50 protein-coding genes and 2 pseudogenes (2 of these 52 running past the window's edge) are annotated in these 57386 nt (G+C 67.7%); 23 read left to right on the top strand and 29 right to left on the bottom strand.

Going from position 1 to position 57386, the window contains the following annotated elements; all coding sequences use genetic code 11:
• Window positions 1-389 carry the 3' portion of a carbon storage regulator CsrA gene (csrA, locus tag AUCHE_RS17800; RefSeq protein ID WP_006503754.1) on the top strand. 73 nt of this gene lie to the left of the window's left edge, so only the last 389 of its 462 coding nucleotides appear in the window; the start codon falls outside the window, past its left edge; it ends in the stop codon at window positions 387-389.
• A 152-nt stretch (window positions 390-541) separates the two neighbouring features.
• Here the strand turns inward: csrA and AUCHE_RS12830 are convergent, their stop codons facing one another.
• Window positions 542-784, bottom strand: a complete 243-nt coding sequence (locus tag AUCHE_RS12830; RefSeq protein ID WP_006503753.1) for a BldC family transcriptional regulator — start codon at window positions 782-784, stop codon at window positions 542-544.
• A gap of 419 nt (window positions 785-1203) precedes the next feature.
• Between AUCHE_RS12830 and AUCHE_RS12825 the strand changes: the two genes are divergently transcribed.
• Window positions 1204-1398, top strand: coding sequence for a DUF3073 domain-containing protein (locus AUCHE_RS12825; protein WP_006503752.1), 195 nt, complete (start codon window positions 1204-1206; stop codon window positions 1396-1398).
• A gap of 153 nt (window positions 1399-1551) precedes the next feature.
• Here the strand turns inward: AUCHE_RS12825 and purM are convergent, their stop codons facing one another.
• The 4 genes from purM to AUCHE_RS12805 all read right to left on the bottom strand — a co-directional run bounded on the left by purM (window position 1552) and on the right by AUCHE_RS12805 (window position 5216).
• Window positions 1552-2673 carry a phosphoribosylformylglycinamidine cyclo-ligase gene (gene purM, locus AUCHE_RS12820; RefSeq protein ID WP_006503751.1) on the bottom strand — a complete coding sequence of 374 codons (1122 nt, stop codon included), beginning with the start codon at window positions 2671-2673 and terminating at the stop codon, window positions 1552-1554.
• The gene (purF, locus tag AUCHE_RS12815; RefSeq protein WP_006503750.1) at window positions 2670-4298 is read right to left on the bottom strand and encodes an amidophosphoribosyltransferase; all 1629 of its coding nucleotides are present in this window, start codon (window positions 4296-4298) and stop codon (window positions 2670-2672) included. The genes purM and purF overlap by 4 nt, the downstream gene beginning before the upstream one ends.
• 57 nt (window positions 4299-4355) lie before the next feature.
• Window positions 4356-4670, bottom strand: a complete 315-nt coding sequence (locus AUCHE_RS12810; protein WP_006503749.1) for a hypothetical protein — start codon at window positions 4668-4670, stop codon at window positions 4356-4358.
• Between the two features lie 156 nt (window positions 4671-4826).
• Entirely contained in the window at window positions 4827-5216 is a 390-nt protein-coding gene (locus tag AUCHE_RS12805) for a sterol carrier family protein (protein WP_006503748.1), read from the bottom strand.
• A gap of 70 nt (window positions 5217-5286) precedes the next feature.
• Here AUCHE_RS12805 and AUCHE_RS12800 point away from each other — a divergent pair, with 70 nt between their 5' ends.
• Window positions 5287-6333, top strand: a complete 1047-nt coding sequence (locus AUCHE_RS12800) for a zinc-dependent alcohol dehydrogenase family protein (RefSeq protein WP_006503747.1) — start codon at window positions 5287-5289, stop codon at window positions 6331-6333.
• Window positions 6315-8741 (top strand): molybdopterin-dependent oxidoreductase, encoded by a 2427-nt coding sequence (locus tag AUCHE_RS12795; protein WP_006503746.1) that lies wholly within the window; start codon window positions 6315-6317, stop codon window positions 8739-8741. The genes AUCHE_RS12800 and AUCHE_RS12795 overlap by 19 nt, the downstream gene beginning before the upstream one ends.
• Before the next feature lie 91 nt (window positions 8742-8832).
• Here the strand turns inward: AUCHE_RS12795 and AUCHE_RS12790 are convergent.
• A pseudogene (locus AUCHE_RS12790) lies at window positions 8833-10274 on the bottom strand (peptide MFS transporter).
• Window positions 10275-10628: 354 nt separating this feature from the next.
• Here AUCHE_RS12790 and AUCHE_RS12785 point away from each other — a divergent pair.
• Window positions 10629-11420, top strand: coding sequence for a spermidine synthase (locus tag AUCHE_RS12785; RefSeq protein ID WP_245706771.1), 792 nt, complete (start codon window positions 10629-10631; stop codon window positions 11418-11420).
• 203 nt (window positions 11421-11623) lie between these two features.
• On the opposite strand, the gene AUCHE_RS12780 is transcribed toward AUCHE_RS12785, so the two are convergent.
• Window positions 11624-12526: a DMT family transporter gene (locus AUCHE_RS12780; RefSeq protein ID WP_006503742.1), complete on the bottom strand. Its 903-nt coding sequence runs from the start codon at window positions 12524-12526 to the stop codon at window positions 11624-11626.
• Window positions 12527-12995: 469 nt separating this feature from the next.
• On the opposite strand from AUCHE_RS12780, the gene AUCHE_RS12775 reads away from it, so the two are divergent.
• Genes AUCHE_RS12775 through AUCHE_RS12760 form a run of 4 tightly spaced genes read left to right on the top strand, consistent with a single transcriptional unit; the run spans window position 12996 to window position 16505 of the window.
• A complete protein-coding gene (locus AUCHE_RS12775; RefSeq protein WP_006503741.1) occupies window positions 12996-13952 on the top strand; it encodes a metal ABC transporter substrate-binding protein in 957 nt (318 codons plus the stop codon).
• A gap of 2 nt (window positions 13953-13954) precedes the next feature.
• The gene (locus tag AUCHE_RS12770; RefSeq protein WP_006503740.1) at window positions 13955-14707 is read left to right on the top strand and encodes a metal ABC transporter ATP-binding protein; all 753 of its coding nucleotides are present in this window, start codon (window positions 13955-13957) and stop codon (window positions 14705-14707) included.
• Entirely contained in the window at window positions 14704-15633 is a 930-nt protein-coding gene (locus AUCHE_RS12765; RefSeq protein ID WP_006503739.1) for a metal ABC transporter permease, read from the top strand. The genes AUCHE_RS12770 and AUCHE_RS12765 overlap by 4 nt, the downstream gene beginning before the upstream one ends.
• A complete protein-coding gene (locus AUCHE_RS12760; protein ID WP_006503738.1) occupies window positions 15633-16505 on the top strand; it encodes a metal ABC transporter permease in 873 nt (290 codons plus the stop codon). Before AUCHE_RS12765 ends, AUCHE_RS12760 begins: the two co-directional genes overlap by 1 nt.
• Window positions 16506-16595: 90 nt before the next feature.
• Here AUCHE_RS12760 and AUCHE_RS12755 read toward each other — a convergent pair whose 3' ends face one another.
• The 6 genes and pseudogenes from AUCHE_RS12755 to purD form a co-directional block, all read right to left on the bottom strand.
• Window positions 16596-18560 carry a collagenase gene (locus tag AUCHE_RS12755; RefSeq protein WP_006503737.1) on the bottom strand — a complete coding sequence of 655 codons (1965 nt, stop codon included), beginning with the start codon at window positions 18558-18560 and terminating at the stop codon, window positions 16596-16598.
• A 286-nt stretch (window positions 18561-18846) separates the two neighbouring features.
• The gene (purL, locus tag AUCHE_RS12750; RefSeq protein ID WP_006503736.1) at window positions 18847-21207 is read right to left on the bottom strand and encodes a phosphoribosylformylglycinamidine synthase subunit PurL; all 2361 of its coding nucleotides are present in this window, start codon (window positions 21205-21207) and stop codon (window positions 18847-18849) included.
• A 1-nt stretch (window position 21208) separates the two neighbouring features.
• Window positions 21209-21880, bottom strand: coding sequence for a phosphoribosylformylglycinamidine synthase subunit PurQ (gene purQ, locus AUCHE_RS12745; protein WP_006503735.1), 672 nt, complete (start codon window positions 21878-21880; stop codon window positions 21209-21211).
• A gap of 185 nt (window positions 21881-22065) precedes the next feature.
• Window positions 22066-22308: pseudogene (gene purS / locus AUCHE_RS17575) on the bottom strand (phosphoribosylformylglycinamidine synthase subunit PurS); the annotation flags it as partial.
• 77 nt (window positions 22309-22385) lie between these two features.
• On the bottom strand, window positions 22386-23294 hold the full coding sequence (locus AUCHE_RS12735; RefSeq protein ID WP_006503733.1) for a phosphoribosylaminoimidazolesuccinocarboxamide synthase: 909 nt from the start codon (window positions 23292-23294) through the stop codon (window positions 22386-22388).
• A 47-nt stretch (window positions 23295-23341) separates the two neighbouring features.
• The gene (gene purD, locus AUCHE_RS12730) at window positions 23342-24634 is read right to left on the bottom strand and encodes a phosphoribosylamine--glycine ligase (RefSeq protein ID WP_006503732.1); all 1293 of its coding nucleotides are present in this window, start codon (window positions 24632-24634) and stop codon (window positions 23342-23344) included.
• A gap of 274 nt (window positions 24635-24908) precedes the next feature.
• Between purD and AUCHE_RS12725 the strand changes: the two genes are divergently transcribed.
• Window positions 24909-27155: a HelD family protein gene (locus AUCHE_RS12725; protein ID WP_006503731.1), complete on the top strand. Its 2247-nt coding sequence runs from the start codon at window positions 24909-24911 to the stop codon at window positions 27153-27155.
• Here the strand turns inward: AUCHE_RS12725 and AUCHE_RS12720 are convergent.
• The 6 genes from AUCHE_RS12720 to AUCHE_RS12695 form a co-directional block, all read right to left on the bottom strand.
• Entirely contained in the window at window positions 27067-28146 is a 1080-nt protein-coding gene (locus tag AUCHE_RS12720) for a hypothetical protein (RefSeq protein WP_006503730.1), read from the bottom strand. The two genes, AUCHE_RS12725 and AUCHE_RS12720, sit on opposite strands and share 89 nt — an antisense overlap.
• 212 nt (window positions 28147-28358) lie before the next feature.
• Window positions 28359-30158, bottom strand: coding sequence for a lysine--tRNA ligase (locus tag AUCHE_RS12715; protein WP_006503729.1), 1800 nt, complete (start codon window positions 30156-30158; stop codon window positions 28359-28361).
• Between the two features lie 2 nt (window positions 30159-30160).
• Window positions 30161-31459: an adenylosuccinate synthase gene (locus AUCHE_RS12710; protein WP_006503728.1), complete on the bottom strand. Its 1299-nt coding sequence runs from the start codon at window positions 31457-31459 to the stop codon at window positions 30161-30163.
• A gap of 226 nt (window positions 31460-31685) precedes the next feature.
• Window positions 31686-33200 carry an ABC transporter ATP-binding protein gene (locus AUCHE_RS12705; RefSeq protein WP_006503727.1) on the bottom strand — a complete coding sequence of 505 codons (1515 nt, stop codon included), beginning with the start codon at window positions 33198-33200 and terminating at the stop codon, window positions 31686-31688.
• A complete protein-coding gene (locus tag AUCHE_RS15875) occupies window positions 33197-33982 on the bottom strand; it encodes an energy-coupling factor transporter transmembrane component T family protein (RefSeq protein WP_052024918.1) in 786 nt (261 codons plus the stop codon). The genes AUCHE_RS12705 and AUCHE_RS15875 overlap by 4 nt, the downstream gene beginning before the upstream one ends.
• Window positions 33979-34590 carry an MptD family putative ECF transporter S component gene (locus AUCHE_RS12695; RefSeq protein ID WP_006503725.1) on the bottom strand — a complete coding sequence of 204 codons (612 nt, stop codon included), beginning with the start codon at window positions 34588-34590 and terminating at the stop codon, window positions 33979-33981. Before AUCHE_RS12695 ends, AUCHE_RS15875 begins: the two co-directional genes overlap by 4 nt.
• A 959-nt stretch (window positions 34591-35549) precedes the next feature.
• Here AUCHE_RS12695 and fepB point away from each other — a divergent pair.
• The 8 genes from fepB to AUCHE_RS12655 all read left to right on the top strand — a co-directional run bounded on the left by fepB (window position 35550) and on the right by AUCHE_RS12655 (window position 43511).
• Window positions 35550-36560: a Fe2+-enterobactin ABC transporter substrate-binding protein gene (gene fepB, locus AUCHE_RS12690; protein ID WP_006503724.1), complete on the top strand. Its 1011-nt coding sequence runs from the start codon at window positions 35550-35552 to the stop codon at window positions 36558-36560.
• Complete coding sequence (locus tag AUCHE_RS12685; RefSeq protein ID WP_040322386.1) at window positions 36557-37585, top strand: FecCD family ABC transporter permease; 1029 nt, start codon at window positions 36557-36559, stop codon at window positions 37583-37585. Before fepB ends, AUCHE_RS12685 begins: the two co-directional genes overlap by 4 nt.
• Window positions 37586-37590: 5 nt before the next feature.
• Entirely contained in the window at window positions 37591-38730 is a 1140-nt protein-coding gene (locus AUCHE_RS12680; RefSeq protein WP_162137260.1) for a FecCD family ABC transporter permease, read from the top strand.
• Window positions 38727-39542 carry an ABC transporter ATP-binding protein gene (locus AUCHE_RS12675; protein WP_006503721.1) on the top strand — a complete coding sequence of 272 codons (816 nt, stop codon included), beginning with the start codon at window positions 38727-38729 and terminating at the stop codon, window positions 39540-39542. The genes AUCHE_RS12680 and AUCHE_RS12675 overlap by 4 nt, the downstream gene beginning before the upstream one ends.
• Window positions 39539-40972 carry an enterochelin esterase domain-containing protein gene (locus AUCHE_RS12670; RefSeq protein WP_006503720.1) on the top strand — a complete coding sequence of 478 codons (1434 nt, stop codon included), beginning with the start codon at window positions 39539-39541 and terminating at the stop codon, window positions 40970-40972. The genes AUCHE_RS12675 and AUCHE_RS12670 overlap by 4 nt, the downstream gene beginning before the upstream one ends.
• 147 nt (window positions 40973-41119) lie before the next feature.
• Window positions 41120-41518, top strand: a complete 399-nt coding sequence (locus AUCHE_RS12665) for a methyltransferase domain-containing protein (RefSeq protein WP_006503719.1) — start codon at window positions 41120-41122, stop codon at window positions 41516-41518.
• Window positions 41515-42816: a sensor histidine kinase gene (locus tag AUCHE_RS12660; protein WP_006503718.1), complete on the top strand. Its 1302-nt coding sequence runs from the start codon at window positions 41515-41517 to the stop codon at window positions 42814-42816. Before AUCHE_RS12665 ends, AUCHE_RS12660 begins: the two co-directional genes overlap by 4 nt.
• Window positions 42813-43511, top strand: coding sequence for a response regulator (locus AUCHE_RS12655; protein WP_006503717.1), 699 nt, complete (start codon window positions 42813-42815; stop codon window positions 43509-43511). Before AUCHE_RS12660 ends, AUCHE_RS12655 begins: the two co-directional genes overlap by 4 nt.
• Window positions 43512-43623: 112 nt before the next feature.
• Here the strand turns inward: AUCHE_RS12655 and AUCHE_RS16785 are convergent, their stop codons facing one another.
• Both AUCHE_RS16785 and AUCHE_RS16780 read right to left on the bottom strand, forming a co-directional pair.
• Window positions 43624-43818 carry a hypothetical protein gene (locus AUCHE_RS16785; RefSeq protein WP_143114727.1) on the bottom strand — a complete coding sequence of 65 codons (195 nt, stop codon included), beginning with the start codon at window positions 43816-43818 and terminating at the stop codon, window positions 43624-43626.
• Between the two features lie 313 nt (window positions 43819-44131).
• Window positions 44132-44281, bottom strand: a complete 150-nt coding sequence (locus tag AUCHE_RS16780) for a hypothetical protein (protein ID WP_155889071.1) — start codon at window positions 44279-44281, stop codon at window positions 44132-44134.
• 427 nt (window positions 44282-44708) lie between these two features.
• Here AUCHE_RS16780 and AUCHE_RS16775 point away from each other — a divergent pair, with 427 nt between their 5' ends.
• Window positions 44709-44975 carry a hypothetical protein gene (locus AUCHE_RS16775; protein ID WP_143114723.1) on the top strand — a complete coding sequence of 89 codons (267 nt, stop codon included), beginning with the start codon at window positions 44709-44711 and terminating at the stop codon, window positions 44973-44975.
• Here the strand turns inward: AUCHE_RS16775 and AUCHE_RS12640 are convergent.
• Window positions 44943-45365 (bottom strand): DUF3151 domain-containing protein, encoded by a 423-nt coding sequence (locus AUCHE_RS12640; RefSeq protein WP_006503714.1) that lies wholly within the window; start codon window positions 45363-45365, stop codon window positions 44943-44945. The genes AUCHE_RS16775 and AUCHE_RS12640 overlap by 33 nt on opposite strands.
• Entirely contained in the window at window positions 45365-46387 is a 1023-nt protein-coding gene (gene fbaA, locus AUCHE_RS12635) for a class II fructose-bisphosphate aldolase (RefSeq protein WP_006503713.1), read from the bottom strand. Before fbaA ends, AUCHE_RS12640 begins: the two co-directional genes overlap by 1 nt.
• Before the next feature lie 305 nt (window positions 46388-46692).
• On the opposite strand from fbaA, the gene adhP reads away from it, so the two are divergent.
• Entirely contained in the window at window positions 46693-47712 is a 1020-nt protein-coding gene (gene adhP / locus AUCHE_RS12630; protein ID WP_006503712.1) for an alcohol dehydrogenase AdhP, read from the top strand.
• 104 nt (window positions 47713-47816) lie between these two features.
• On the opposite strand, the gene AUCHE_RS12625 is transcribed toward adhP, so the two are convergent.
• Together AUCHE_RS12625 and AUCHE_RS12620 are read right to left on the bottom strand one after the other, a co-directional pair.
• Window positions 47817-49484: a hypothetical protein gene (locus AUCHE_RS12625; protein WP_006503711.1), complete on the bottom strand. Its 1668-nt coding sequence runs from the start codon at window positions 49482-49484 to the stop codon at window positions 47817-47819.
• Window positions 49485-49723: 239 nt separating this feature from the next.
• Window positions 49724-50437, bottom strand: coding sequence for a TrmH family RNA methyltransferase (locus AUCHE_RS12620; RefSeq protein ID WP_081578235.1), 714 nt, complete (start codon window positions 50435-50437; stop codon window positions 49724-49726).
• Window positions 50438-50560: 123 nt separating this feature from the next.
• Between AUCHE_RS12620 and AUCHE_RS12615 the strand changes: the two genes are divergently transcribed.
• Complete coding sequence (locus tag AUCHE_RS12615) at window positions 50561-51238, top strand: DedA family protein (protein WP_006503709.1); 678 nt, start codon at window positions 50561-50563, stop codon at window positions 51236-51238.
• A 54-nt stretch (window positions 51239-51292) separates the two neighbouring features.
• Here AUCHE_RS12615 and AUCHE_RS12610 read toward each other — a convergent pair whose 3' ends face one another.
• Both AUCHE_RS12610 and AUCHE_RS12605 read right to left on the bottom strand, forming a co-directional pair.
• Entirely contained in the window at window positions 51293-52147 is an 855-nt protein-coding gene (locus AUCHE_RS12610) for a diacylglycerol/lipid kinase family protein (protein WP_040322382.1), read from the bottom strand.
• Window positions 52144-53847, bottom strand: coding sequence for an FAD-binding oxidoreductase (locus AUCHE_RS12605; RefSeq protein ID WP_006503707.1), 1704 nt, complete (start codon window positions 53845-53847; stop codon window positions 52144-52146). Before AUCHE_RS12605 ends, AUCHE_RS12610 begins: the two co-directional genes overlap by 4 nt.
• A 58-nt stretch (window positions 53848-53905) precedes the next feature.
• On the opposite strand from AUCHE_RS12605, the gene AUCHE_RS15870 reads away from it, so the two are divergent.
• Together AUCHE_RS15870 and AUCHE_RS12595 are read left to right on the top strand one after the other, a co-directional pair.
• Window positions 53906-54559 carry a TetR/AcrR family transcriptional regulator gene (locus AUCHE_RS15870; RefSeq protein ID WP_006503706.1) on the top strand — a complete coding sequence of 218 codons (654 nt, stop codon included), beginning with the start codon at window positions 53906-53908 and terminating at the stop codon, window positions 54557-54559.
• The gene (locus tag AUCHE_RS12595; protein WP_006503705.1) at window positions 54556-56136 is read left to right on the top strand and encodes a glycerol-3-phosphate dehydrogenase/oxidase; all 1581 of its coding nucleotides are present in this window, start codon (window positions 54556-54558) and stop codon (window positions 56134-56136) included. Before AUCHE_RS15870 ends, AUCHE_RS12595 begins: the two co-directional genes overlap by 4 nt.
• Here AUCHE_RS12595 and pyrE read toward each other — a convergent pair.
• Both pyrE and AUCHE_RS12585 read right to left on the bottom strand, forming a co-directional pair.
• The gene (gene pyrE, locus AUCHE_RS12590) at window positions 56106-56654 is read right to left on the bottom strand and encodes an orotate phosphoribosyltransferase (protein WP_006503704.1); all 549 of its coding nucleotides are present in this window, start codon (window positions 56652-56654) and stop codon (window positions 56106-56108) included. The genes AUCHE_RS12595 and pyrE overlap by 31 nt on opposite strands.
• Before the next feature lie 10 nt (window positions 56655-56664).
• Window positions 56665-57386, bottom strand: the 3' portion of a protein-coding gene (locus AUCHE_RS12585; RefSeq protein ID WP_006503703.1) for an SDR family NAD(P)-dependent oxidoreductase. 85 nt of this gene lie beyond the right edge of the window; only the last 722 of its 807 coding nucleotides appear in the window; the start codon falls outside the window, past its right edge; it ends in the stop codon at window positions 56665-56667.

Below are 57386 nucleotides of genomic sequence, written 5' to 3'. Positions count from 1 at the left end.
TCAACGGCGACACCGTCCGCATCGGCATCTCGGCCCCACCGGAGATCGACATCCACCGGGAAGAGGTCTACCTGGACCTCAAGAGATCCAATGCCGAAGCCGCTGCCGCCCCCGGAGCCGCCGCCGCCCTGTCCCGGCGGATGCGGCCCCGGGACGGCGGGACCGAACGGGGAGACTCCACGACGAGAGAACCGCGGGAACACCGCCGCGCACCCCACAGGACCGGCGGAAACGACGAACACACCGGTGGGAAGGCCTCCACCAAGGAATCACCCGCCCCCGAACCGGGCAGCGGGCCCAAGGACGCACCGGCACGCCCGATACCCCGCGACCCGGCCTCCATCAGACCGGGCGTGGCCCGACCGGCACCACCGCCCACGCGTCGCTGACACCGAACACACACAGGGTGGAGGGGTTGGTCCCAGAGCATGCTCTGGGACCAACCCCTCCACCCTGTGTGCACTCTCCCGGCCTGCTTCGACGACGCCAGCAGGACGTCTGTCGCCGGGGCAGGCCGGGCGATGTCAGAGCTGCCGCCCGGTCAGGCCGGTGGCAGCGCTGTCGACGACAACGCCCCGGCTGGAGCGCGGCCACCGGCTGCGTCCAGCAAGGCGTAGACCTCAGCAGCTCGGTATCGGCGGTGCCCACCCAGGGTCCGCAGAGATGTCAGTTTTCCGGATACCGCCCAGCGGGTGACGGTCTTGGGGTCGACACGGAACAGAGCGGCGACTTCTGCTGGGGTAAGCAGCTCGCCCTGGGCGTCGGTGTGGTCGGCGATCGGCATATTCAGGTTGCCTCCTACGCATAGTCGGCTCAGCGCATTCGGTTGCTGCTGATCGTAGATGGAGCAGTTTCTGCCGCTTTTGGCGGGTCACCTTACGGCGTTCCGGGGCATCTCGCCCCCTGCATGGCCGGTCCGCTGGACGGACGTGGGCGGGCAACGAAGAGACACATCGGACGACGTCAGATGTGAAAGCCTGTCACAGCCTCGACTGCCGCTCGACACAGGCACCTTCCGAACGCCAGGAGGGGTAGCCTCGGCGACGGAGAAGGCCTGCGCGTGGGCACGTCGGTTCCGACGATTCACCGACACCATGTACGGTAGGCACCACGACACATGAAAATCCCCGGAGCCGCTCCGTGCTGACCCCGCCCAGGGCCTGCGCGATGCACCTCCGGCAGACGCGTGAGGGGGTCGACGCCATGGGGCGCGGCCGGGCAAAGGCCAAGCAGACGAAGGTCGCTCGGGAGCTGAAGTACTACAGCCCTGAGACCGACTTCAGCTCGCTTGAGCGAGAGCTCCACGGAGCTCAGGCGAAAGACGTCGAACGTGACCCTCACATCGACAACGATGAGGGGTACGAGGATTACGAGTCCTGGCGTGGCAAACGCCGTTGAGGATCTTCGCCACGGCACCTCATAGTGATGTCCGGGTAGACCCCTCAAGGCCTACCCGGACATTACTGTGTCCTTCGTCACGGAAGTGGTCGTCACCGAGCTGAGCCACCCTCCCCGGCCGCGGCACGACGTCGCCGCAGCCAGGGAACCGGATCAGCCTGCCGCCGGATGCCTGCCGACCACCTGCACGGCACCCCCGTCGACGCCCTTGGCGCCACGCACCGTCTCGTAGGCCTCGTCGAACCGGTACTCGGCCTCCGCATGGACCTCACCGAGGACCCACGCCGACAAGCCCACGGCGGACAATTCCCGCAGCGCACACTCGCTGCTCTCCGCCGAGACCACTGCGACGAAACCAACCCCCTGGTTGAGGGTCCTTTCCAGATCGGCCTGCGGCACCGAGCCGAGCTCCTGCAGCACCCTGAAGACCACCGGAGGCGTCCAGCTCCCCCGATCGACCCGGGCCACCACGCCCGCCGGCAGCACCCGCGCCAGATTCGCGGCCAAGCCGCCCCCGGTCACATGGGACAACGCCCGCACCTGCACCCCCTCGGCGCGGATCACCGACAGCAGCTGCGCGGCATACACATGCGTCGGGGTCAACAGCTCCTCCCCCAGAGTGCGACCGAAATCGGGCACATGCCGCTCGTAGCTCCAGCCCGCCGACGCACAGATCCGCCGCACCAACGAATAACCGTTGCTGTGCAGACCCGAACTGGCCACACCCAGCACGACATCCCCGCCTCGGACCCGGTGCGGACCCAGGACGTCGTCATGATCCACGACTCCAGTCACCGCGCCGGCGATGTCGTACTCGTCCGGCCCCAACAGCCCCGGATGCTCCGCCGTCTCCCCACCGACCAGCGCGCAACCCGCCTGAGCACACGCCGCGGCCACCCCCGAGACGATCGCCGCGATCCGCTCGGGAACCACCCGACCACAAGCGATGTAATCGGTCATGAACAACGGTTCGGCACCGTTGACCACGATGTCGTCGACCACCATGCCGACCAGGTCGAAACCGATCGTGTCGTGGACATCCATCGCCTGGGCGATCGCCACCTTCGTGCCCACCCCGTCCGTGGACGTGGCCAACACCGGACGACGCATACCCTTCAACGCAGAAGCGTCGAAAAGCCCGGCAAAGCCCCCCAGACCCCCCAGAACCTCCGGCCGCTGCGCGCGGGCCACAGAAGCCTTCATGAGGGCCACAGCGCGGTCCCCGGCCTCGACATCGACGCCCGCGGACGCATAGGTGATCGGTTGATCGCTCACAGGTTGGCTCCCTGGTGTTCGGTGTGCGGTTCGGGGGGAACATCGGAGCCCGGCCGGGGACGCCCGGCCGGGACAGTCGAGGACGCATCGGGATTCCCCATCAGGAAGCCTCGCCCCACCTCATCGGGCAGATCGGGAACGGCCACCCGCCCGGCCCCCGCACCGACGACCTCCAGGACGTCCTTGCCGAGCTGGCTACGGTCGAGTTCCACGGGGTACTCACCGGTGAAACAGCCCGCGCACAGCTCACCGGCGTCCTGCCGGGTGGCCGCCACCATGCCTTCCTGACTGATGTACCCGAGGCTGTCCGCATCGATGCTGCGGCAGACCGCCTCGACGTCCAGACCATTGGCGACGAGCTCCGCACGGGAGGCGAAATCGATCCCGAAGAAACACGGCCAACGCACCGGCGGCGAAGAGATCCGGACATGGACCTCAGCAGCACCTGCCTCCCGCAACATCCGCACCAGAGCCCGCTGCGTATTACCCCGGACGATCGAGTCGTCCACCACCACGAGACGTTTCCCTCGGATGACATCGCGCAACGGGTTCAGTTTCAACCGGATGCCCAACTGACGGATCGTCTGCGAAGGCGAGATGAAGGTCCGCCCCACATAGGCGTTCTTCACCAGACCCAACCCGAAAGGGATCCCAGACTCGTCGGCATAACCGATCGCCGAGGGCACGCCCGAGTCCGGCGTCGGCATCACCATGTCCGCCTCGACCGGGTGCTCCCGGGCCAAGGTCCGCCCCATGTCGACGCGGGCCTCGTAGATCCCCCGCCCGCGGATCGTCGTGTCCGGCCGCGCCAGATAGACGTACTCGAAGATGCACCCGCGCGGACGGGCCGGAGCGAAACGCCGACTGCGCAACCCGTCCTCGTCGATCACGATCAACTCACCCGGTTCGACCTCACGGACGAAACTGGCCCCCACGATGTCCAAGGCCGCCGTCTCGGAAGCCACCACCCACCCGCGGTCCAGATGGCCGATCACCAACGGACGGAACCCCTGTGGGTCACGGGCGGCGTACAACGCATGCTCGTCCATGAAGACGAAACAGAAGGCCCCCCGGACCTGAGGCAGCACCCGTAACGCCCGCTCCTCCAAGGACGCACCCTCGACGTCGGCCAACAAGGCCGTCACCATCGCCGTGTCCGTGGTGGCCCCCCGACGCAACTCGGTGTGCCCCTGAGCTCCCCGGGCGCCCTCCTCCAGCAGGCCACGCAGGGCCGCCGCGTTCACCAGGTTGCCGTTGTGCGCGAGCGCGATGGTGCCCAGGTCGCTGTCGGAGAGCGTCGGCTGGGCGTTTTCCCAGGTGGAGGAGCCGGTGGTGGAGTACCGGGCGTGGCCGACGGCGATATGCCCGACGAGGGTGCTCAGCGCGCGCTCGTCGAAGACCTGGCTGACCAGCCCCATGTCCTTGTAGACCAGCACCCGTCGGCCGTCGCTGGCGGCGATCCCGGCCGATTCCTGGCCCCGGTGCTGCAGGGCGTACAAGCCGTAGTAGGCGAGTTTGGCGACCTCCTCACCAGGGGCGTAGACCCCGAAGACGCCGCAGGCGTCCTGGGGTCCTTTCTCGCCGGGGAGCAGATCATGATTGAGTCGACCATCACCACGTCGCACGACCGCCAGTCTTCCACAGGTCGACGGACCGGCCGGCTCGTGTGCGCTCCGGTCCGGTCAGCGTCGACGGTTGAGGAACCAGTCCAGACCGACGGCGACGCTCGCCGCGACACCGATGCCGGCGAGCGCTCCCAGCACGAGGAAGTAGAAGAGGGAGACGGTGGGCTCATAGCCGGCGCGGCAGGCTGCCGCGGCGGCGGATCCTGCTTCCCCGCAACGGCTGTCGGGGCCGACATAGTCGATCAGCACTCCGAGTGCCATGCCGAGCACAGCCCCCGTCACCAGGAAGGACGAGATCTTCGGAGTACGACGGGTACGCAGGTGCACCACCTGTGGCGGACTCTGCTCGGTGTTCTTCTTCTGCTCGGCCACGGGGAAAGCCTATGTGTACGAGGGCGCTCGCTCCGTCACCGATTGCTCACAATCTGGCAGCTTTGTGGTCTCGCCATTCGGATACGCCGTGGATATGTCCGATGTGCGCGCCATGACCGGCGCGGGAGGGGGCGTCACTTCCCGCCCCGCGGACACTCACCCCCCGCGCTGCGCCCCGTCTCGGTCGAACAGCGGCAGCAGCTCGGACAGGTCGGCGCGTACTCCGCTGGCCCGCAAACGACCCGCCGCCACCGCCTCGGCCCAGGAGAGCCTCCCGGAGGCGACCTGCAGCCAGGTGTCGGCCTCGGTCTCGACCACGCCCGGCGGGGTGCCCCGGGTGTGGGTCGGGCCGGCCAGGCACTGGACCACGCCGTAGGGCGGCACCCGTACTTCGACGCTACGGCCGGGGGCCCGCGCCCCCAGTTCCTCCAGGGTGTACCGCACCGCCGTGGCCAGGACGGCGCGGTCGACGCCCTGGGGGGCCTGCGCCCATCGCTTCAGGGCGTCGGCGCCTGCGGTGGGGTCGATCCGGCGTCGGGGCGGCATGACCCCATGCTGGCATGCGGGTACGGCGGGTACGGCGATGCCCCGGGAATCGCGGTGGGAGCATGTCCCCATGAAGGCGACCGTCCTGCACGCCCCGCACGATGTCCGGCTCGACGATGTCGAGGACCCGGTGATCCTGGCCCCGACCGATGCGATCGTGCGGGTCGTCGCTACCTGTGTCTGCGGTTCCGACCTGTGGAACTATCGCGGAATCAACGAGTTCTCCGAGCCACGACCGATCGGCCACGAGATGGTGGGTGTGGTCGAGGAGGTCGGCCGTCACGTGGCCGGGATGCGTCCTGGAGATTTCGTGATCAGCCCGTTCACGATCAGCGACAACTCCTGCCCGCACTGCCTGATGGGGATGCAGACCGCCTGCGAGAACCTCACCTACTTCGGCGGCACCGACCGGGAGGGGCTGCCGATGGGCGGCGCCCAGGCCGAGTACGTCCGGGTTCCCCTGGCCGACGGAACCCTCGTCCCCCTGCCAGAAACCCCGGATGCGCACCAGATCCCCAGCCTGTTGACCCTGGCCGATGTGATGGGCACCGGCTGGCATGCGGCGATCTGCGCCGGAGTGCACGAAGGGGACACGGTGTGCGTCGTCGGAGACGGCGCAGTCGGGCTGTTGGGTGTCCTGGCCGCCCGGCAGATGGGCGCCGAACGGATCATCGCGATGTCCCGGCATCCGGCGCGGCAGGCCCTGGCCGTCCGCTTCGGTGCCACGGACATCGTGGAGGAACGCGGGGACGAGGGTGCCGAACGGATCCGCGAGCTCACCTCAGGTGTCGGCGCCGACGCCGTCCTGGAGTGCGTGGGCACCGGTGACTCCATGGAACAGGCCATGTCCTGCGCCCGCCCGGGCGCGATGGTCGGTTTCGTCGGTGTCCCCCACGGGGTGCGCCTGCCGGTGGAGCTGATGTTCCGCCGGAACATCGGACTGGCCGGGGGGATGGCCCCGGTCCGCCAGTATCTACCCGCTTTACGGGACGACGTCCTCGACGGCGTCATCGAGCCAGGCCTGGTGTTCGACCTGGAACTGCCCCTGGAGGAGGTCGCGGCCGGATATGCCGCCATGGACGAAAGGCGGGCCGTGAAATGCCTGCTCCACGTGTGACCGGACCCCACTGGCAGGCCGCCCACTGGGGCACCTACCAGGTCGGCACGAACGGCTCGGAGATCACCGAGGTCACGCCCTGGTCCGGCGACCAGGACCCGTCACCCCTGTTGGGGAACCTGCCCGGATCGGTGACCCACCGCAGCCGGGTCGCCGGGCCCTCGGTCCGCCGCGGATGGTGGGAGGACGGCCCGGGGCCCGACCCACGACGAGGCACCGGCCGGCCGGGAGGGTCCGGACCCGGTGACTACCTGCGGGTGACCTGGCCGGAGCTGATCGACCGGCTCGCCGACGAACTACGCCGGGTCGTCGACACCCACGGCAATGCGGCCGTCTTCGGCGGATCCTACGGATGGGCCTCCGCAGGCCGTTTCCACCACGCCCAGAGCCAGGTCCACCGGTTCCTCAACGTCCTCGGCGGCTACACCGGCAGCGTCGACACCTACTCCACCGGCGCACTGGAGGTCTTCCTCCCGCGGGTGGCCTGCACCGAGATCACCGCCACCCAGGACTCCGTCCCGTACGAACAGATCGTGGAACACACCCGACTGTGGGTGGCCTTCGGTGGCGTCCCGGTGAAGAACACCGGCACCAACGACGGCGGCACCGGAGACCATCCCACCCGCTCAGCGTTGGCCGGCTTCCTCAGCGCAGGTGGGCGGCTCGTCGGCATCACCCCGATCGGCGACGACCTGCCGACCGGGCCGGGCCGGGTCGGCCGGATCTCCACCCGCCCCGGATCGGACACCGCGCTGATCCTGGCGCTCTGCCACACCCTCCTCGCCGAGGACCTCTACGACCGGGCCTTCGTGGCCGGGCACACCGTCGGTCTCGACGAACTGTCCGCCGGTCTGCACGGCGAACAGGACGGCGTCGTCAAGGACGCCGACTGGGCCGCACCGATCTGCGGTGTCCCGGCCACGACCATCCGGGGGCTCGCCCGCGACATGGCCGCCACCCGCACCCTGGTCACCGCGACATGGTCGCTGCAACGCCAAGAACACGGCGAGATGGCGATCTGGGCGGTGGTCGCCCTGGGCGCGCTGCTCGGACAGATCGGGTTGCCCGGTGGCGGCTTCGGCTTCGGCTACGGGTCGATGAACAAACCGGGCCTGGTCGGCACCCCCTTCCGGCTGCCCTCCCTCCCCCAAGGGGCCAACCCGGTGGCCACGAGGATCCCGGTGGCCTCGATCAGTGAGCTGCTGCTGCACCCGGGACGTCCCATCCCCTACGCCGGCGGGACCGTCGTGCCCCCGCGGATCCGCCTCGTCTACTGGGCGGGCGGCAATCCCTTCCACCACCACCAGGATCTCAACCGTCTCCGTCGTGCCTTCGCCCGCCCGGACACCGTCGTCGTCCACGACCCGTACTGGACGGCGACCGCCCGGCACGCCGACATCGTGATCCCGTCGACCACGAGCGCCGAACGTGCCGATCTGACCGGGAGTCGCCACGGCGGACTGTTGGTCGCGATGGCAGCCGCGGTGCCTCCCTTCGCCGACGCCCGGGACGACTACGACGTCTTCAGCGCCCTGGCCGAGGCCCTCGGGCGAGGTGAACAGTTCACCGAGGGTCGGAGCAGCGCCGAGTGGCAGCGCTGTCTGTACGAGCAGTGGCGGGAGGATCTCGCCGCCGGACGAGTCGTCGACGCGGGCGCCCTGGACGAGGGGGCGATCGCTGCCGCCGGGTTGTCCCGTACTCCCGACGGGCGGGGCCTGGTCGTCCCCGGCTACGACGAATTCCGGGCCCGCGGGGTGCTCCGGCTGCCCACCGGGCCTCCGCCGGCCTTGCTGACCCGGTGGCGGGACGACCCGGAGTCCTTCCCGCTGCCGACCCCCAGCGGACGGATCGAACTGGCCTCGACGGCGATCGCCCGACTCGGCCTGCCCGACTGTCCGGGCCTCCCGTCGTGGCTCCCGCCCTCGGAATGGGCGCAGGACGACCGGTACCCCCTGCATCTGATCGCCAACCAGCCGGCCAGCCGGTTGCACAGTCAACTCGATCACGGGGCGACCAGCAGGTCCTCGAAGGTCGCCGGGCGGGAACCGATCCGCCTGCACCCTGAGGACGCCGCCACCCGGGGCATCCTCGCCGGCGACCTGGTGCGGGTGTTCAACGGGCGCGGACACTGCCTGGCCGGGGCCGTCCTGGACGACGGGCTGCGTCCCGGGGTGGCGCAGCTGGCCACCGGGGCCTGGTACGACCCCTTCTCCCCCGATCCGGCGACCGGGCAGGAGGACCCGCGTGCCCTGGCTGCCCTCGACGTGCACGGAAACCCGAATGTCCTGACCGCCGACCGGGGCACCTCGTCGATGTCCCAGGGGTGCACCGGTCAGTGGACGATGGTCGACGTGGAGAGATACGACGGCCCGTCCCGGCCGGTGCAGGCCCACGCGCCGATGTGCTGACGGCTGGCCCCGAGCCGACCCCGCCATGTCGAGGGGCCCGGCCTGCGTCGACAGCGGGCCGGGCCCCTCGTAAGGGCAGGACGGGGAATGGTCAGACGTGTTGGGCGGCGTCCTCGGCGGCACCGGCCCGCTGTTCGGATTCCAGGTCGGCCATCATGCGCCGGGTCCAGGGCACCAGCAGGAAGAGCAGCAGGGCGACTCCGAGGGTCATGGCCCCGTTGACCATGTAGTAGGTGCTGTCGGGCAGGTCTTCCATCGCCAGGATCATCTGCGCGGCCAAGGCCTGACCTGTGGAGGAGGTCAGGAACCACAGCGCCATGGCCTGACTGGCGAAGGCCGCCGGTGCGAGCAGGGTCGTCGCCGACAACCCCACCGGAGAGAGGAAGAGCTCGGCGACGGTCTGGATGACGAAGATCGAGACCAGCATGATCGCCGGGGCCTTGTGTTCCGGGTTGTAGACCGCGAACATCCAGGCCAACAGCAGAGCGGACACCCCGATCATGGCCACGGCGATCGCGAACTTGGTGGGCAGCGACGGGAAACGTCCGGCCCGGCGGCGCCACAGGAAGGCGAAGAGCGGAGCCAACAGCACGATCGTCAACGGGTTGACCGACTGGAAGGTCTCTGCGGTGGGGTGCCACCCGAAGAAGGCAGGCAGCATCTCGCTGTGGCTCTCGGCGAAGAAGGCCATCTTGCCTGCGGCCTGTTCGAAGACCATCCAGAAGAGCGTCCCACCGACCCACAACGGGATGTAGGCCAGGACGTGTTTCTTCTCCGCAGCGGTCACTTTCGGGCTCCGGAACATGACCATGAAATAGGCGACCGGAGCAGCGAAGGCGAAGAGCGAGACCGCGTCGATGAACTGTTTCACCGGAGTGTCCTGCCACAACCCGGCCAGCAGGTAGGCCGAACCGAAAGCGGCGACCGCGAGGGCCGCCCACCCGGAGACCTTCCGGCCTTCACCGGGGTTGAGCGGGTTCGGCACCTGTTTTCCGGCTCCGTGCAAGGTCCGTGAGGCGAGCACGAAGGTCAGGATGGCGAAGGCCATGCCGATCGCGGCGACGGAGAAACCGGCGTGGAAGCCCCACTTCTCCCGAACGGCCCCGACAATGAGTGGGGAGGCCAGAGCGCCGACGTTGATCGACATGTAGAAGAGGGAGAATCCGGCGTCGCGGCGCGGATCGCCACGATCGTAGAGCTCACCAACCATGGTGGAGATATTGGTTTGAGCAGGCCGGTGCCGATGGCGACCAGGACGATACCGACCCAGGACATGGTGGCGGTGGGGACGGCCAAGCTGATGTGGCCGAACATGATGACGACTCCGCCGTACAAGGTGGCTCGCCAGGCACCCATCACCCGGTCGGCGAGGAAACCACCGACCACGCCGAGCAGGTAGACCGACGCCCCGTAGATGGTGACGACGGCGAGCGCTGTGTTCTTCTCGATCCCCAGTCCGCCCTCGGTGACGGCGAAGTAGAGGTAGTAGGCGAGGATGGCCCGCATTCCGTAATAGGAGAAACGCTCCCACATCTCCACGAAGAAGAGTGTGGACAGACCTGCGGGGTGGCCGAAGAAGGCTTTGTCCTCAAGGGAGGTCACATGAGGTTGTGCAGCCTCTGAACTGGCTGGGGCCATGGGAGTACCTCTCTGTCAGGCCGCATTTCGCGTGCGGCAGGGAGAGAGATTACGCCTGTTCTGCGGGAGGGAAAGGAAAGTCCCTGCAGAGAACTTTTCATTGCGAAAAGAATGATCAGCGTCCCGCGCGGCGGGGACATCCCTCTGAGCAGGCTTCCGCTGCAGGTGGGGCGGGATTCCGTCCCGCGTCGGCTTTCGTCCCCCGGATAGGTCAGAGTGGTTGTCGTGACGGCCTCCGGTGAACCTTCTGTGACTTTCGAAACCGACGCCTACGGTGGGGTGACCGTTCTGCGGGACGGTTTCCCGCAGTCCTATGTCGATCTGTCCGATCCCACCCGGTTGGCCTTCGAGTACGTGGCCCAGATGGCGCTGGCGGTGGACACCTTGGCTCCGGTGGGGCCGTTGGCGTTGACCCATGTCGGCGGGGCCGGGCTCACCTTGCCGCGTTATTTCGCGTACACCAGGCCGGGGTCGACGCAGATCGTGTTGGAACCGGACGAGGCCTCGACGCAGCGGGTGCGGGAGGAGCTGCCGCTGCCGCGGGGACATCGGATCCGGGTGCGGGCGCAGGACGGCCTGTCGGGTGTGTCGGCGATGGGCGACGGGCGGGCCGATGCGGTGTTGGTCGACGCCTATGCGGGTGGCCGGGTGCCGGCGGAGCTGGGCACGGTGGTTTTTTTCACGGAGGTGGCGCGGGTGTTGCGACCGGGCGGGCTGGTGGTGGCGAATGTCGCCGACGCGCCGGGACGCCGGTATGTCTCCCGGGTGGCGGCTGGCTGCCTCCGGGTCGGGCTGGGGCAAGTGGCTTTGTTGGGCACCCATGACGTGGTGAAGGGCCGCAGGTTCGGCAATACCGTGTTGGTGGCTTCTGCTCGTCGGTTCGAGGTGGACGATCTCCGTCGGGCTGCGACACGTTGTCCTTTTCCGACAGGCGTGGTGAGCGACGAGTGGGCGAGCCAGCTGCGGGCAGCGAAGGCTTTCACGGCAGATGACGCGCAGTGCTCTCCGGAGCCGCCGACGGCCGGGTCCTGGCGCCGTTGAGGGGCCCTCGACCTCCCCAGAGACGACACTCATCGACATGTAGGAGAGAGAACCCAGCCCCACAGCTGAGGCCGCCTTAGTCGCAGAGCTCACCGAGCATCATTGAAATATCCGGCACAAGGAAATCCTCTTTAAAGATTTTCCATTCTGGGAATGCCCAGAAAACGCTGGATACCATCAACCACAGACACAGCTGAAGCATGTCAGGGAAGTCGGGACCGCGCCGCCGAAAACACCCTCCCCAGACCGAGTGCGACCGCTGCGCCGACACAGCTGAAAAGGCAGCCGAACAGTAGATGGAAACTCGGCTCCGACTCCCCTATCGCCACCGAGGCCAATCCGCCGATCGCGGGAAACAAGGCGACCATGTAACTACTAACAGCTGCACCAATCCTCTCGACCAATTTAAGGTAGAAAAACCAGGCCAAGAACGAAGCTGCCACGGTAAGATACGCCAAGGCCCCAAGATAGGAGATCGACATCGGGATGTCGAACTTCTGTCCTTGAACCAGGCAGACGACCAGAAGCAGTAACGAAGCAGCGATAAATCCGATACTGTTGGAATACACCGGATCGACACCCTGCCGCGCATTTCGCGCCGAACTCGCATCTCCCACGGCGGTCAAGAGCGTCCCAATCAACGCAAATCCGACACCCTTCAGGCTTGCCACCTGCGCGCCTCCTGCCAGCATGGGGTACACAAGAATCCCCACACCGACGATACCCAGAACCCCGCCAATCATGATACGCGGAGACAGTCGATCACCCAATGAAATTCGTAAAGCGATCGGCGTCATCACCGTTTTAAGCGAGAACAAAAGGGTAACCAAGGCTGCAGAGGACCAGATCGTCGCGTAATACAGGAACAGGTAACTCAGGGCGAAATTACATAGACCGAAGGTGATAATCCCCCGCAGGTCCTGACGAGACGGACGGCCAGATGGGCGCACAACAAAAGCCAGGCACAGGAACATCACCGCAGCCCCGGCCAAACGATAAGTCAATGACACCTCCAGAGCTACCGGAGTACCCTGGATCTTGACAGCGATGAAATTAAGCCCCCAGACCACAAGGCAGAAAACATATGCCAAAACGGTCAGGTGCATTCTAGCTCCCATCGGAGATGTCGAATAACATACGAACGATCTATGAGTCTCAGATTTTACGACAGATCTGCTCGATTCGGGCGTTAATCGCGCCCCACGGTACCTCGCGCTCCGCTCGCCAGCAGCAACCGAGTATTTTTCTATATCAGAATGAAAAAGATTCCACGACCACACTGTCACCAGGCGGTCCGACGCGATCCATGAAGACGATCAGTCGGCAACAGCAAAGGAAATGGGCATATTTCCCCGCCGGGCCGCGACACACTGCGCTTTTCCGACAGGCGTGGTGAGCGACGAGTGGGCGAGCCAGCTGCGGGCAGCGAAGGCTTTCACGGCAGATGACGCCCAGTGCTCTCCGGAGCCGCCGATGGCCGGGTCCTGGCGCCGTTGAGGGGCCCTCGACCTCCCCACAGAAGAGGCTAAGGGTAACCTCACAAATTGAGAACATTATCAATTACTGAGGAGCGGTATGTCCTTCGCACCGGTTGCCCGCCTCGGCCTGGCCCTCACCTGCGTCCTGGCGCTGTCCGCCTGCAGCACCCACCCCGCAGGCACCGGTGGCGCCAAGGAGGACAAGACCTCCTTCACGGTCTTCGCCACCACCGGCTACCTCGGTGACCTGGTCAAGAACCTCGCCCCCGACGCCAAGATCACCGTGATGGTCAAACCCGGTGGCGACCCACACACCTACCAGCCCAGCACCCAGGACATCGCCGCCATGCGCGATGCCGACGTCGTCGTCTCCAACGGTGCCCACCTCGAAGCGATGATGCTCGACCAGCTCGCCGGCCTCGGCGACCGCCACCTCGCGGTCAGCGACCGTCTCCCCCAGGACAAGCTCCTCCCCTGGCCCGAGAAGGACGACAAAGGCAACGCCCTCCACGACCCGCACATCTGGAACGACCCCGATCTGTGGAAGACCGTCACCACCGAAGTCGCCAAGAAACTCGGAGAGCGGGTCCCGCACCGCAAGGACGCCATCGCCCAGGCCGCCACCACGTACACCGGGAAGATCGAAGCCACCAAGAACAAGGTCACCGACATCCTGAAGGACATTCCACAGGAAAGGCGCGTCCTGGTCACCGGACACGACGCCTTCAACTATTTCGGCAGGGCCTTCTCCCTGGAGGTGAAAGCCACCGACTTCGTCACCTCCGAAGCCAATATGTCGGCCACCCAGTTGCAGGAACTCGCCGCCTTCGTCGTCGCCCGCAAGATCCCCACGATCTTCCAGGACAACCTGAAGAACCCCCAGGCGGTGACCTCCCTGGAGGAATCCGTGAAAGCGCTCGGCGGGAAGGTCACCGTCTCCGACAAGGAGCTCTACGCCGACAGTCTCGGCGACCGGGCACCGGCCGACACCTATCTGGGCGCCTTGGAGTCCAATGCCACCGCTGTCGCCGAAGCCCTGAACCCGAAGAACTGATCGTGGACACCGCACCTGCCTGCCGGATCCACGACCTGTCCGTCGCCTATCACGAGGATCTGGTCCTCGAACGAATCGACATCGCCGTCACCCCGGGGAAGATCACCGCGGTGGTCGGGCCCAATGGCGCCGGGAAGTCCACCCTCCTCAAAGCAGCGCTCGGTCTGGTTCCGGCCGTCGCCGGGCACGCCGAGTTCTTCGGGCAGCCCTTTCCTCGGGTGCGCCGCCGTGTCGGGTACATGCCGCAAGCAGCGAGCGTCGACTGGGACTATCCCGCCACCGTACGGACCGTGGTCACCATGGGCACCTACGGCCGATTGGGCTGGTTCCGCAGACCCGGCGCGAAGGAACATCAGGCCTGCGAGGACGCGCTGGCCCACGTCGGACTGTCCGATCTGGCGCACCGTCAGATCGGACAGCTCTCCGGCGGGCAGCGCCAGCGCACCTTCCTGGCCCGTATCCTCGCCCAGGACCCGGATCTCTACCTGATGGACGAGCCACTCGCCGGGGTCGACACCGCCAGCGGCCTGGCCATCCTCGACGTCCTCGCCGGGCTGCGTGACCGGGGGAAAACGGTCGTCCTCGTCCACCACGACCTCGACCTGGTGCGTGAGTTCTGCGACGACGCCGTCCTCCTGGCCACCCGGCAGATCTCGGCGGGTTCGGTCGAGGAGGCCTTGAGCGCGGAATATGTGGAGAGCGCCTATCACCACGACGGACAGCACCGATTGTTGGAGGCGGTGCGCGCCCGATGATGGATCCGCTGGCTTTCTGGAATGTGCACGCCTTCCGGCTGATGCTCCTGGGCACTGCGACGATCGGCGGGATCGCCTCTGCCCTGGGTTCCTTCGCCTATCTGCGACGGCAGAGCATGATCGGTGACGTCGCCTCCCACGCCGCTCTGCTGGGCGTGGTGGGTGCCTTCGTGGTTGGAGCCGGCGTGCTGGGTGTCGACGGGCGCACGATGGCTTTGCTGGTCGTCGGCGCCTGGCTGACCGCGGTGGCTGCTGCACTCCTGGTCAACGCGATCGAGCGCACCAGTGTGCTGCACCAGGACGCCGCGATGGCGGTGGTGATCGCGCTCTTCTTCGGCGGCGGTCTGGCCCTGTTACGGCTGGTGCAGAACAGTCGACTCCCTGGCAAAGGCGGTCTGCAGGAGTACCTGTTCGGCAATGCGGCTTCGATCACGACCGGTGATCTGCTCTCGGTGCTGGCTTTCGGTGGAATCGCCCTGGCCATTCCGCTGGCCACCTGGAATGCCTTCACCATCACTGCTTTCGATCCGCAGAGTGCGATTCTGCACGGATTCCGGGCCCGTACGGTCGATCTGTTGATGTTCGGTGCGCTCACCCTGGCGATCGTGATCGGGTTGAAAGCGGTCGGGCTGATCCTGATGGTGGCTTTCGCTGTCACTCCGGCGGCGGCTGCCCGCCAGTGGGTCCATTCCGTCGGTGCCTTGGTCGCTTTGTCCGGGACCATCGGAGCGGGTTGTGCTGCGCTCGGATGTTATCTGTCGGTGGGGATGGGACGGGTCCCCACCGGGCCGGTGGTGGTCCTTCTGCTCGGCTCGGTCCTGGTGTTCTCCTTGGTCGCGGCACCGCATCGTTCCGTTCTCCGGCGGGCGCTCCACCGTCGTCGGCGTCGCCACGAGTTGGCCCGCCGGGTGGCTCAGGAGGCCTGATGGATTTCGTGTTCTCCGTCGCGCTGCTGACCGTGACGACGGCGGTGGCCTGCGCTCTGCCCGGCGCGCTCTTGGTGGTGCGGCGCCAGTCGATGCTGGCCGAGGCGATGAGCCATACGGTGCTGCCGGGCATCGTCGTCGCGATGATCGCGGTCGGTTCGATCAACAGTCCGTGGTTGTTGATCGGTGCGGCCGCGGCCGGGATGTTGGTCGTCGTCGGCGCCGAATACCTTGAGGGGACGGGGCTGTTGGCCGGGGACAGCCCGCAGGGGGTGATCTATCCTGCGCTCTTCTCGATCGGGGTGATCCTGATCAGCACCCGGTTCGCCGGGGTGCAGGTGAGCGAACGCACCGTTCTCACCGGCGACGTGAACCTGGCGGCTTTCCTGCACCTGCACGTGGCCGGGGTCGACGTGGGGCCGGTGCACCTGTGGGTGATGATCGCGCTGATCGCGGTGAATGCGCTCTTCCTCACCCTGTGTTGGAAGGAACTGACCCTGGCGACCTTCGACCCGGCGTTGGCCCAGGCTTTCGGTTTCCGTCCACGGTTGTTGCATTACCTGTTGATGTTGGATGTCTCGGTCACGGTGACAGCTGCTTTCGCCACGGCGGGCAGCCTCCTGGTGGTGGCCTTGATGGTCGTGCCGCCGGCGGTGGCCCGGCTGCTCAGTGACCGGCTGCCGGTGATGGTGGCCTTGTCCGTGGCGGTCGCCGTGGTGGGTTCCCTGGTCGGGTTCTGGGTGGCTTACCGTTTCGACCTGGCGACGGCATCGGGGCTGGCCACGTTCTACGGGTTGTGTTTCGTCGTGGTCTGGTCGGTGACCTGTGCGATGAACCGCCGACGGGCGACCCGTCCTCGGGCCGTGGGCTGACCGCCTCCCGGGTGATGGCCGACTTCCGGCCCCGAGCGATGTCTCGGGACCGGAAGCACCAGGTCACCGGTTCTCCGGTGTCGGAGACGATCAGCGGCGCAGCGCCGGCGCGGGTTCGGGCGTCTTGGCCCGGCAGGCCCCGGCTGCGCACCGTTTCAGCCAGTCGGCGAATTCGTCGTCGTAGGCGGTGCCGATGCTGCGGGTCAGGTAGTGGCGGGCGTTGTCCCAGTCACCCTGCCGGTAGTAGTTCAGCACGGTGTCCACCTCCCGAGGGTGTTCCTCCAGCATGAATCGGGTGGCCAGGTAGCTCCACCGGTAGATCCGGTTGGTGTCGTGCTTGTAGGTGGTGTCGAAGAGCGTGCTGAGCCGGTAGCGAGGACGTGCTGCCTCGGAGATGGCTTCGGAGTAGTCGATACCCCGGTAGGTGTAGGAGACGTATTCGGCGATTCCTTCGACCCACCAGATCGTCGGGGTCTTCATGTTCTCCTCGAAGGAACCGAACATGTTGAACCTGCCGTCGAGATAGTGCGTGTATTCGTGGTTCAAGTTCCAGATCTGATAGCCGGGTTTCAACCACGGAGCCCGATAGGCAATGAATCGTGCTTGATTGTTCTCCGCATGAGGGTCACCTTCCAAATACATTCCACCGTTATCGGTGTCGATATTGAAGATCGCATTTCCGTACCATCGATAATCGTTCGGCGAGTTGAAGACGTTGATCTCCAGTTTTTGGTTGCGGTCCCCGGCGAGCGGCCCGGGGTCGCGCACGGTGCGGTGGAAGAAGGCGTCCTGACCCCGCAGGCTCCGGCAGGCGTCGTCCAGATCGGCCGGATTCGTGGTCTGCGCGACGAAACGCAACGAGTCCGAGCAGTCGACGGTGGTCGGGAAGATCACCTTCTTCAACCGGTTCGCCAGGTCACAGGTGCCGTAGTCGGCGCAGGCCGCCCGGTCCAGGTCCTGGGCCATCGCGCCGACCCCGGCGTACAGGGGTGCGGTCCGACCGGTGATCTGCGTCTTCGACAGCAGATCCACGACCAGGGGTTTCGCCGCTGCTTTCACGGCAGGGTCGCCGAGGAAACGGGCCAGCTCACGTCCAGCGTTGGTGACCAGGAAGTGGTTGTCTCCGGCCAGGAGTTCGACATGGTTCACCGCGAAGTCCCGTAGCAGGACGAGCACGGACGGGTCCGCGGCGACCGCCTGCACGAAGGCCGGCAACTGGTGCCCGCGGAAGAACACCGTGTACGTGTTGTTGACCGCCAGGATCATGCTGCGGTGACGGTCATGACCGGGGCCGTACGAGGTGAGCAGCTTCTTCAGCACGGGAAGATAGTGCGCATTCAGCTGCGCGCTGTCGATCAGGGTCACCGCTTCGGCCAGCGCGACACCATTGCTCTCGGTGACCTGCCAGGCCTGGGACCGGGCGAAGAAGGTGTCCAGTGCGGCACGTACCGAGGTGGACAGGGCGCTGCTGTAGTTGCCGACGAGGGCGCTGTGACCGTATTGGACGTAATAGCCCGCCCGCAGGTAGAGCACCAGTTGGGCGACGCCGTCGTCACCCTGGCCGGTGTAGGAGGCAGCTCGGCGGCGTAGTTCGTCGGCGACCGCAGCCATCTGTGATTCACGGAAGAGGGCGTTCACCTCTCCGCTCGGCGGGTAGAAGAGGGTGTTGATGCAGTCGGTGGTGGACGAGGCCACCTTCGCGGCCAGCGCGGCGCCGGTGAGCCCGGCGAATTCTGCCGAGCGGCAGCTGCGGGGGTCGGCGCGGGGGAGGGAACGCAGCCGGGGGTCCTGGCGGGTGCCGCCCTGGTCCGTCCTGGTCGGCGCCGAAGCGGTGGCGGGTCGGTCGAGGGAGGGCCTGCGGGTGCGTCGGTCCTCGACGGGGAGGTCGTCGGCGGCTTTCGGGCTGAAGATGTCGGGCAGGACCGGCGTACTCCGGTCGTCGGGGCCGGTCGTTCCGGTCGCCGGGGCCGTGGCGGTGTCATCCGCCGTCACAGGGGCCGCTCCGGCACCGACGGGGACGGCCAGGGAAAAGGAGAGCAATGCGGAAAAGAGCATGGCAGAGCGATGGATTGTCATCGGACGGGACTCCGATCAAAGGTGAGGAATAACGCTGCGGAACAGGAGATATTCGCTGCCAGGCCTTTATGCCGTAGCACAGGCCAGCGATATTCACGACGAGAGATGACTCAGTCGCTTACTCAAATCATGGCCCACGGAATCGCAAGTGCGATGAATATCTGCGCCTACTAATATTCACCCTTAACTTTTCCCGTTAATATGCATGTCGGGGGTGTTCTCGGACATATGTCCGAGAACACCCCCGACCGGGATGCGATGTGGGTCAGGCGCCCAGGACCTCCGGGAGCGTCGCCCGGTGCAGCTGAGCCAGCTCGTCGACCCGCACGCTGAACTCGCCGTCTACCACGAGTTCGGCGCCTCCGGTCTCACCGATGCGGACGCAGGGCACGCCCAGCTCGGCGGCCGCGACGAAGGTCGGCTCGATCTGATCGGCGCGCACCGCCACGAGGCAACGCGCGGCACTCTCGGCGTACAAGGCCACGAAAGCGTCCACCGAATCGCGCATGATCAGCTCGGCCAGGTCCAGACGCGCACCGACCCCGTGACGGATCGCCGACTCGGCCACAGCCACGGCCAGACCACCGTCTGACAGATCGTGCGCGGCGGCGAAATAACCGGCCTGTGTCGCACGGGCGAGCAACTCAGCCAGGGCCTTCTCCGCGGGGAGATCGGCCTTGGGCGGCAAACCGCCCAGGTGGCCGTGGAGTACATCAGCCCAGGCCGACCCGCCGAGCTCGTCCCGGGTCGTCCCGAGCAGCATCAGGGTCAGGCCCTCGTCCTTCCAGTACGACGACGTCCGCCGGGACACGTCGTCGAGCACACCGAGCACACCGACCACCGGGGTGGGGTGGATCGCGGTGTCGCCGGTCTGGTTGTAGAAGGAGACATTGCCTCCGGTCACCGGGATGCCCAACTCACGACAGCCGGCGGCGAGCCCCATCACCGTCTGTTCGAACTGCCACATGACCCCCGGGTCCTCCGGGGACCCGAAGTTGAGGCAGTCGGTGACGGCCAGAGGTCGGGCGCCGCAGGCGGCCACATTGCGGTAGGCCTCGGCCAGAGCCAGCTGGGCCCCCGTGTAGGGGTCGAGCTTGCAGTAACGGCTGTTGCAGTCGGTGGCCAGGGCCACTCCCCGGCCGGTCTGCTCGTCGACCCGGACCAGCCCGGCGTCGTCCGGCTGAGCCAGGGCGGTGTTGCCCATGACATACCGGTCGTACTGGTCGGTGACCCAGCTCTTGTCAGCCAGGTTCGGGCTGGACACGAGCGTCCGCAGGATCTGTCCCAGTTCCTCGCCGTCGGCGGGGCGGGGCAGGATCGAGGCCATATTGCCCTGGAGCTCGGCAAGGTACTCCGGCACTTCGACCGGACGCTGGTAGACCGGCCCGTCGTGGGCCACGGAACGCGGCGGGACGTCCACGATGACCTGCCCCTGGTAATGGACGCGGAGCCGGTCGCCCTCGACGACCTCACCGCAGACCGTCGCCTCGATCTCCCATTTACGGGTGATCGCCATGAACTCGTCGAGCTTGCCCGGTTCGACGACGGCCATCATGCGTTCCTGGGATTCGCTCATGAGGATCTCCTCGGGAGCGAGATGGGGGTCGCGCAGCGGCACGTCGTCGAGCCAGACGTCCATACCGCCGTCGCCGGCACTGGCCAGCTCGGACCAGGCGCAGGACAACCCGGCGGCGCCGAGATCCTGGATACCGTCGACCACTCCCGCGGCGTAGAGCTCCAGGCAGCACTCGATCAGGATCTTCTCCTTGAACGGGTCGCCGACCTGCACGCTCGGCCGTTTCGTCGGGCCATCGGCGTCGAAGGTCGCCGAGGCCAGCACCGACGCCCCGCCGATGCCGTCGCCGCCGGTGCGGGCCCCGAAGAGCACCACCTTGTTGCCAGCGCCGGAGGCGTGCGCGGTGTGGATGTCCTCGATGCGCATCTTGCCGACGCACAGCGCGTTGACCAGCGGGTTTCCCTGGTAACAGGGGTCGAAGACGACTTCACCGCCGATATTGGGCAGGCCGAGGCAGTTGCCGTAGCCGCCGATGCCCGCGACGATACCGGGCAGCACACGGTGGGTGTCGGGATGGTCGAGGGCACCGAAACGCAGCGGGTCCATCACCGCGATCGGCCGGGCCCCCATCGCCATGATGTCGCGGACGATGCCGCCGACGCCGGTGGCCGCACCCTGATAGGGCTCGACGTAGCTGGGGTGGTTGTGCGACTCGACCTTGAAGGTGACCGCCCAGCCGTCGCCGATGTCGACGACGCCGGCGTTCTCGCCGATACCGACGAGCATCTTGGCTTTCATCTCCTCGGTGAGATTCTCCGCGAAGTGGCGGAAGTGCACCTTGGAGGACTTGTAGGAGCAGTGCTCGGACCACATGACCGAGTACATGGCGAGTTCGCCGCCGGTGGGTCGACGTCCGAGGATCTCCCGGATCTTGTCGTACTCCTCGTCGGAGAGCCCCAGCTCACGGTGGGGCAGTTCACGATCGGGGGTGGCCCGAGCCTGTTCGACGGTGTCGAGCACGGCTCCGTCGCGGGCGGTCGGCGCCGCGATGACCTGAGCGTTCTGCCCGTGTTCGTGCGGGGTCCGGGGTTCAGGATGCTGGTCTTCCACGTCAGGCTCCCACCATGCTCTGAAGGACGGAGGTGAAGAAGGGGCGTCCGTCGAGGCTGGGGCCGAAGCCCTCCTCGACGCAGTGCTCGGGGTGCGGCATCAGTCCGACCACGTTCCCGGCCTCGTTACAGATGCCGGCGATGCCGCGGTAGGAGCCGTTCGGATTGTCACCGAGGTACCGGAAGACCACGCGGCCTTCGGCTTCGAGTTGTTCGACGGTGTACAGGTCGGCGACGAAACAGCCCTCCCCGTTCTTCAGGACGATGGTGATCTGCTGCCCGTCGGTGAAATCCCTCGTCCACGGGGTGGCCGTGTTCTCGACCCGAAGGGGCTGGTCCTGGCAGATGAATCGACGTCCGGCGTTGCGGGAGAGCGCGCCCGGCAACAGGTGCGATTCGCAGAGCACCTGGAATCCGTTGCAGATCCCCAGGACGGGCATGCCACCGCGGGCGGCATCCCGCAGGGAGGTCATCACCGGCGCGAAGCGGGCGATGGCACCGCAACGCAGGTAGTCCCCGTAGCTGAATCCGCCGGGGAGGACGACGGCGTCCACGTCGTGCAGGTCGGCGTCGGCGTGCCAGAGGGACACGGCCTCTCCTCCGGCCAGTCGGATCGCGCGCAGGGCGTCGTGGTCGTCCAGGGTGCCGGGGAAGGTCACCACTCCGACGCGCATCAGTCGTCGTCCCCCTTGTAAGCGGCGGTGCCCTCGGCGCCCTGGAGCTGTTCGGCGCTGAGATTGCCGCGGTCGACCCGTGCCCGCCCTTCGTGGCGGCCGGCGCCTTCGGGGATCGGCGCGATCGCCCCCCAGCTCTCCGGATTGCCTTCGTCCTCCCAGTCGTAGGCGGTCTCACCTGTTTCGGCGTCGCGCACGGAGACGACGTCCTCGATCACGGGGTTCGACAGCAAGGTCTGGGCGGCCTCCCGCGCCTGGGCCAGGATCTGCGGGGTCACCGGGCCTTCCACCTCCAGGGTGAAGCGCTTGCCCTGCCGTACGTCGTTGAACTGGGCGAAACCCAGTCGGGGCAGGGCCCCGGCGACGGCTTGTCCCTGTGGATCGAGGATCTCCGGTTTGAGCATGACGTCGACGACAACGGTTCCCATTGGTAGTGCTCCTGTGCGGTCGGCGATTCGGGCGTTTGGCCCGTCCTGGACAGCCTATCTGCGTCGGCTGAGGGCTTTCACCTGCGGAACGGTGTTCCGGTCAAGGCCTCGTAGGCGGCGACGTAGGTCTGGCGGGTGCGTTCGATCACCTCGGCGGGCAATGCGGGGGGTTTCTCATCGGATGATCGGTCCCATCCGCTGGCCGAGGACATGAGCCAGTCGCGCACGTACTGTTTGTCGTAGCTGCGCTGCTGGCGGCCCTGCGCGTAGTCGGCGGCGGGCCAGAAACGGGAGCTGTCCGGGGTGAGGACCTCGTCGGCGAGGACGAGGTCGCCGTCCTCCGTCAGCCCGTACTCGACCTTGGTGTCGGCGATGAGGATGCCGCGGGGCGCGGCGATCTGCTCGGCGCGGGCGAGGATCCGCGTGGTCAGGTCGGCGACACGGTCGGTCAGGTCGGCGCCGATCAGACGGGAGACCTCGTCCCTGGTCATCGGCTGGTCGTGTTCACCCACCGGTGCCTTCGATGTGGGGGTGAAGAGGGGTTCCGGGAGTCGGGAGGACTCGAGAAGCCCTTCGGGCAGGGTGATCCCGCAGACGGATCCGCAGGCCTGGTACTCGGCGAGCCCGCTGCCGGTCAGATAGGCCCGGCCGATGCATTCGACCGGCAGCATCGACAGCCGTCGGACGAGCAGGGCCCGGCCGTCGACCTCCGGCGGGACATCGGTGGAGACCACGTGATTGGGCACGAGATCGGCGAGCCGTTCGAACCACCACAGGCTCATCCGGGTGAGGATGCGCCCCTTGTCGGGGATCTCCGAGTCGAGGACGTGGTCGAAGGCGGAGATGCGGTCGCTGGCGACCAGGAGCATGCGGTCCGCCTGCCGTTCACCGGTGTCCGGGTCCAGTGGCGCGTAGAGCTCCCGGACCTTCCCGGAGTAGACATGTTCGTAACCGGGAATCTGTAGGGGAACCTGCGGGGCGGTCATCTGTTCCTTCTCGGGGTCGCGTCCCGGAGCGCTTGCGGACGGGACGATCAGCAGGTGGGTGTGGGGATCTTCTTCTCCTGGGCGGCCAGGGCGATGTCGGTGCGATGGTGGCTGCCGCGCAGGGTTATCCGGCCGACGGCGGCGTAGGCCCGCTCCCTCGCCCGGGCGAGGTCGCTGCCCAGGGCCACGACGGACAGGACCCGCCCGCCGGCGCTGACCAGCTGGTCGCCGGAGAGCGCTGTCCCGGCGTGCAGGACGTCGGCCTCGTCGCCCACCTGGTCGAGGCCCTCGATCGGGTCTCCCTTGCGGGGCCCTTCGGGATACCCCTTGGCGGCGACGACCACGGTCACGGCGGCCTCCTGACGCCACCGCAGGGCGGGGAAACCGTCGAGTTCACCGGTGGCGGCAGCCGTCAACAGGCCACCGAGGGGGGTTTCCAGCCGGGCGAGGACGATCTGCGTCTCCGGATCCCCGAAACGAGCGTTGAACTCCACGACCCGGAGCCCTCGGGAGGTCAGGGCCAGCCCGACGTAGAGGATTCCGGCGAACGGGGTTCCACGGCGGCGCATCTCCTCCACGGTGGGTCGGGCCACCCGGGCCACGACCTGGTCGACCAGCCCTTCGGGCGCCCAGTCCAGCGGCGAGTAGGCGCCCATGCCTCCGGTGTTGGGCCCTTGGTCGCCGTCGAGTGCGCGTTTGAAGTCCTGGGCCGGTGCCAGGGGGACGACGGTCTGCCCGTCGGTCACGCAGAACAGGGAGACTTCCGGACCGTCGAGATATTCCTCGACGACGACGGTGGGCTGGTTCTCCCCCGGCGCGGGCTCCCGGTTCAGGCATTGCGCCGCGTGCGCCATCGCGGTCATGCGGTTCTCGGTGACGACGACGCCTTTACCTGCGGCGAGCCCGTCGTCCTTGACCACGTAGGGTGCGCCGAGGGCGTCGAGTGCTTCGGCGACCTGGTCCATCGTGGTGCATACGTGGGCCATGGCGGTGGGGACGTCGGCCGCGGCCATCACGTCCTTGGCGAAGGCTTTGCTGCCTTCCAGGCGGGCGGCACGGGCCGAGGGGCCGAAGCAGGCGATCCCGGCTTCCCGGACCGCGTCGGCCACTCCGGCCACCAGAGGTGCTTCGGGGCCGACGACGACCAGGTGGGCGTCGACCCGTCTGGCCAGGCCGGCCACGGCGGCACCGTCCAGGACGTCCACCTCGTGGAGCGTGGCCAGGTCTGCCATGCCTGGGTTGCCTGGGGCGACGTGCAGACGGCCCACTCCCGCGTCGCGGGACAGGGCGAGGACGAGGGCGTGCTCCCGAGCACCGGAGCCGACGACGAGGACGTTCACGACTCCACCCTATCGGCGCCTGGCCCTGCCGCGGTCCCTGTCGCCGCTGCGGCCTGCCCGATCCAAGGGAGACCGCAGCGGAAAAACCCGCCTGGATATCGAATATCCCTAATGGACAGTCGTTTTCATAGGTCTATTTATTCGTCGTGAAGCATTCGGTCCCGTCTCCGCCCTGTGCAGCCGACCTCCAGGAAAGGCATAGAATTGAGAACTTGCCCGCCAGGAGATCCCGGCGGCGAACGACCCACCACCGGACGACGAACAAGGGGTGCGAGTGGCCCACGTGGACCGCGATCAGGACGTCCTCACCAGAGAGCTCGCGACGGAACAGGCCCATGTGGACCGCGTCTACACCGAGCTCGCCGCTGCCGGACGACGCGCCGCATTGGTCCAGGCCGACGGGCTCGCCCGCGGACGCACCGACCGCACCGGCGACGTCCGCGACGAAGAGATCACCGGCCTCTTCGAACGGGACGCCCTGGTCTACAGCGCAGCGAAACGACGCGCCGCCCTCGACCGCGAACACGAAGGCCTCGTCTTCGGGCGACTCGACCTGGAACATGCCACCCGGAGCGGCGCCCTCGAACGGGAGATCCGGTACGTCGGCCGACTCGGGGTCCGCGACGACGACTACGAACCCCTGGTCATCGACTGGCGCGCGCCGGCCGCCGAACCCTTCTACCGGGCCACACCGACCTCCCCGATGAACGTGCTGCGACGCAGGGTACTGCGCTGCCGCGGCCAGGAGGTCGTCGGCGCGGAGGACGACCTGATGGTCTCCCAGGCACCGGAGGACCTGGTCGTCCTCGGTGAGGGCGCGCTCCTCGCCGCCTTGACCCGGAGCCGCTCGGGGCGGATGCGCGATATCGTCGCCACCATCCAGGCCCACCAGGACGAGGCCATCCGGGCCGCCGCTCGTGGGGTCGTGGAGATCACCGGTGGGCCGGGAACGGGCAAGACCGTGGTCGCCCTGCACCGGGCCGCCTACCTGCTGTACTCCGACCGGCGGCGTTTCGAACGCGGCGGAGTGCTGGTGGTCGGACCGTCCGCCGCCTACACCGCGTACATCGAACGGGTGCTGCCCTCCCTGGGCGAGGATTCGGTGGTCCTGCGCTCGGTGGGCGACATCGTCGACGCCGTGACCGCGGTGCGGGTCGACTCCCCCGAGGTCGCAGCCCTCAAGGGAACCCTGAAGATCCGCCGGGTGCTCGGCCGAGCGGCCCGGGACACCATCCCCGGTTCGCCGGAGAGCCTGCGGGTCATGGTGACCGGACGTCCCGTCCACCTCGACCGGCAGGCCCTGGACCGTATCCGACATCAGGTGCTGCGCCATCATCCGCGCAACTCCTCCCGGGAGGCGATGACGGAGGCCCTGGCCCAGGCCGCGTGGAAACAGGTGCTCGACGGCGACCGGGAGGACTTCCTGGACACCTTCCGCGAGCACCGGGACGTGGAGCGTTTCCTGGATGCCTGGTGGCGTCCGGTGGACCCACGCGAGGTACTCCTGTGGCTGGCCGACGAGCAGCGGACCAGACGGTATGTCTCCGGGATCTTCCCGGAGAAGGCCGCACCGCTGCTGGCGTCGTCCTTCCGGGACACCTTGGCGGCAGGCTCCTGGACGGTGGCCGATGCCGCGCTCATCGACGATCTGTCCTCCCGGGTGGGGATCGTCCCGGAGCGGGTCGACCACGAGCGAGGCTTCTACGAGGTCGATCTCCTCGACGACGCGGAGGCCGAGGCGGTGGCCACGGGGGACCTGCGAACCGCCCGGGTCGATGCGCCGGGGTCGAGCGCCCACGGTTACCGGGAGCGGGCCTTGGCCGATCCGTCCTCCCTCGACGAGGAGGCCCGCCGGGAAGCCCTGCTCCGCGGGCGGATCGACCGGCACGGCGATTACGCCCATGTCCTGGTCGACGAGGCCCAGGACCTGTCGCCGATGCAGTGGCGGATGCTGGGCCGGCGGGCGCAGTCCGCGTCGTGGACGGTGGTCGGCGACGCCGCCCAGGCATCCTGGGGGGATGCCGACGAGGCCCTCTCGGCGCGTGACCACGCTTTCGGACGGAACGGTCGGCGTACCTTCCACATGTCGACGAACTACCGGAACGCCCGGGAGATCTTCGACTACGCGGCGGCGGTGGTCCTGCCGCAGGTGCCGGACGCCGACATCCCTCAGGCGGTGCGGGAGACCGGGGTGGATCCGGTGGACGTCCGTGTTCCCTTCGACGAGAGGTCGGTGGTCCTGGCGGTGGCGGAGTCCGTCGCGGCCCTGGCCGAGGAGGTCGACGGGTCGATCGGTGTGATCACCCCGAAGCGGTGGGCCGACGCGGTGGCTTCCTTCGACGAGGGTGACGGGGGCCGGGTGGTCGTGGTCGATCCGTTGAGTGTGAAGGGTCTGGAGTACGACGCCACCGTGGTGCTCGATCCCGAGGAGATCACTGCGGAGTCTCCGGGTGGGGTTCGGGTGTTGTACGTGTCGTTGACCCGGGCGGCGCATCGGATGCATGTCGTGCACGTGGGCTGACGTCCCCGGCGTCGGCGTCCTCGGGCGTGGCGTCGGCGTCCTCGGCGCCCTCGGCCGTGGCGGGCCGGCTCTGTTCCGAGCCGGTCGGGGGCTGCGGTGTGTCTTCCTCGGCGGCGGCCGGCTCTGTCTTGCGGATTCCGAGCCAGGCCGCAGCCAGGACACAGGCCAGCGGCACCGCGACGAGAGGGTCCGCCACACCGAAGACGAACAGGTCGGTGCAGAAGACCACGGCGGGTAGGACGGAGACCACGAAGGCCGTGGTCCGCACCGGCGTCCGGGTGATGCCGTACTGGAAGAGCACCACCGGCGCGGTGATGCCGATCAGGGCGACGGCGACGATCGTGGCCAGGTCTGCGCCGGAAGGCGGGTTCTCTCCCGGCGACAGGGCGAAGAGCGCCGCGGCGGCCACCCAGCAGCCGTGGAAACGGATCGAGTTGATGTACCAGGTGCTGCATCCCTGTTTACCGAGCCGACGGCCGACTCGGATCACACCCAGCGCGCACAGTCCGGCTCCGGCGGCGACCAGCAGCCCGGCCGCCGTCCGGAACGGAGAACCGGTGGAAGCGCTCAACACCAGGAAGGCGACCACGGCCACGGCGATCAGGTAGAGGGACACCGAGGGCAGAGCAGATCGTCTTCCGCGGCTGGAGAGACCGAAGAGCACCGGTGCGACGGCTGTCTCGACGACGCTGGCCGCGGTGGGCAGGGTCAAGGTCATCGACAGGTAGAGGAGCACGAAGGCTCCGGCCGTGTAGACGTTGATCAGACAGATGTTCCGGAAGGTTGCCTGATGTTTGGGTTGGAGCGTGCCCAGCCGCGAAGCTGCTCCGAGCATCTCGGCGACGGCGAAGGCCACGAAGACCGTGAAGGCCGACATCTTCGGCGAGATCGTGTTCCCCACGAAGGACGCTCCGACGCCTTGCAGGATGACCGCGGTGACGACCACCAGCACGAAGAGGAAAGAATTTTCGGATGCGGTGGTCTCTTTCATCGGGCTCCCTCGCAGCTCAGGTCAGCTCAGGTCAGATCCGGTCCGATGTCGCGGCCCTGGCTGTGCCGGGTCAGGCAGTGAAGGGCACCATACCTGGTAGAGCTAAGTGAGTTTTCTTGTGCCACAAGGGATGTTATCCGCGCCGGGCTGTTGCCCACAGAACGGGGCGGGGCCGGCTTCGCCGTCCCCGCCCCGCCCGAGAGCCCGTACGGTCAACGACCGATCAGCTCACGCACCTTCTTCGGCCCGATGCAGAGCAACAAGGTCGGGATGCGCGGGCCGGTGTCACTGCCCAGCAACAGCCGGTAGAGCAAGGCGAAGAAGGCCCGCTGGTCGGCTTTCACCTCAGGGGGGAGTTTCTTCTCGGCCACGTCGAAACCGGCCTGCCGCTTCGGGATGCCGTACACCAACGTGGTCAGGCCGTCCAGCGTCCAGTCCTTCTCCAGGTCGGTGGCCAGCAGGTCCAAGGACTCCAACTGGTGCTTGTTCGCGGTGAACAAGGTCGCGGCGTCCTTGACGGAGCGCACCACCGTCCGGTCCCCCGGATCGGCCTGGGTGTTCACCCAGTTCGCCGCCAGGTCGTACCGGGGGCGGGCAACGTCCAGGTCGGTGATCCGCTCGTCCATCGACGACAGGATCCGCACCGCCTGCTCAGCGCTGCCACCGGTGATGTCGACCACCGAGCAGATCGCCCGATAAGCCACCGGCACACCCGTCCGTTCGAGTTCCCGCGTGGCCGTACGCACCGACCGGGCGTACATGGCGTTGTCACCGGGCTGCCCCTTACCGCCGGACACCTTGCGTTCGAGGGCGTCCCACTCGTCGTACAACCGGTGGATCTCGTTGTTGAAAGCCACCGTGAACGACTGGTTGGGCCGACGCCGCGCATACAACCAGCGCAGGACATGCGGTTCCATGATCGCCAGGGCGTCCGCCGGGGTGGGGACGCCTCCCTTCGACGAGCTCATCTTCGCCATCCCGGCGATCCCCACGAAGGCGTACATCGGACCGACCGGACGTTCCGCACCGAAGATCGGGGCCAACTGCTCACCCACGACCCAGCTGCTGCCCGGGCTCTGGTGGTCGACGCCGCTGGGTTCGAAGTCGACACCCTCGTGCGCCCAACGCATCGGCCAGTCGACCTTCCACACCAGCTTCCCGCGGAAGTCGCTGTCGAGCCGCATCGATTCCTCGACCTCGTCCCCGTCCGGCCCCGTGGCGACATAGGTCACCTCGGTGGTCTCCGGGTCGTACGAGATCACCCTGGTCGCGTCGGTACCGAAGGCCGAACTGTACGGACGGAAGGGGAAGTACTCCCCGCCGTCCGCCGTGCCGTCGTCCTCGCCGGCCGCGCCCGACCCCTCGGCCTGGGCTGCCTCCGCAGCGTCGGGCACATCTTCGGCCGAGGCGTCACCAGCCTCCGCGGACGGCTTCGTCCGGTACTGCTCGAGGACCGCAGCGATCTCCGCGCGCTTCTCCATCGCCTGCAACACCCGGTCGCGGTACACACCGGAGGTGTACTGCTCCGTCTGCGAGATACCCCGGTACTCCACGCCCAGTTCGGCGAGCGAGCTCTCCATCGCCGCCCGGAAATGGGCAGCCCACGAGTCGTGCTCGGATCCGGGCGGAGCAGGGACACTGGTCAGCGGTTTGCCGATGTGCTCACTCCAGGAATCATCCACCCCCGGCACCCCGAAAGGCACCTTGCGGAAGCGGTCGTAGTCATCCCAGCTGATGATGTGCTCACAGTCGATCCCACGACGTTTCAACTCGTCGGCGACCAGATGAGGCACCATCACCTCGCGCAGGTTACCCAGGTGGATCGGCCCCGACGGGGACAACCCCGACGCACAGGTGACCGTGTACCCCTCCAGGGAGCCACGACGACGTGTCACGTCCTCGACGACCTCGTCCGCCAGCCGGGCGACCCAGTCGGTCTCCTGGTTGTTCTGTGCTCCGTCCTTCTCGGCCTTCCTCGCCTTGTCCGGACGTCCTTGTCTTTCTTCGGTCACCCTCACTCCTCGTCCTCGCCGAGCAACGAATACCGCTCGACGACCTCGTCACGGCCCGGGCCGACCCCGATCACGCTGATCCGCGCCCCGAAGAGCTCCTCCAACCGCAGCACATAATCCTGCGCGGCCTGAGGAAGTTCCTCGAAAGTGCGCGCCCCGCTGATGTCCTCTTCCCAGCCGGGAAGCTCTTCGTAGACCGGTGTCGCGTGGTGGAAGTCCGACTGGTTGACCGGCATCTCGTCGTGCCGAGTTCCGTTCACGTCATAAGCGACACACACGGGGATGGTCTTCAACCCGGTAAGGACGTCGAGCTTAGTCAATACGTAGTCGGTGACCCCGTTGACCCGGGTGGTGTACCGCGCGACCACGGTGTCCGCCCACCCGCACCTGCGCGGACGCCCGGTGGTGGTCCCGAACTCGAAACCACCGTCGCGGAGGAACTCGCCCATCTCGTCATGCAGCTCCGTCGGGAACGGGCCAGCTCCGACGCGGGTCGTGTACGCCTTGTGCACGGCGACCACCCGGTCCACGCGGTTCGGCGCCACCCCCGATCCGGTGCACGCCCCGGCGGCGGTGCATGCCGAGGAGGTCACGAAGGGGTAGGTGCCGTGGTCGACGTCGAGCATCGTGGCCTGCCCGGCCTCGAAGAGGACGGTCTTGCCGTCGTCGAGCGCACGGTTCAGCTCGAGACCGGTGTCGACCACCATCGGGGCGAGCCGGTCGCGGTAGCTCAGCAGCTCTTCGGCGACCTGGTCGGCGTCGATGGAACGACGGTTGAAGATCTTCACCAGCAGGTGGTTCTTCTCGTCGAGGGCCGCATCGACCTTCTGCCGCAGGATCGACTCGTCGAAGAGGTCCTGCACGCGGATACCGATGCGGTTCATCTTGTCCGCGTAGGTGGGGCCGATGCCGCGCCCGGTGGTGCCCAGTTTGCGTTTGCCGAGGAAGCGCTCGCGCACCTTGTCCAAGGCGATGTTGTACGAAGGGATGACGTGGGCATTCGCGCTGACCCGCAGACGGGAGACATCCATCCCGCGTGCTCTCAGGGCCGACAACTCCGCGAAGAGCACCTCGAGGTCGATGACGACCCCGTTGCCGATGACCGGGGTGACATTCGGGGAGAGGATGCCACTGGGCAGAAGGTGCAGGGCGTATTTCTCGCCTCCGACGACCACCGTGTGCCCGGCGTTGTTGCCACCGTTGAACTTGACGACGTAGTCGACCTTGCTGCCCAGCAGGTCCGTCGCCTTGCCCTTGCCCTCGTCGCCCCACTGGGCTCCGACCAACACGATCGCCGGCATCGCGGCCACCATCCTCATATCGCTGACGTCGCGCGTCCGCACATCCCACGTGGATGTCCACCGTCCGCGCCTGTTCACGCGTCGAGCCCGCGACGTACGGCGACGTCCGGGCTCGTACTGCCCAAGCTTACCGGTAGCGTCGCTACTTCCTGCCCGGAGGGACGGCGGCAGTACGGCGAACCGGTGCGACAGCCCGGTCGAGCGGTTGAGGATCAGGCCCGCGCCGCTACCTCTCGCTGATCTCGACGCTGCTCCTCCCGCTCTGGGCGGGGCGCCCCAGCCGGACGACACGATCCGCGCACACCTCGAGGAATTCCACGTCGTGGGTCACCACGAGCACGGTGACCCCTCGGGCGGCGAGCGAGCGGATGAGCTCACCGATGGCCTGCATGTGGCGGTAGTCCACACCGGAGGTCGGCTCGTCGAAGACGACGATGCGCGCCTGGCTGGCCATGGCCACGGCGATCATCAGTCGTTGTTTCTGCCCACCGGACAGGGACATCGGATGACGGTCGAGCAGGTCGGCCAGATCGAGCGACCCCAGGAGAGCAGCAGCGTCGGCGGCGTCGACCGAGGACAGCCCCGTCGTCACCTCCGCGAGCACCGACTCGGCGAAAAGTTGTCGATGTACGTCCTGCATCACCAGCGAGCTCATCTGTCGACGTTGCCCGGCGCTCGTCCCGACCCCGTCGATCTCGATGCGTCCACCGCGCGTCGGCTGGGCCAAGCCGGTGAGAAGGCGACACAGGGTGGACTTGCCGGCGCCGTTGTCCCCGGTGAGAGCAGTCACCGTCCCGGCGGGGAAGCATAGCTCGGGAAGGGAGAGCACGCAGCGGTCGCCGTAGGAGAAGCGCACGTCGACCAGACGTATGTCTGCACCTCGTCGGGTGGGGTCCGTCTCCGTCCTCGGCCGGTCCGTGCCCGTCTGGGCGTCAGGGGTGCCACCCGTGGTCATGGTGGGCGGCTGCAGCGTGCGCCAGCCGGCCTTGCGTCGCTGCTCGTCGGTGCATCGGAAGAATTCCTCGGCCGCCCAGGTGCCGGTGAGCCGACCGTTCTCCATCGTGACGACGGTGTCCACCAATTCACGCAGGTAGTAGAGCCGATGTTCGGCGATGAGGAGGGTGGCCCCGTCCCTTTTCATCTCTGCCATGATCCGTGCGAGCTCGTCGATGGCGCGCACGGACAGATTGGCGGTCGGTTCGTCGAAGAGGTAGATGCGTCCGGGACCGGCCAGGGCGGAGGCGCAGGCCACTGCCTGGAGCTCGCCGCCGGAGAGCTCCCACAGCGATCGTTCGAGCCAGGTCTGGATGCCTACCCGGTGCGCCGCCGAGGCCACCGCGGCCTCGATCTGGTCCCTCGGCTCACCGGCTTGCTGCCGGGCGAAGGCCAGCTCCTCACCGACGGTGGCGGCGAAGAACTGGTTGCGAGGATTCTGGAAGACGGTACCTGTCCGGGACCCGATCCGATAGACGTCCGCGCCGGCCACGTCGATACCCTCGACCCGCACCGTGCCATCGAGGTCACCGCCGGTGACATGGGGGATCAGGCCGTTGGCCAATCGCAGCACGGTGCTTTTACCGCACCCGCTGGGGCCGGTGAGCAAGGTCGCCGTACCCGGTTCCAGGGTCAGGGTCAGGTCGGTGACCCCGGGAACGGTCGAACCGGTCTGTCCTGGTGCCGGCGAGTCCTCGTGACCTATCCGGTAGGCGAAGGTCGTGCCGGTGAAGTCGATCGCGCTCATGCCGAGGCCACGCGGAAGACACCGAGGAGGAGCACCCCTGCGATCACCGGCAGCGCGAGGGCATCACGCCAGGTCAAGCTCAGGTCGCGTAAGGCTGTGGGAACTGCTGGCCCGCCCAGTCCCCGGACCAGCCCCGAGGCGGTCAGGTCGTCGGCGATGCGAGAGCAGGAGACCAGCATCGGCACCAGGAGATATTCCAGGCTGCGCAGCGGATGGCGCAGGATGTCTGCCGGACCGAAGGTGATTCCCCGCAGCGACATGGCCTCGAAGATCGCCGTGAACTCGCGACGGGCCTGAGGGAAGAAACGCAGCATGACGATGACCGGGACGGTCAGCCATCGTGGGGCGTGCACCGTGTAGAGCAACGCTGCCAGGTCGGCAGGCCGGACCGTGAGAACGACGTAGATGCCAGCGAGGGCGGATACCGCGAAACAAGCCACCCAGTATCCGATCGGTGAGATCAGCCCCAGCAGGGCAGGGACGTCGACGTGCAGGGGAAGCAGGAAGGCGGTGGCCCCCGACACGATGACCGCCACACCGCCCCACCACAGACGAGGGCGGCGCAGGCTCGCGATCGCGATGAGGACGGTGGCCCCCGCGACGACGGCGGACCGCAGGTCGGTGGTCGACAGAGCGGCGATATTGCACACGATCATGCCGAGCATCGCCGTCCCCGGGGACAGGCCGAGCCCCCGGGGCGGGCCGGAGTCGACGCTCCCGGCAGCCAGATCGCGGGTCGTGACCAGGCCCGTTCGTGCAGGGTCTGCTTCCAGCACCGTCACGCGACACCAGCCCGGCGGAACTGTCGCTTGAGCACGTTGTGCCCGAACCAGCCTCCGGCCAGTCCTGACACGAAGAATCCGAGTGCCCAGAAGGGCAGGGCCGCCGGTCCGAAGACGGTCGTCCAGGCCTCGGCATACGATTCGTTCATGGCCTCGACCAGGTACTTGCGGTAGCCGACGCTGTCGTAGACGAGCGGCAGGAGCGGACCGAGGTACCACAGGCTCAGGACGGCGTAGGCGAGGGTGTTGAGGCGCGGGTCGCGATGTCCGCCTGAGCGTGCGACGAGGTCTCCGATCAGCCCCAGTACCGGCGTGATGATCATGCCGAGCCACGGGTGTCCGGTCACGACCATCAACGTTCCCACGATGAGCCCGAGGATGGTCAGGGCTCCCACTTTGGGAACGCGTGAGAGGTATAGGGCGATGACCACGCCGTTGGCGAGGATCCCCAGGATAAAGCCCACTCCGGAGAAGAGGGGTGAGAGGAAGCCCAACGTTCCGCAGCCGAACATCACCACGAAATAGACAGCGGTGAAGATGCCGACGTTGATGAGATCCCGCCCGTTCAAGGTGCGAGATGTATGACGGACAGCGGTATCGCTAGCCACGACTCCTCCTGAGACAACGAACTTAGGTTAACCTAAGTTCGCACAGGTTGCCATCGGAGACAAGGGTATGACCAGCAAAAATGTCATCCCCCTGTATAATTCGCCCGACCGCGAGAAACACCAGTCAACTGAGTTAACTGGATTCAGAACCTATTTCGGGCGGGAGTGGCCCGGAGAGACGACGCGCTCCACTCCCCAGACGGCACCGGCAACACATCGCGTCAGCCCGTGAAAACGCGGCCCCCTCGCTCCAGCACCCCGGGAAGAAGTAGGCAAACAGCACATTCCACCTCGTCCGACCCGGGGAGCTCCGGAACCCGAGGGAGGTCCGGGCGCCGCGATCGACACCCGGACCTCGAGACCGGTCCGGCCGGGGCGACTCCGACCTGTCACCCCTCCCGAGGGACACCACCCCGCACCGGGCCACCCTCGACCGCACCCCCGGCGACTACCCGCCACTCACGGTGAGTAGTCATATTCCCTTGGCCCACATAGCACTTCGACCCGGACTATGTTCTCCCACTGCCGCCCCTTTCCATGAACTGACACCCCTTTTTGGGAACTGACGCCCGCAATCAAACAGGGGGTCAGTACGCATAAGGGGGTGGAAGTTCAAGGGTGCGAGCAGGAGGCATCGGGAGGTGACGAGCCAGGAAAAAGATGCCCAGCAATGCGCCGACCCACCTGTCGACAGGGGGCTGCACCAGCGATGACTTAGGCCGCAGACGGAACGACGGCCAGCCAAAACGGGCGCCCACCAGGCAGGACGCATGTCTCACGCATTGTTAATTTAGGTTAGGCTAACCTAAATGCCAGTCGCTCGGCATGGAGAGCTGGCTCGAAACCAGCTCCGTATCCCCTGCGGAAACTCCTGCCTAGAAACAGCAATTTCCTACTGGGCGAAAGCTATTCATACTATGCCGGCCCCGCTGGGTGTACATCGAGAAAAGGAAATGCAGATGCGACGTACGCTCGTCCTCATCACCAGCCTCCTGGTGGCGCTGACGATCAGCTCGTGCGACAGCTCCGGCAACGCCAAGGCGAACTCGTCGTCCTCAGACACGAACAGTTCCGCGGCAGCCACCGGACAATGGCCACGGAAGATCACCCACGAACTCGGCGAAACCACGATCAAGGAGAAGCCGAAACGCATCGTCTCCACCTCGGTCGTCCTGACGGGATCACTGTTGGCCGTCAAAGCGCCCGTGGTCGCGTCGGGAGCCTCCCAGCCCGGCGGCGAAGGATTCGACAAGAACGGTTTCTTCGCCCAATGGGCCAAGCCCGCCGAAGAGGCCGGCGTCAAGGTGCTCTACCAGAACAGCAAGTTCGACCTGGAAGCGGTCCTGGCAGCCAAGCCGGATCTGATCATCATCTCCGCCAGCGGCGGAGACAGCACCAAGGACAACTACCAGCAGCTCTCCCAGATCGCGCCCACAGTCGCGGTCAACTACAACAGCCAGAACTGGGAGCAGACCACCAAAGAGATCGCCAAGGCCACCGGGCAGGACGCCGAGGGTGAGGCCGTAGTCGCGGACTACCGCAAGCAGATCGACGAGCTGAAGAACAACGCGAAGCTGCCGAGCGAACCGGTCCAGATGATCGTCTTCAGCCCGAGCAACGGCAGCGCCTTCGCACTGCCCGACGGCCCCCACGACCAGATCCTGCAGCAGATGGGCGTCAAACTCGCACCCACCACCGTCGAGAACGCGAAGACGCCCTCGAGCGGCAAACGCAAGGACTTCGTCTTCCCCTCCGAGGAAGCCTCGGTGAAAGCACTCACCAACCCGACCGTACTGCTGGTCTCCGCAGACGACTCCACCGTCGCCAAGATCAAGGGCCACCCGGCGTACCAGAACATCCCGGCCGCGACCTCCGGCAAACTCGTCCCGCTGGGGCTGCCCTCGTTCAAGCTCGACTACTACAGCGCGCTCGACATGGCCAAGCACCTCGCGAGCGCCTTCCCGAAGTGAGTTCCACCGATCCTCTACGTCGCGGGCGGGCCTTTCGGGGCCTGCCCGCTCCCCTTGTCCTGCTGACGGTGTTGCTTCTGGCGTTGATGGTGGCCTCGCTGATGTTCGGTTCCACGAAGGTGCCGGTGGAGGCGATCTATGCGGGGCTGCGCCACCCGGATCTGAGTGATCCTGACCAGTTGGTCATCGCGACGCTGCGCTGGCCGCGGACCGTGGTGGCTGTCGTCGCGGGTGTGGCGTTGGGTGTCGCCGGGGTCCTGATGCAGGCGTTGACCCGTAATCCGTTGGCGGAGCCGGGCATTCTCGGGGTGAATTCCGGCGCGGCGGCCGGGGTCGTCGCCACGATGACCTTCCTGCCGGCTTTGGATGTCCGGGGCCAGTTGGCGGCGGCTTTCGTGGGGGCGGCGGTGGCCGGCGGCATCGTGCTCGTCGGCGGGGGTGTCTTCACCCATGACAGTGATCCGGTGCGGCTCGTCCTGGCGGGTGTGGCGACGGCTGCGGTGTTGGGTTCGTTCAGTTCTTTTCTCGTCATCAGTAATCCGCAGGTCTTCCAGAGTTTCCGGCATTGGGATGCGGGGGCCGTGAACGCGCGGCCGTGGCCGTTGATCGTCGCGGGGGCTGTCCTCATCGCGGCAGCGTCGGTGTTGGCTGTCGCGTTGGCTTCCAGCTTGGATGCGTTGGCGCTGGGTACGGAGGCGGGCAAGGCGGTGGGTGCTCATCCGGGCCGTACGTGGGCGGGTAGCGGTCTGGCCGTCGTGGTCCTGGCCGGGACCGCCACGGCGCTCACCGGGCCTGTCGTGCTGCTCGGTCTGCTGGCGCCTGTCGCCGCCCGGGCGTGGCTCGGTCCTTCGGTGGTGCGGCTGTTGCCGGTCGCTGCGCTGATCGGACCTGTCGTCCTGCTCTTCGCCGATATCGTCGGTCGGCTGGTCATCCCCCCTGCGGAGGTCCATGCGTCGGTCGTCTGTGCCGCGATGGGGGCGGTCGTCTTCGTCGCCATCGCCCGGCGTGGGCGGTTGCGAGGGTGAGGGCTGTGCCTCCTGCTGTGGAGACCGAATCCGCCGATGCCCGGGCGGCCGCGGGGTCGCCCGACCATGACGCTCCCGCCGCCGACCCTGGGCTCTTCCGTGCCGGGGATCATCTGCCGCACCGTGTCCTTCGACTACCTGGCGGTGTCAGCCTGCTCGTTCATCGCCGTACGGCCGTGGTCTGCCTGGTCCTGGTCTGTGTCACGGCAGCTGCGGCCGTGGCTGAACTCCTGACCGGCACTTTCGTGTTGTCGTGGTCGTCGGCGATGGACGGTCTGTGGCGGCGTGACGACGGTCTGGCAACGACCGTGGTCTGGGGCATCCGTCTGCCCCGGCTGCTCACCGGGCTCTTCGCCGGGATGGCGTTGGGTGCCTCCGGCGCGCTCTTCCAGTCGATGGCGCGTAATCCGCTGGGCTCGCCGGAGGTCGTGGGGCTGGTCTCGGGGGCTGCGTTCGCGGCGGTCGTCGGCATCGTCGTCTTCGGCACGACGCGGGAGACGACGGCCCTGTTGGCGATGGTGGGGGCGGGGGCGGCGGCGTCCGCCAGCTACGGGCTGTCCCGGCAGCACGGTGTCAGCAACGGGCACCGGCTCATCCTCATCGGCATCGGGATCAGTGCAGGTCTGCAGGCTGCGACGACGGTCGTCCTGACCCAGCCCCATCCCGATATCGCCATCGCGGGGCAGATCTGGCTGGTCGGGTCGTTGAGTGCCCGGACGTGGACGGAGGTCGCCGCGGTGGGCGGGGCGGTCGTCGTCCTGCTGCCTACGGCGTTGCTGGCTTCCCGGGGTATGAACGCCCTCGAGCTGGGCGAGACACTGGCCCGCCAGCTCGGTGCCCGTCCGGAACGTTCCCGGCTCGTCATGACTGGGTGCGGGATCGGGCTGGTCGGGGCGAGTGTGGCCGCTGCCGGGCCGATCGGGTTCGTCGCGCTGGCCGCACCCCATCTCACCCGCCGGTTGACGGGCAGCCCGTCGATCCCGCTGCTGGGTTCTGCGCTCATGGGGGCGTCCTTGCTGCTCCTGGCGGATGCTCTCGGCCAGAACCTGCCCATGTCGGTACGCCCGCCGGTCGCGGTGGTCACCGGGGTCCTGGGCGGCACCTATCTGCTGTGGATGTTGTTGACCCGGAAAGGACGCCGATGACATCGTCTACCGCCCCGCTGCGGGCGAACGGGGCCGCTGCCCTGGAGGCACGCGATCTGACCCTGGCCTACGAGGGGCGGGTCGTCATCGACGGTCTCGACGTCGATCTGCTGCACGGCCAGTTCACGGCCGTCATCGGGCCGAATGCGTGCGGCAAGTCGACGCTGCTCAAGGGCCTGGGTCGGGTGTTGTCCCCACGTCGGGGCAGGGTGTTGCTGGACGGCGCCGACATCCACGCCTTGCCCACCCGTCAGGTGGCTCGTTCGCTGGCGCTGCTCCCGCAGGAGCAGATGTTCCCGCCGGGCATCACCGTCACGGATCTTGTCGCGCGGGGCCGTTTCGCCCATCAAGGGCTGCTGCGCCGCTGGAGCGCTGCCGACGAGGCGGCGGTCAGTGAGGCGTTGGTGTTGTGTCGCCTCGAGGATCTCGCCGACCGCGCCGTCGACGAGTTGTCCGGTGGGCAGCGCCAACGCGCTTGGCTCGCGCTGGTCCTCGCCCAGCAGGCGCCGACCGTCCTGTTGGACGAGCCGACGACCTATCTCGACATCGTCCACCAGTTGGAGATCCTGCGGCTGTGCCGCACCTTGCACCGCAGCGGTACGACGCTGGTCGCGGTGCTGCACGACCTCAATCAGGCGGCCCGTTTCGCCACCCACGTCATCGCCCTGCGAGAGGGGAGGATCATGGCGGAAGGCCCGCCCGAGGCGGTCTTCACCGCCGAGTCGATCGCCGACATCTTCGGGCTCGACGTCCAGGTCATCCCGGATCCCACCTGTGGCGCTCCGCTGATCATCCCGGTGGTGCCGGAATGAGCGCGCCGTACGAGGATCGTGAGCTCCCGGTCACTCCCCTGGCCGACGACGGCGCCCCGGTACGGGTCGTCCCGGCCTGGGTGCCTGACCTTGCCGCGCTGAGCGGGAAGGGAAGCGCCGACGCGGACGAGGCCGATGCGGACGAGGCCGATGCGGCGGCCCGGGCGCGATGGGAACAGTGGGACGTACTGCCGGAGGTCGGACCGGTCCACCGCGTGGACGGGTGCGACCTGGTTCCGGTGACCTTCGCCTGGTGGGATCAGCCGGACGAACGGGACGGCGACGTCATGCTGCATCTCAGCTCGTTCACCGATCGCCATCGGCGACACATCGCGCCGGCGCTGTTGGGCCGGGTCGGCACGACAGGCCTGCGCCAGCTCACCTACCTGCTGCCGCCGGACGGCTGCTTCAGCTACCGGCTGGTGCACCGCCCGCACATCCCGGACGACGTCGGCGCCACCCGACCGGGCTGGTCGGGGATCCACCAGGCAGGGGTGCCGGACCCGCGCAACCCGGACCGGCTGCCTCACCCGCACGGTTCGACGTCGTCGGTGTGGACCGGCCCCCGGTTCCCTGCCCATCCGGCCTGGACCGCCGGGGCGGATGACGACGCCCAGGCGGGTACGGAGTGGATCGACGTCCCGCAGGTCGGCGCCGACGGGGTGCCGCGCCGGCATCGCGTCGCTGCGCTGGGCACAGACGCGCAGGACACTCACGAAGGCCCGGACGATGTTCCCGATGCAGGTCGGCGGCCGGTGCTGGTCCTGCTCGACGGTCAGATGTGGGATGCCCTGCCGACCTTGGCGGCGCTGCACGCCCAGGGCGTGTCGCTGGACGTCCTGCTGGTGGACACGGCCGGGACGGAACAGCGTGGCCGGGATCTGCCCTGCCCCGACCGGGCGGCACGGCTGGTCCGGGAGGCGCTCGCCGCAGGATGTGACCGGCTGGGCCGGGTCGTTCCCGCCGCTGATGCCGTCGTCGTGGCCGGTCAGTCGTACGGCGGTCTCGCGGCGGCATCTCTGGCCGTCCACCATCCCGAGTTGGTGGGGACGGCGATCGTGCAGTCCGGCTCGTTCTGGTTCAGCGCGGAAAGCCCCCGGCCGGAGATCTACCGGCCCGGCCGCGACCGGACAGCTGCGGCTGCTCCGGTGGCCGAGGTACGCGGGGACCTCGTCGAGCAGTTACGGTCGCTCGGCCGGGCGGGCGTACGCACGGCGTCACCGGCCCGGATCGTCGTGCAAGTCGGCCGCGAGGAGGACGACATGGTCGACGGCGCGCGTGCCTTCCGTGATGCGGCGCGAACCGTCGGCCATGACGTCAGCTACCGCGAGTACCGCGGCGGGCACGACTACGCCTGGTGGCGCCACGGATTGACCGACGCCCTGGACGAATTCGGGCTATCGACACCACCTCTGTCACGTTATGTTTGATGCCATGCTCGGGGAAGAAGCACAGTCGTGGTTCACGGTGCCGGACTTGCGCAGAGTTAGCACGGGCTTCGACGATCGGGAGACGGTGCTGTCGCGGGCCTTGACGGCAGCCGTGGCTGCGGCCCTCCCTCCTGGGGGACGCACCCCGTGCTCGACGTAGGTTGCGGCGGCGAACTGCTCGCAGACCTGCTCAGGATCTGGTCTGACGCCCTGTTGTTCGACTTCGACCCCGTCGCTGTCGGCGTCGAGGTCGACGCCGCTCGACACGCAGACGATGCCCGGATCCAGATCGTTCAGTCCTCGGTCGAAAAGGTCGACTCCGCTCCCGCGTTGCAGGGTGTCGAGATCGACCTAGCCATCTGTCACCTGGATCTCGCTCTGCGGTCTGATCCGGTCAGAGGATCGACGGCGGTGTTGTCCCGGCTCTCTCCGGGGGGACTCCTCTCTATCGTCGGTCTCGCGACAGCCGTCTCAGCCTTCGGTGACGACCCGTACGGCGAGATCAAGGCTGACTCCGTGCTCTATGGGTTGGTGAGTCGGGCGTGACTGCTGTCGAGGCATTCCCCACCCGCACCGGGATTTCGCCCTGGGATGTCGTGTACTTCGGTTGGCTTGCCGCAACCCTGGCCGTGCTGATCTATGCCGGCAGCGGCATCGACCGGATCGTGGTTGCTGTCGGCGTGGGCCTGGTCGCGGCGGAGCGCCCCCTGACCTCAAGGTCAAGTGGGGGTCTCATGAGAGGGGCGACCGTCCCCGTCGGGCTGCGGATCGCACTGTTGGTCTTCGGAGTTGTGCTCGTGGCATTCGGATCGCCGCTGGTCGTCCTCGTGCTGCCGATCGTGGTGCCGCGCGTCTTCCTGGCGATGAGTCTTGGCCCCGCGATGGTGACGGCAGGCGTGTTGTTCGCCGCCTCCTCCCTGGCGGTGCATTTTCACGGCGTCGAACCCCGGGGGTGGTCAACGGTACCGCTGGCGGTGGGCTTCGTGCTCTGCCTCATGGCGGGAGCCTGGGTGTCCCAGGTGATGGCCTTGAGTGAGTCGCGAGCACAAGCGGTGCTGGCGCTCCAAGCGTCCCAAGCGGAACTGACGCGGGTCAGCCGGCAGGCGGGGGTATCCGCAGAGCGGTCACGGATGGCCCAAGAAGTGCACGACGGGGTCACCCAGAGACTCACGGTGACCCGGATGCTGTTGGAGGCGGCGCGTCTGCGCCACGAAGCAGGCGCTTCAGAGGAGGCGCAGAGCCGCACGGCGATGGCCCACGACCAGGTCTTGTGTGCACTCGCGGAGCTGCGGGCGCTGCTTGCGGAAACCGCGGATACGGAGGCGCCGTCGGACGGCCCGACCTTCGCGGGGTCGGTCGAGTCCTCCGTGCTGGCAGTTGCGGGGGGAGCCGGCCTGGAATCTCGGACCCAGGTCCTGGTCTCTGACACGGACCTGCGACCGGAGGTGCGCTCAGTTCTTCTGCGGGTTTTGCGCGAGGCGTTGAGCAATGTCGCGGCCCACGCGCAAGCCCGGTCGGTCGATGTGTCGGTGACCCGTTCCGGGGAGTGGGTGGTCTTGAGCGTCAGCGACGACGGGATCGGCGTCGATGGCACCGCGGAGGGTAGCGCCTTGGCCGGGCATGGTCTCGGGGTGAAGGGGATGCGTGCCCGTGCGGAAACCGTCGGGGGCCGGGTGTCCATCGACGGAGGTGCCGGAGAGGGCACGGTGCTCACGGCATGGCTCCCGTGGGGGTCGACGCAGTTCCTTGCAAGCAACGCTCACGCGGAGGAGAGCGACATGGTGTCTCATCACTGCGGTGGACCGGCCGTGGAGGCCACAACACTCGAAGGCAGGCAACGATGACCGTACGGGTGGTCCTCGTCGACGATCACTCGATCGTGACGACCGGGCTGGCGCTGTTGTTGGCGGAGAGCGACGAGGTGGAGGTCGTCGGCACGGCTACGACCGCCGAGGAAGCGCTCGACGTGATCGCTGCCACCGACCCCCACGTGGTGTTGACCGATCTGTCCATGCCCGGGATGGGCGGGCTCGAGTTGGTAAGGCGGCTTGCCGCTCATCGGGGTGGGCCGCGCGTGCTGGTGCTGTCCGCCACCACGAAACCCGCGGACTTGGCGTCGGCGATCAAGGGCGGCGCGAGCGGATTCCTCGTCAAGGATGCGCCTGTAGAAGAGATCGTGGCGGGTATCAAAGGCGCGGCAGCCGGAGAGATGGTCGTCTCGTCGCGGGTCGGTGCCGCCTTGGCGTTGCATCTGCGTCAGCCCGAGGAGGAGTCCGTCCTGAGCGAACGCGAGGTGGAGATCCTCACCTTGGTCTCCCTGGGCCTGACCAACGGTCAGATCTGTCAGCGGCTCCACCTGGCCGAGGCGACCGTCAAGACCTATCTGACCAGGTGCTACACCAAACTGGATGCTCGTGATCGGGCTTCGGCGGTGCGTGTTGCCATCGCTAAGGGCATCATCGATCCCACCCGCGAAGACGTGCGCGACCTGACCGGGCTGCGCTTTCCATCGTTCCGGCGGCGACGCACGGGCCGATAGTCGAGCATCGGCACGCTTACCAATCGTGCGCGGGCGGCGTCGAGCAGTTCGAGGAAGTCCTCCCACTCGGGGGGGTCGCCTCGGCCGGTACGGGGAGCGATCGGCTCGGAGCTTACTGCCGCTCCTCGCGGCCGCTCATGGCCAAGGCCAGGTAGATGCCTCCGCCGAGAACGAAACCAGCAGCGCCGGACGTCATCGCGTATGTCACCGAAGAGGTGATCAGCCATACGGCGGCAGCCCCTGCGAGGCTGAGTGCCAGGGAGAGGAACAGAGGGCCCACGGGTAGGTTCTGCGAGTTAGTCGTCATGGTGATCTCCTTTGCTGTGCGCATGTTGAACTTTGGGTCTGCTGAGAGCTGCCGGGGCCTGATGAGGTGCGATTGCGCGGGAGTCCGCTGAACGCTCGCTATCGTGGACGGCCCCTGGAGCACCCACGTCATGGATCCAGGCCCCTGTGCCGTCCGCTGGGCGTCGGGATTGCGGATCGGCTGAAGCCAGTCCCCGCGGAGCTGAGCAAGCGCGCTGCGCAAGGCTCCTGGCGGCTGACGTCGAGCCGCGCTGCGGCGCTTCGGGGCCGTGTCGACAGGGTTGGAAGGCGCGGTGTTGGGGACGCTCATGACGTCAGCCCTTCTCCTCGAGGAGTCCGAGGCAGATGCCCTCGAACGTGGTCGTCGTCACGCGGACATCCATCACGTCGGGGCCCAGGGATTCGCCGAGGAAACGCAGGGATGCGGGGACGTCGAGATCGAGGCCACCCCGCGGCCGTGACATCGCCGTAGCGGACGTAGACGTGGCGGATCCCGATGGCGGAGGTGGGGGCTTCGCTGGACATGCCTCCACGTTCGCTGGCCCGCCCCGTCGTGCGCGACGACCCGTCGGCCCTTTCCCACTGTCAACCGATCGGATGACAGTGGGATGCCGATCGGAGGGCCGGTGCTTCCACGGGGAAGCTACAGCCACCCGCTGGTGTCAGCCGACGGGAGCCTTGTGCAGCGCGTCGGCGGGAAAGGCGCAGGCCCGGCGCCTTGGGCCCACGCAGAACAGCAGCGTCGGGATCCGGAGGCCGGCCTCCACACGCAAGGTCAGGCGGTAAAGCAGCGCGAAGGACGCCCACTGGTCGGTCTTCGCCTCCGGCGGGAGCTTCTTCTCAGCGACATTCGAATCCGGTCTGACGCTTGGGATGCCGTAGACGAGCGTCGTGAGTCCGTCGAGGGCCCGATTCAGCTCGAGATCGGCCGCGAGGAGGACGACATGGTCGACGGCGCGCGCCTTCCGTGATGCGGCGCGAACCGTCGGTCATGACGTCAGCTACCGCGAGTACCGCGGCGGGCACGACTACGCCTGGTGGCGCCACGGATTGACCGACGCCCTGGACGAATTCGGGCTGGCCGCGGCGTTCCTGTCAGAGGTGCCCCGGTCACCCGCGCCCCCGTCACATGTCGAGGGCGTCGACCGCCTCGGCTGAGCTGTCGCGCAGGAAGTCCAGGCAGCGTTCGGCCTCGTCGGTCTCGTCGATGCGCTGCGCGGCTCGGGACAGCGCGCCCAGTGCCCGCAGGAAACCCCGGTTCGGTACATGGGACCAGGGCACCGGCCCCGCACCCTTCCACCCCGCCCGACGCAAGGCGTCGAGCCCGCGGTGGTAACCGACCCGGGCATAGGCGTAACCCTCGATCACCCGACCGCCGGCCAAGGCGTCCTCGGCCAGCTCGGCCCAGGCGAGCGAGCTCGCCGGATAGGCCGCCGCCACCTCGACGGCCGAGGATCCGGCGGCGAGCATGCTCGCCGCCGGATCCTCGGGAAGAAGTGCAGGCGGGGGCTCGAGCAGATTGCGCCGGTGCTGGTCCCCGCCGCTCATCACTTGTGGGTGCCGGCGGAGCGGAGGTTCTCGCACGCCTCGACGATGCGCTTGGCCATGCCTTCCTCGGCAGCCTTGCCCCAGGAGCGGGGGTCGTACTGCTTCTTGTTGCCGACCTCACCGTCGATCTTCAGGACACCGTCGTAGTTCTTCATCATGTGCTCCACGACGGGGCGGGTGAAGGCGTACTGGGTGTCGGTGTCGACGTTCATCTTGACGACACCGAAGTCGACGGCGTCGGAGATCTCCTGCGGGAGGGAACCGGATCCACCGTGGAAGACCAGGTCGAGCGGCTTGTCGCCCGTGTTGTGCTTCTCCTTCACGGCGTCCTGGCACTGCTTGAGGATCTCGGGGCGGAGCTTCACATTGCCGGGCTTGTACACGCCGTGGACGTTGCCGAAGGTGAGGGCGGCCATGTACCGGCCGTTCTCGCCCAGGCCCAGCGCCTCGACGGTCTTCAGTGCGTCCTCGGGGGTGGTGTACAGCTGGTCGTTGATCTCGTTGGCGACACCGTCCTCCTCGCCACCGACGACACCGATCTCGACCTCGAGGATGATGTTGGCGGCCTTGGCCAGGGCCAGGAGCTCGCGGGCGATCTCCAGGTTCTCGTCGAGCGGCACGGCCGAGCCGTCCCACATGTGCGACTGGAAGATCGGCAGGCCGGTCTTCTTGACCTGCTCGGCGGAGGCGGCCAGCAGCGGGCGGACGAAGCCGTCCAGTTTGTCCTTGGGGCAGTGGTCGGTGTGCAGCGCGATGTTGACGTCGTAGTTCTTCGCGACCTCGTGCGCATAGGCGGCCAGAGCCAGCGACCCGGTGACCATGTTCTTGATGGTCGGGCCGGAGAGGTACTCGCCACCACCGGTGGAGACCTGGATGATGCCGTCCGAACCGGCCTCGGCGAAGCCGCGGATGGCGGCGTTCAGCGTCTGGGAGGAGGACACGTTGATGGCCGGGTAGGCGAAGGATCCCGCCTTCGCCCGGTCGAGCATGTCTGCGTAGACCTCAGGGGTTGCGATAGGCACGAAAGGCTCCTTCTCGTCGCGGGGATGCGGTCGGGCCCGGATGCACGACCGGTACTGGGGCCAAGCCTAGTCCGCTTCGGAAGCCGGATCACCGCCCCGGGACGTGTCCCCCTTCTCACCGAGGACACATCAGCCCATGTCACCGCCTATGAAGGTCGATAGAGCGGACCCCGAATTACTTAGTGCCAGAACGCCTGACACAGTAGGATTACAGATTTTCACTGGAGCATTCGGTGTGAATCCACGTGGCGGTGGCGGCACCCCGGCCGTCCACGCCCCTCAGCCCGGGAAAGGAAATCCAGATCATGTCGAACATGCAGGCAGCTGTGGTGACCGAGTTCGGAGCACCGCTCGAGGTCAAGGACTGCGCCCTGCCGCAGCCCGGCCCGGGACAGGTCCTCGTCAAGAACATCTCCACCGGCGTCTGTCACACCGACCTGCACGCGGCCATGGGCGACTGGCCGGTCAAACCCACTCCCCCGTTCATCCCCGGTCACGAGGGCGTCGGCCGCGTGATCTCCGTAGGACCGGACGTCGAGGAACTCGCCGAGGGCGATCTCGTCGGCAACGCCTGGCTCTGGTCCGCCTGCGGCACCTGCGAGTACTGCCGCACCGGATGGGAGACCCTCTGCGAGAGCCAGGAGAACGGCGGCTACTCCGTCGACGGCTCCTTCGGTGAGTACATGCTGGTCGACGCCCGATTCGCCGCCCGCCTCCCCGAAGGCGTCGACCCGATCGAGGTCGCACCGATCCTGTGCGCCGGGGTCACCGTCTACAAGGGCCTGAAAGTGACCGACACCCAGCCCGGACAGTGGGTCGCCATCTCCGGCATCGGCGGACTCGGTCACATCGCCGTGCAGTACGCCACCGCGATGGGCCTGCGCGTCGTCGCCGTCGACATCGCCGAGGACAAACTGCAGCTCGCCCGCGACTTCGGCGCCGAGTTCACCGTCAACGCCGCCACCGAGGACCCGATCGCCGCCGTGCAGAAGCACACCGGCGGCGTCCACGGCGTGCTGGTCACCGCGGTGCACCCCGCAGCCTTCGGCCAGGCCATCGGCATGACCCGCCGTGGCGGCACCATCGTCTTCAACGGCCTCCCCCCGGGCGACTTCCCCGCGTCGATCTTCGACATCGTGCTGCGCGGCCTGACCGTGCGCGGCTCCATCGTCGGCACCCGGCAGGACATGGTCGAGGCGATCGACTTCTACGCACGCGGCGCCGTCCGTCCCCGCGTGCACAAGCGCTCCCTCGCGGAGATCAACGACATCTTCACCGAGATGAAGGAAGGCGCCATCGACGGGCGCGTCGTCGTCGAATACTGATCGGCTCCGACGCGACCCCCGAACGGCCCGACACGGCCGTCGGCCGGTGACCCGCCTCGGAGAGGTCACCGGCCGGCGGCCGTCCCTTCGATCCCGACCGTCCGTCAGCAGCGCCCCATGCGCAACCCCAGCTGGGGGATCCTCAGCTCGTTCTCGTTGACCTTCACGGTCACCTCACGGATGCGTTTGCCCTTGAGCATCTCCCGGACGAAGGAGGCCACCCCGGGCCCGGCGGACTCCGGGTCGGCGTACAACTGCGCCGGCAGCTCCAGGGCAGCACCCAGCTTGCGGGTCTTCCCGTCGATCCCGGCACCCCGCGGGAACAGGCGCATCCCGTCGTAGCTGTGCAGGATCACCGGGATACGGTGCCCCTGATAAGTGACCTCCACGGGTCGCGAGGTCTGCGCGAAGTCGAAATTCTTCAAGACGAAGTTGAACTCGTCCCCGGAGAAGGCCTTCCGAGCAGTCCCGGCATAGGAGTACGGCTGCGGCGGACTCAGCGTGTCCCGGGAACGGTCCTGCGGAGTGTTCTCCAACATCTTCCCCCGCAATGCCTCTCCGGTGGGGGTGAACTGCCAGGACGGCGCGGTCAACGCCTTGTGCCAGTAACCGGTACGTCCGCCCGAGCGCCCCTCCACCCGCAGCTCGCGGTGGTGCGAGCCCGCCGCAGTGGAGTGGATCGAGATCCGGGAGGTGATCTCCCCGGGCACTTTCGGCTGACGCACCCAGTCGGGCGCCGGCAGCTGGATCGCGGCGTACTTCAGGTTCAGCTTCTCCACCAGCTGGTTCACGATCGAAGGCTTGCCCCGCTGATCCTGCCAGGAGTAGCGGAAGAAGACCCGGTCCGCGCCGGAGATGTCGAAGTCGTACAACCGGGTGTACATGTCGCCGTAACGGTTCGTCACGAAGACGGTCGATCCCGAGGCGGAGAGGGATTCGGAGCGGAAACGCCCGCCCATCGGCGAGCCCACCTCGTAGGAGTAGTCATTGGGCAGCCAGGGGTCGAGATAGGTGATCCGGGAGCCGTCCGGGGAGAGCACCAGGACCTGGGTGACCTTCGCGAAGGCCACCGCGTGGGGATTCCCGATCCGGTCGGTGAAGGAGACGTCCTCGTGTTTACCCAGGATCGACAAGGCCCAACGGCCCTCTGCGGAAGTCGGGGTGCGGTGCCCGCTCCCCGACCAGAAGGGCGCGCCCCAGGCTCGCATCCAGTTCCACAGCCGAGGGGAGGAGAGCACGTTGTCGAGGGTGTACAACCAGCCTGCCCGGTCGACAGCGACCAGTTCGTCGTCGTTCACCGAGAAGCTGACGATCTTCCCGTCCAGACAGTGCGGCACCCGCATCTGCCGCCAACGACCGTCGCCCTGCACGGCCCGGGTGGCCAGTCGTCCCTGGTGGAGGGCGAACTCGAAACGACGATTGAAACCGGACCGGCCGTCGCGCAGATGGACCTTGCCCGGCAGCGCGGCCTGGTCGGCGACCGGCGGAAGTTCCGCGTAGCCCAGGAGCCCTTCGTCCGCGCGCGGGCCGGGCGGACGTTGCGCGGTGCCCTTGCGGGGCACGCATTCGGCCGGACCCGCTCCGGCCGGGAGCGCGGGTGCGACGACAGGGATGTGGGCAGCGGTGGACACCGGGGTCTTGGCCTGCGAGGTCATCGCCGTCCCCGGCGCAGGCGAGGCAGCGGCCGACACCGTGCTCCCGGCGACCAGACAGGCCGACAGGGCCATGGCGGAAAATGCGGACAGCCGCCCGGAACGACTCCGGATGAGCACGGTGACTCCTCCTCTTCGAGGGTCCGACATGAGACCGCCCAGCCGTCGCGGCCGGGGGCAGTGGTGTCCATGATGCGTTGCAAAAGGCACTTCATGTGCGGGAAAACCTCAGGAAGAGTTGTTTTTTCAGGCAGGAGGGGGCCTTTCGGAGGGTTTGCCCGGATCTGGATCCGGGCTCACGGATCCCGACGACACCCCTCAGGACGTCTTCGGCCAGGAGATCGCGCATCGGCGACCGGTCACCGCCCGTCCCCGGGGATCTGCGCATGGGCGCACACCCAGGAGTGCATGGCCACCGCGGCCGCGGCTCCGGCATTCATCGACCGGGTGGACCCGAACTGGGTGATGTGCAGGATCTCCTGGGCTCCGGCGAGGGCTTCCGCGGAGAGACCGGGGCCCTCCTGGCCGAAGATCATCACGCACCGGCGGGGCAATTCGGCGAGTTCGATCGGACGACTCCCGGGCACGTTGTCGATCGCCAGGACGGCCAGTCCGTGGTCTCCCGCCCAGGCGAGCAGGTCGTCGACGGTGGCGTGATGGTGTTCGTGCTGGTAGCGGTCGGTGACCATCGCACCGCGGCGGTTCCAACGACGTTTGCCGACGATGTGGAAGGCGCCGACGTTGAACGCATTGGCGGTGCGGATGATCGAACCGATGTTGAAGTCGTGCTCCCAGTTCTCGACGGCGATGTGCAGGGGGTGACGGTGTCGGTCGAGGTCGGCGACGATCGCCTCGTGCTGCCAGTAGCGATATCTGTCCTCGACGTTGCGGGTGTCCCCCTCGAGGAGCAGTCGCGGGTCGTAGGGGTGTGCGATCTGCCCTGTCTCATCGCGGGGCCACGCCGTCTCACCCCCTGGCCACGGGCCGACGCCGACGGTCCGCCCGCCCGAGGCCGGAGCCACTGTCGGAGTATCGCCCCGGGCCGCCACGTCATCGCTGTTCACAGCGCACATCCTAGGTGTCCGGAGCGGCATCCCTCCCGGGTGCCTCCCGCACGAAAAGGACATATCACCCACGTCTCTCACGGCGGACCCCCAGCAGAATCTCAGGAAGCCCCCGGTAGCCTGGATTACGTGATGCCTGCTCTCGGTCCCGAATGGATGGACCCCCAGTTCCTGTTGAATCAGTTCGGGACCCAGTTCTTCTGGGCCAGCGTCGTCATCGTCTTCATCGAATGCGGCCTGCTCTTCCCGATCCTGCCCGGCGACTCGCTGCTCTTCAGCGTCGGCCTGTTCATCAAACGCGGCGACGTCCACATGTCGATCGTGATGGCCTGCGTCATCCTGTCCGCGGCCGCCTTCCTGGGCAATGTCGTCGGTTACGAGATCGGACGCGCCATCGGCGAGCCCCTCTACAAACGTGACGGACGCTTCCTCAAGAAGAAATACTTCGACCAGACCATCGAATTCTTCGACAAACACGGCAACAAAGCCCTGGTCATCGGGCGTTTCGTGCCGATCGTACGGACCTTCATCACCGTCGTCGCCGGCGTCGGCCGGATGGACCGCAAACGCTTCTTCACCTGGAGCTTCGTCGGCGCCATCCTGTGGGCGACCGGCATCACCCTGCTCGGGTACTTCCTCGGCAACATCTCCTTCGTCCACGACAACCTCGAAGCAGCCGTCCTGCTGATCGTCTTCGTCTCGGTGCTGCCGATGGTCTTCGAATACGTGATGCACAAGCGGCGCACCAAGGCCATCGTCGCCGAGACCACCGAGGCCGTCGCCGACTCCCTCGAGGCACGTCACCACTGAATCGACCCGTCCCGTACACACCCCGGTAGGCCCGGGGCCCTCGGCAGCAAGCTCTCACACGAGCAGCCGCAGGGCCCCGGGCCTCACGTTGATGTCGACGGGCAGGACACCCAGGCGGTCACCGTCCGCGTAGACCTCGCCCTCCCCGTTCACCCGCACCTGCTCAGCCCGGAAGGTCTCCACCGAAGGCAACTCCACGTGGCTGCCCGAGAACATCCGTCGCAGCAGAGGCAGGAAATGACGCCGGGCCCCGGCCACCATGGTGACGTCGAGCAGTCCGTCGTCGATCCGCGCCTCGGGGCAGACCTGCAGGCCGCCGCCGTACCACCCGGACAGACCTACCGCCAGCTCGAAACCCGACCAACGGCGCTCCACCCCGTCCACCGACAGGACGTACTCCGCCCGAGGCACGCCGAAGAAAGCCCGGACCGCGGCCACATGGTAGACACCCGGTCCACGCACCCGGGACTCGGCCGCGACCTGCGAGGCCAAGGCCGAGTAACCGATGCTGACGACCCCGAGAAAAGGGGTGCCATCGGCCTCCCCCAGGTCGACCCGATGTTCGCCCGCCGAGGAGAGCGCGAGCGCGGCCGCCACCGGGTCCAGGGGCTGGCCGGTGGCCCGGACGAAGTCGTTGCCCCGACCACCCGGCAGCGCGGCCAGCAGTGCCCCGCTCCGCGCGACGCCGCGGGCCACCAGGGCGTGCATGCCGTCCCCGCCGAGGCTGACCACGCATTCCTGGGGGTCGGCCTCCGCACCGATCCGGACGGCGTCGTCGGCGTTCTTGCTGCACACCGATCGGACTCGCCAGCCGTTGGCGGTCAGCGCGTCGTTCACTCGCTCCCGGTACCGCATCCCACGTCCGCCGCCGGACGTGGGATTGGTCACCAGTACCGCTCTTCGTGTCACGTCACATCCTTCGCCTCGTCGGGAATCAGCTTGCCCGGGTTGAGGATTCCTACCGGGTCGAGTTCCTGTTTGATGGCGCGCACCGCGCGCACCCCGATCTGTCCCCACTCGGCGCCCACATAAGGGCGGTGGTCGCGTCCGACGGCGTGATGGTGGGTGATGGTGCCACCGGTCGTCACGATGGCCTGGCAGGCTGCCTGTTTCACCGCCTGCCACTGGCCCATCGGGTCGTCGTTCTCGGGGCAGACGAAGGTGTAGTACAGCGAGGCTCCGGCCGCATAGACGTGAGAGACGTGGCACATGACCAGGCATCGACGGCCGTCCTGTTCCAGGGCGTGTCGGATGGCCCCGCCGACCGCGGAGTGCAATGCCGGCAACCGGTCCCAGGTCGTGGCCGTCTCGAGGGTGTCCGCGAGCACACGGTGGGCCAGCAGGTAGTCGCGGGTGTAGGGGCCGGAGAAGCGGTGCTTCTCCCAGGCCTTGGCCACCACCGAGGGCACCGATCGGCCGCCGGTCTTGCGCAGTACCCCCTCGCAGGCACTCTGTCGGGCCTTCACCAGGGAGGAGTCGGTGCCCTCCCAGACGAGGATCAGCAGCGCGGGGTGTTCCATCCCGCGCAGTGAGCAGTACCGGAGCAGCGCCTGGCCCGCCCGGCCGGCGTGCTTCAGGTTGACCTCGGTCTCCTCCTCGTCGGACAGACGGCACACATCGGCGATGATGCCTTCGCCGAGGTCCTGGGCCAGGGCGCGTAAGGCGTCGCAGCCGGCCTGGTAGGACTCGAAGACCCAGGTGGCATGACGTTTCACCGTGGGCATCGGGTGTACGCGTACCGAGGCCTCGGTGATGATCCCGAGGGTGCCCTCGCTGCCCAGGACCAGGTCCTGCAGGCGGGGGCCGGCCGCCGACGCCGGGGATCGGCCGCCGAGGTTCAGGGTGCCGGTCGGGGTCACCATCGTCAGTCCCAGCACGTGTTCGTCGGGTCGCCCGTATCCGGTGGACGCCTGGCCGGCCGACCTGGTCGCCAGGTATCCGCCGAAGGTGGCCTCCTGGTGGCTCTGCGGGTAGTGCCCGAAGGTCATCCCGTGTGGGCGCAAGGCCTGTTCGACGTCGGGTCCGCGCAGGCCCGCCTGGAAGACCGCGGTGCGCGAGATCGGGTCGTAGGAGAGCATCCGGTCCAGCCTGCGCAGGTCCAGGGCGATCACTCCGGTGAAGAGCTCGTCGGGGTCCGTGTCCGGTCCGGTCAGATCCGATTGCACCCCGCCGACCACGGACGTCCCTCCGCCGAAGGGGACGACGGCGATCCGGTGGTCCGCGCACACCTGGAGCACCGCGCCGACCTGTTCCTCGTCCCGGGGCAGGATCACGGCGTCCGGGGCTGCGCTTCCGTCGCCCGTCCAGGCGCGGAAGAGGTCCGGCCAGCTCTTGCCGCCGGCGTGGCACACCCGGCTGTCACGGTCCTCCCGGACGTGGTCGCCGCCGACGATCTCGATCAGTTCGAGCCGTGCCTGTTCGGGCAGCTGACGTTCGGGAAGCCGCACCTCGCCGATGGTCACCGGTTTGCGGGGCACGGCCTGGGGTTCCGCTCCCAACCGTTCTCCCAGGAAGGTCCAGGCCGCGGGGGCCAGGGGTCGCACCTGTGTCGGATCACCCCAGCCGTGCCACACCGAACGGGGGACGGAACGCGTCAGTGCATCAACCATGAGAAACACTTTGGCACAAAGTGTTTCTCATGAGTAGCGAACGTGGCACGATGGCCCTGTGACCGAGATCGCAGCCGCCCCCTGGCCGAGTGTCACCGCCACCGGAGAGGACGACGTCGAGAAACGACTACTCCAGGCGGTCCGTGAGGAAATCCTCGTCGTCGGGCTCCACCGGACCACGGCCACCGCCGTGGCCCGCCGCGCCGGCGTCGCCCGGGTGACCCTCTACCGCCGCTCCGGAGGGATCCGCAGGCTCGCCCTGTCCGCCGTCACCATCGAAGCCGGGGAAATCGTCGACCACGCCCGGATCGACCTGCCCGGCGACACCGGGCTGGAACGCACCGTCGAGATGAGCCTGCGCATCATCCGCGCCATCGCCGGTTCCTCCCTGCTCCAGGCCATCCGCACCGCCGATCTCACCCTCTTCGAGCCCTATCTGACCGACCACCTCGGTTCCAGTCAACGGGCTCTCATGAAGGCGATCCTCCCCGAGATCCGCTGCGGCCTCGCCGACGGCTCCATCGCCGACGGCGACCCCCACGCCCTCGCCGTCACCCTGCTCCACGCGCTCACCCCCTTCGCGACCGCGGAGGGCATCACCCGCACCGAGATCGGACCGGAGGCCACCGAGGCCCAACTGCGTCGTCTCATCAGCGGCTACCTGGCCACGCCGACCCCTCACACGCCAGAACACGACGGGACCACACCATGACGGACCCCCTCCGCAGCCCAGCCGACCTGACCCCCACGACCCGGCTGCGCGCACTCGAACGACTCGCCGACGAACATTACGACGTCATCGTCGTCGGCGGCGGCGTCACCGGCGCCGGTGTCGCTCTGGACGCCGCCTCCCGGGGGCTACGCACCGCGCTGGTGGAGAAGGTCGACATCGCTGCCGGGACCAGCAGATGGAGCAGCAAACTCGTCCACGGCGGACTGCGCTATCTCGCCAAGGGCGATATCGCCGTGGCATGGGAGTCCTCGCTGGAACGTCACCACCTGATGACGACCATCGCCCCGCACCTGACCCGATCGGCCCAGTACCTGGTCCCCTTCGACCGGAACACCGGACCGGCGATGGGCGCGCTGGCCGAGGTCGGGATCCGGTTCGCCGACCTCATGCGGTGCGCCGCCCGCACACCCGGATCCGTGCTGCCCGCGCCGCATCGCCTCGGCCCGGCCGGAACACTGTGCATGGCCCCGGGGTTGCGGCGGGACGGACTGCGCGGATCCCTGGTGTACACCGACGGCCAGCTCGAGGACGACGCACGTCTCGTCGTCGCCCTGACCCGCACGGCAGCCGCCCATGGCGCCGATGTGATCACCCGGTGCCGGGCCGAGAACCTCGGACCCGACCGGCTCACCCTCGTCGACGAGCTCACCGGACAACGGCTGGAAGGACGCGGAGTGGTGGTCTCCGCCACCGGGGTCTGGGCCGACGAACATGCTCCTGGTCTACGGATCGCCCCCAGCCGGGGATCACACATCGTGGTGCGCGCCTCGGCCGTGGGACACCCCCGGGTGATCTTCACCGCACCGGTGCCCGGGCACTTCGGCCGCTACGTCTTCGCGATGCCGCAGACGGACGGCCTGGTGATCATCGGACTCACCGACGAACCGACCTCCGGGGTCGACGGCATCGCCCCGCCGGTGCCGGCCGAGGACGAAGCCTTCCTGTTGGCCACCATCAACAGCGCCTTGAGCACCCCGTTGACCTCAGCTGACGTCGTAGGACGCTTCGCCGGGCTGCGTCCCCTGGTGCTGCCGGCCTCGGGCGGAGAAGGCGCCACTGCGGACGTCTCCCGACGTCACCTGCTGATCGACGAGCCCGGCCAGGCGATCACGATCGCCGGGGGGAAGCTCACCACCTACCGCCTGATGGCCGAGCAGACGGTCGACGCCGTCTCCGCCCGGTTGAACCGGGACACCGTGAGCCGCACCCGGCAGCTTCCGCTGATCGGCGCCGCCGACCGGTCGCTGTTGAGCCGACTGCCCTACGAACGTCGGCTGGTACGCCGTTATGGCACCGAAGCCGTGCGAGTGGTCGAGCTGGCTTCCCGTCACCCGCAGCTGGCGACACCGGTGGCCGAAGGAGTGCCCACCACCGGCGCGGAGATGCTCTTCGGAGCGCTCTGCGAAGGCGCACTCCAGGCCGAGGACCTGGTGGAACGACGCACCAGGGTGTCCTTCGTCGAGGAAGCCGTCCCGGCGGCGACCGAGACGGCCCGGCAGGTGTTGGAACTCGCCGCCGAACTCGGTCAGGCCAGGCCCAGGTCGCTCAAGGAGTAGGCATAGCGGTAGGGCAGACCGGTGTCGCCGGAGATCCGCTCGGCGGCACCGGAATCACGGTCGGCGATCACTGCCACGGCCACGACCTCGGCGCCGGCCTCCCGGCAGGCCTCCACAGCCGTCAGAGGGGAACCACCGGTCGTCGAGGTGTCCTCGACCACCAGGACCCGACGGCCTCGGATCGAGGGCCCCTCGATCCGCTGCTGCAGACCGTGCGCCTTCCCGCTCTTGCGCACCACGAAGGCGTCCAACCGACGACCCCGGGCGGCCGCCGCGTGCAACATCGCGGTGGCCACCGGGTCCGCCCCCATGGTGAGTCCGCCCACGGCGTCGAAGTCCAGGTCGGCGACCACGTCCAACATCACCTCGCCGACCAGCGGAGCCGCGGCCCCGTCGAGGGTGATGCGACGCAGGTCGACGTAATAGTCCGCTTCTTTCCCGGAGGACAGGGTGACCCGGCCGTGGACGACGGCCTGGTCCTTGACGAGTGCGAGCAGTCGGCTCTTGACATCGGTCACACCGCCCACCCTACTGGCGGGGCGGGGCCGTCCTGTGGTCCGAGCGGCGGCCTCGTTCCTCACTCAACGCCAAGGACAGGGCCTGGACGACGCGGCGCGGCATCATCCCGGTGACGATCTCGGCAGCACGGTAGACGATGCCCGGTGTGCTGATGACCTTCCCGGCCCGGGCATCGGCCAGGGCGTCGCGGACGAGTCGGTCCGCGTCCAGCCAGAGCACCTCGGGGATACCGTCCATCCGCACGCCCATCCGGTCGTGGAACTCGGTGTGCGTGTACCCCGGGCAGAGCGCGGTGACCCCGACCCCGCTGCCGGTGAGCGCCACCGCCGTCGACTGGGTGAACGTCGTGACCCACGCCTTGCACGCCGAATAGGTACCCATGGTCACGAAGGAGGCCACGCTGGAGACGTTGAGGATGTGTCCGCGCCCGCGGGCCCTCATCGCCCGCCCGGCGGCATGGGTCAGGACGAGGACGGCCTGGCAGAGCACCGCCAACTGTCTTTCCTCGTCGGCGATCTCGGAGTCGAAGAAGGATGTCTTCACAGCGAATCCGGCATTGTTCACCAGCAGGTCGACCGCGTCTTCGCCCTCGACTCCCAGCCGGTCCGCGACCCGGCCCAGGTCGGCACGGTCCGCCAGATCGGCGGTCAGCACCTCGCAGCGGACGCCGTGGACCCGGGTCAGGTCGGCGGCGAGCGCGTCGAGGCGGGGGGTGTCCCGGGCGACCAGGA

Origin of the sequence: Austwickia chelonae NBRC 105200 (assembly GCF_000298175.1) — a bacterium.
Taxonomy (GTDB): Bacteria; Actinomycetota; Actinomycetes; order Actinomycetales; family Dermatophilaceae; genus Austwickia; species Austwickia chelonae.
This window is presented reverse-complemented; position numbering and strand designations above follow the sequence as displayed.

Coding starts and splice junctions, on each gene's coding strand:
- AUCHE_RS12830 (WP_006503753.1), bottom strand. CDS start 784: ATGCCGATCGCCGACCACACCGACGCCCAGGGCGAGCTGCTTACCCCA.
- AUCHE_RS12825 (WP_006503752.1), top strand. CDS start 1,204: ATGGGGCGCGGCCGGGCAAAGGCCAAGCAGACGAAGGTCGCTCGGGAG.
- AUCHE_RS12805 (WP_006503748.1), bottom strand. CDS start 5,216: ATGCCGCCCCGACGCCGGATCGACCCCACCGCAGGCGCCGACGCCCTG.
- AUCHE_RS12800 (WP_006503747.1), top strand. CDS start 5,287: ATGAAGGCGACCGTCCTGCACGCCCCGCACGATGTCCGGCTCGACGAT.
- AUCHE_RS12795 (WP_006503746.1), top strand. CDS start 6,315: ATGCCTGCTCCACGTGTGACCGGACCCCACTGGCAGGCCGCCCACTGG.
- AUCHE_RS12780 (WP_006503742.1), bottom strand. CDS start 12,526: ATGCACCTGACCGTTTTGGCATATGTTTTCTGCCTTGTGGTCTGGGGG.
- AUCHE_RS12775 (WP_006503741.1), top strand. CDS start 12,996: ATGTCCTTCGCACCGGTTGCCCGCCTCGGCCTGGCCCTCACCTGCGTC.
- AUCHE_RS12765 (WP_006503739.1), top strand. CDS start 14,704: ATGATGGATCCGCTGGCTTTCTGGAATGTGCACGCCTTCCGGCTGATG.
- AUCHE_RS12760 (WP_006503738.1), top strand. CDS start 15,633: ATGGATTTCGTGTTCTCCGTCGCGCTGCTGACCGTGACGACGGCGGTG.
- AUCHE_RS12755 (WP_006503737.1), bottom strand. CDS start 18,560: ATGCTCTTTTCCGCATTGCTCTCCTTTTCCCTGGCCGTCCCCGTCGGT.
- purQ (WP_006503735.1), bottom strand. CDS start 21,880: ATGCGCGTCGGAGTGGTGACCTTCCCCGGCACCCTGGACGACCACGAC.
- AUCHE_RS12735 (WP_006503733.1), bottom strand. CDS start 23,294: ATGACCGCCCCGCAGGTTCCCCTACAGATTCCCGGTTACGAACATGTC.
- AUCHE_RS12720 (WP_006503730.1), bottom strand. CDS start 28,146: ATGAAAGAGACCACCGCATCCGAAAATTCTTTCCTCTTCGTGCTGGTG.
- AUCHE_RS12710 (WP_006503728.1), bottom strand. CDS start 31,459: ATGCCGGCGATCGTGTTGGTCGGAGCCCAGTGGGGCGACGAGGGCAAG.
- AUCHE_RS12705 (WP_006503727.1), bottom strand. CDS start 33,200: ATGAGCGCGATCGACTTCACCGGCACGACCTTCGCCTACCGGATAGGT.
- fepB (WP_006503724.1), top strand. CDS start 35,550: ATGCGACGTACGCTCGTCCTCATCACCAGCCTCCTGGTGGCGCTGACG.
- AUCHE_RS12675 (WP_006503721.1), top strand. CDS start 38,727: ATGACATCGTCTACCGCCCCGCTGCGGGCGAACGGGGCCGCTGCCCTG.
- AUCHE_RS12670 (WP_006503720.1), top strand. CDS start 39,539: ATGAGCGCGCCGTACGAGGATCGTGAGCTCCCGGTCACTCCCCTGGCC.
- AUCHE_RS12655 (WP_006503717.1), top strand. CDS start 42,813: ATGACCGTACGGGTGGTCCTCGTCGACGATCACTCGATCGTGACGACC.
- AUCHE_RS16785 (WP_143114727.1), bottom strand. CDS start 43,818: ATGACGACTAACTCGCAGAACCTACCCGTGGGCCCTCTGTTCCTCTCC.
- AUCHE_RS16780 (WP_155889071.1), bottom strand. CDS start 44,281: ATGTCACGGCCGCGGGGTGGCCTCGATCTCGACGTCCCCGCATCCCTG.
- AUCHE_RS12640 (WP_006503714.1), bottom strand. CDS start 45,365: ATGAGCGGCGGGGACCAGCACCGGCGCAATCTGCTCGAGCCCCCGCCT.
- adhP (WP_006503712.1), top strand. CDS start 46,693: ATGTCGAACATGCAGGCAGCTGTGGTGACCGAGTTCGGAGCACCGCTC.
- AUCHE_RS12620 (WP_081578235.1), bottom strand. CDS start 50,437: ATGTGCGCTGTGAACAGCGATGACGTGGCGGCCCGGGGCGATACTCCG.
- AUCHE_RS12615 (WP_006503709.1), top strand. CDS start 50,561: ATGCCTGCTCTCGGTCCCGAATGGATGGACCCCCAGTTCCTGTTGAAT.
- AUCHE_RS12605 (WP_006503707.1), bottom strand. CDS start 53,847: ATGGTTGATGCACTGACGCGTTCCGTCCCCCGTTCGGTGTGGCACGGC.
- AUCHE_RS12595 (WP_006503705.1), top strand. CDS start 54,556: ATGACGGACCCCCTCCGCAGCCCAGCCGACCTGACCCCCACGACCCGG.